Consider the following 57057-nt stretch of genomic DNA (forward strand, 5'->3'; position numbering starts at 1 on the left):
CCCAGATTCGCGGACTGGTTATAGGCGTTGAACGCAATAAGCACGTCGGCTTCGCGTTGGAATGATGAGAGAAGCAGATAGCCTGGATTGATGTCGGTGGCGAGGAAGTCGTTGACCATGCGCTCGACGACACCGGCCCCAGCTCCCTCAGCCGTTCTTGCGCGGCCGGCGGCATGGTAGCGCTGATACGGCAGGTGGCCACTGATCGCGTGCGACACTGCCGAGACAAACCGGCTCATCGGCGTCCAGCCGGCCCTTCCCTCAAGAGCATTTACTACAACGTGGTATGCAAGTGAGTTCGGCATTTCTCGATTCTTATGATGACTTTTTGGTAATTTTTCAAAAGGCCGAGGGGCCGTTAGAAAAGCAGCGATTGCCTGTAAACGAAAAAAGCTGCGAAAAGTCGCAGCCACGGGAGCAAAAGCGTGTCTAAGCTAGGCGCGCATGAAAACAGCCTACAAATTCGTGATTGCTGACACGGAGCTGTGCACCGAAATACTTGAAGGCTTCCAGCAGCATACGTTAGCCCGTTTAAGTTTCCATGATACAACGTTATCTAGAAGAGAACGTCTTTTTATAAGTATTTTTTGTTCTATGCACTACTGCAGCTTAATGGCCGGTGCCTAAAAATCTCCGCAAGGACGGTGGACGGTTTAGTTTCCTAAAATAATCACTGCCTATGAGAGCACAAGCGACGACAAAAAAAACGAGCGCTGAAACGTGCGCTCGTTCATTACGGCCCTCTATCACCGCGCGTCAAAGCCGAGAGCTGCCTCTCGACGCACCTTTCCGACTGGGAGCCGCAACCACTAGCTCTAAGGCGCTTTTTTCTTCCTGGGCCGTGCGTTCAGCGCAAACGTGATCCCAAATTTTCCCAGGGTAGCCTATCCGTGCTGGACCTTCCACGCGTATGCCCAACTCAAGAATACATTTAACCAAAAAGCTGAAATACCACACTTCAGCGCTCTCTCCATATTCTATTTTGGAAGCCTGGATGCTATAGGACAAAGTATCGAGCAACAACTTCAGAGGCCGAATATCTTGTGGCTTCTGACGAACTCTAGCAATCGCTGCATTCACCAGTTCGGTGAGCACAGGAGCATTTCTGTAACGCAGGGCTAACTCGCCGACATTGAGAGTAGAGAAATCGACCTTATCCACGAACATAACCTCAAACACCGAGCTACCCGCTAATTCAAGCGCAGCCACGCCATTTTTGAACATATCGAGATCCCCCATCCGCGTCGCAGCGACCACCTTGTCATAACCATCGTTGAAGAAGCTTCGGGCCGAATCTGCTTTCGCCCCCGCCTTGCTAGTGGCTTTCAACGTTTTTTGACGATTTTTTGCACGCTCTGCTTTTCCAGTCATGTTCATCTCCTAGTTGAAGGCGCGGGGCCGAAATGGCTCCGCGACACATTCATGATGCGCGCTAAAAGGCCTGGCAAAACTAAGCGGCGAAACCATCGCGAAGCGCAACGCAGCGCAAATCAAGATTTGCGGACTCAATAAGCAAAACGTGGACCAAAGCGAGCGCGATGTAGCGCGTTAGTTGTGCGCCGACGCAACACCTACTCAAACAGAAACGTGATTTTTTAGGCTACACTTCATCAACAAGCGGCTCCGGTCGCCCAACACTCACTGCCACGAAGATGTAATGGCCAACACTGGGAAATCCGAGCTGCCCCCCGCAGCGAAAGCGGAATATCTTCATCTCGTCCGCTCCTTGACGGCCTTGAGCGCCGACGAACGGCAGTTCTTCATGCTGTCCCCAAACGAAACGGCGGCGCTGCTCAACGTCTCGATCGGAACGCTGGACAGAGCTCGCCTCAAACGAAGGCAAGCCACGGAGCAAGGCCTTGCGATTCCCTCAACCTCGCTCGCGTCATTGCCTTTCTCCCAGCCGGAAAAGGAAGGAAACGTGCGCTACTTCTTAAAGCACGCGTTCGAGTATCTAAAACGGCTGATGAAAGCGGCAGAGATGGACGAACCTGCTGCCTCCGTCGACTCGGGCATGACTGGTGTGCAACGGTGGATGGCAATCGCATCTCCGTCCGACACTTGGCCTTTCTCGATCCAACCCGACGGCCGGCCAATGGATCTCATGACGGCTGTTCGCGAGAAATGCCTATCAGACAACGCGGAGCGGTTGACCCTGCGGGAGTTCGGCTCGCGCCTAGCGGACGCAGCAGCGGCCTCCTACGCGCGGGATGAGGGCAAAGAGATCGGCGACGCCCTCTCCGCCCTCGTCGAAACGGCCGATGAGCCGCGCGACCGTTGGGCACGGTCTGGCGGCCCTATTTGAACTGGAGCGCCTATCACTCGCATGCCTCTTGAAGCCAGTTAGGCCATCACAGCTGGCTTCCGAGCGGCAGACGGCACGGTCGCACTGATCAACGAAACCGCGATGACCGGCACAATTCGTAGCGCAGCACGCCCGCACTGAAGCCAGAGAGCGTTGCTGCTCGACCAGACCAACTGCACTTGCTCCTATTTCTCTCCAGACCGCTTCTTTTCCGGCGCCAAGTTCGCGTAGCGCGCCGTTGTTTGCCCGTCCTTGTGCCCAACGACTGAACGAAGCTCGTCCTCATTTTGAATGAAGCCAGCCTCAATCATATTGCCTTGCCGGATGCGCTCGATGGTTCGTTTCTGCAAATTCGCAACGCTGCGGGCGCCAATCATGTCTGCAATGGCCACTGGCGAAGAGGTGATGTCTTTGAGCACTCTGGAAATGAAAGAGCGACGAGTGTCGTGCATGTGAATGCCATCAAGCTTCGCCCGCTCCAGCACCCGGCGAAAGACCGTCTTGAAGCCCTCGATCTTGTAGTGGAAGACTCGATCGTCCACTCGCGGAATAACCTTGAAGGCTGCCACCGCCTCCGGCAGCAAGATGACCAGACGCTCCTCGTCTGCTTTCGTCTGATCCGCATCGAGATTGATGACGCCGCGCTCGATATCGATCTGGGACCATAGAAGGCCAAGGATCTCGGCTCTTCTCATGCCGGTGGATATGGCGACGGCAAAAATGAGCGGCATTTCCTTGTTCCGGCATTTTCGCAGCTCCGTAAGCAGCGCTTCCTCTTCGTCCGGCGAGATGATCCGCCGTCGGCGCCGCTCGCCGCCCTTCACCTTGGCCTTGTCTGCTTCTGCAAAGGGATTGTGGCCGTTGAGGCGTTTCCACGCTTTATTGTCCGTAAAGCGCAGCTTGTTGACGACGGCTTGCAGGGCATATATCTCCCGCTTGACTGTGCTCTTGGCCTTGCCCTGCCGCAATCTGACATCGATGTATTCGGTTGTCTCCTGCTCCGTCAGGTCGTCGATATAGAAATCTCCGATCTTTTGCTTGGCGAAGCCCTTCGCATGCTCCCTCAAGCCCGCAAGAGGTCCGGACGGGACGACGAAACCGCTTTTGATGTAGGAGATCTCAATGTTGCGGCAGCTTTCTAGGCGCGCCCTGGCGGCCTTTGCTGTTTGCTGGACCTTGTCTACACCGCAATCTATCAATGGGGTCACGTAGGCGCGCAGATAGCTGTCGATGGCGTGTCCAAGCGTGCAGCGCCCTTCCATGATGAATTCCGCGGCAAGGCGCTCGATCTCGGAAACCATCAGGCTCGCGCGGTCTCGCCCTTGGGCGATCAGAAGCCGGCCTTGCGGCGTCTTGGTGTCGGCCAAAAATATCTTAGCGCGCTCAAGCTCGTCTTGCCCGAACGAGCGATCGACGACGAAGTCGCCGCGCTCGACGCGCACTCTGTAACGTATGGATTTTGTCTTGTCGGCGTTTTTCCAGTCAATGACCCGGATGCCGCGAGGAATGGATGATGCCATGATTGGCCTTTGGCGTTGGTGGAATCGTTTGTCGAATTCCCCTATTTTTCACCATCAAGCCGGCATTTGCCGTTGCCTTGAAACATGCCGGCGAACGCCAAGACCTTGATTTCAAAGCTTAAATTTGGTGGGAAGTGCAAGTTTCGAACTTGCGACCCCTGCAGTGTGAATGCAGTGCTCTACCCCTGAGCTAACCTCCCGAAGCGAGGCGAATTATCGCATAGGTGTTGCGCCATCTGCAAGGGCTGGCAACAGGAAATTTGGCATGGTTCGCTTTTTTTCTCAGGCCGCCGCCGGTGGCGCCAGGACGGCGGTCCAGATGCACTGGCCTTTGGCAGCCTTGTCGAGGCCGGCGATGGTGGCTTCGTGGGCGGCAAGCTCGTCGGCCGTGGCGCTCTGGAAGATGACTTCGGCCAGGGGCACGATTTCCAGCACGGCGCCGTCGGCGGCCACTTCCACTTCTTCTTCCATGCTGAGGCTGTTTTGCCCCCGCGTCATGGCCAGGTAGACGTCGGCCAGCAATTCGGAGTCGAGCAGCGCGCCATGCAGCTTGCGGTGGGCGTTCGACACGCCGTAACGGTCGCACAGGGCGTCGAGCGAGTTGCGCTTGCCTGGATGCATTTCCTTCGCCTGCACCAAGGTATCGATCACGCCATGCACTTGCTCATGCACGGGCGGCAGGTTCAGGCGCTTGAATTCCGCGTTGAGGAAGCCGATATCGAACGGGGCGTTGTGGATAATCAATTCGGCGCCGGCGATAAACGCGCGAAATTCTTCCGCGATTTCCGCGAATTTCGGCTTGTCGCTGAGGAATTCCGTCGTCAATCCGTGGACGGCCAGCGCGCCCTCTTCCGAGTCGCGCTCGGGATTGATGTAGTGGTGGAAATTATTCCCCGTCAACATGCGGTTGTTCAGCTCGACCGCCCCGATCTCCAGGATGCGGTCGCCCGTGCGCGGGTTCAGGCCGGTGGTTTCAGTATCGAGAACAATTTGACGCATGGCAGATTCAGTCGTAAAAGCAAAAAGCGAAGGGCACAGTATAGCAAAGCTATACGCTGTAATCGCACCACTGCATGCTCGAACGCCCAACAAAACTGTAGCGAGCGGCAGTGAGTTGTGGTCGAGAAGCGCAACCGTACTCTAGTACGGTGAGCATCGCCGACCGCAAAGCGCGACGCGCAGTGGGTTTGGTTGGGCGTTCTTACGCGCGCACGGTTTCCACGCCCAGATTGGCCAGCTGATCGGCCCGCTCGTTGCCCGGATGACCATTGTGGCCACGTACCCAGCGCCATTCCACTTCATGTACGGCCTGGGCCGTATCGAGGGCCTGCCACAGATCAACGTTCTTAACGGGCGCCTTGGCCGCCGTTTTCCAGCCGCGCGCCTTCCAGCCGTGGATCCATTCGCTGATGCCCTTCTGGACGTACTGGCTATCGGTATACAACACTACCTGGCAGGGACGTTTGAGCGCCGTCAAGGCTTCGATCACGGCCTTCAATTCCATGCGATTATTCGTTGTATTGAGTTCCCCGCCGTAAATTTCTTTCTTGGCGCCATCGGCCACCATCAGCGCGCCCCAGCCGCCCGTGCCGGGATTGCCCTTGCATGCGCCATCGGCGTAAATTTCAACCTTGTCTTCAAACTTAGCCATCTTGCTGTTCCCGCCTTTTATTCGTGACCGGTGCGCCTGCGGGCGCCGTCGCCGGTTTCTTGGTCCACGCCGGACCGATCAAACGCATCCCTTTGACGCGCTTGATCGCCTGCACTATATACACTGCGCCCAGATATGGCCACCAGCGCGCACCGGCCTTGTCCATGAAGGCGTTGCGGCGCAGCCATTTTTCCGTCCTGCAGGCAGGTGCGTAGCAGCCGAAATGGCTTTGACTGACGCCCATGTTCAGCAATTTTAACCAGTCTTTCATGCGCGGCATAGAGATCAGCTCGCCTTCCTGCGGCAGATAATGGCGTCCCGTGACCCTCCCAATGCCCTGGCGCATGCCCCACAGGCTGGCCGGATTGAAGCCGCAGACGATGACGCGCCCCTCGGGTATCAGCACGCGCTCGACTTCGCGCAAGACCTGGTGCGGCTCGGCGGCAAATTCGAGTACATGCGGCAAGACCACCAGGTCCAGGCTTTGCGAGTCGAACGGCAGCTCATCGAAGGCCGACACCAGGGTCAAACGGCTTTCCTGCGGTGGGCGCGACGGCAGGCGCGCATCGAGCAGCCATTTGTTGGGCATGCGGTTGGCGGCCAGCGCGTCGAGCTGGGGCAAGCCGATCTGCACGGCATTAAAACCGAAGATATCGACGGTCAGACTGTCGAGGCATTGCTGTTCCCAGGCGCGCACGTAGAGACCGGCCGGCGTCTGCAGCCAGCCGTCAAGCGCTATAATGGATTTTTCGGATGCCACACTGTCCATTCAGTTTTCTCTTTTGCTCATGACACATTCCCCTGAACACGCTTTATCAGTACTTGCCGTGCCCGCCTTTGCCGACAATTACCTGTGGCTGATCCATGACGGCCGCCACGCCGCCGTGGTCGACCCCGGCGATGCGATGGCCATTCTCGATGCGCTGCAAGCACATCAATTGACCTTGTCCGCCATTTTACTCACGCACCACCACGCCGACCACACGGGTGGCGTGCCTGCATTGTTGCAGCATTTCGCCGTACCCGTCTTCGGCCCGCGCAATGAGGCTATCACAGCCATCACGGAACCGCTTGCCGAAGGCGATGTTGCCTATGTCGCCGAGCTGGGCTTGCAAATGACGGTCATCGACGTGCCCGGCCACACCAAGGGGCATATCGCCTATGTGCGCCAGCGCGATGAGCGCAGCGGCGCACCGTGGCTGTTTTCCGGCGACACCCTGTTTGCGGGCGGCTGCGGCCGCCTGTTCGAAGGCACGCCGGGCCAGATGGCCGACTCGCTGGGCAAGCTTGCCGCCCTGCCCGACGATACGCAGGTATTTTGCGCGCATGAGTACACCTTGTCCAATCTGCGCTTCGCCAACGCCGTCGAGCCGGGCAATCTGGCCTTGCAGGAGCGCATCGCCATCGACACGGAAAAGCGCCAGCAAGGTTTATCGACCGTGCCGTCGACCATTGCCCTTGAGAAGGCCACGAACCCCTTCCTGCGCTACCGCGAAGCGGAGATTCTGACCAGCCTGAAGGTGGAAGGCAAGCTGGCGGCGGATGCTTCGCCCGTGGAAGCATTTGCCGCCTTGCGCATGTGGAAGAATAATTTTTAAGCTGATCCTTCCACAATAAAAAATCCCGGCAGATGCTTTATGGCATCTACCGGGATTTTTTCATGCTGCTACTTGATCAAGATCAGATTTCTTCGTACAGCGGCAAGGTCAGGAATTCGGCGAACGATTCCGACGTCGACATTTCCTCGAAGATTTGGCCGGCACGCACATAGGTCGGCCCGTTACCGCCTGGCGCATCGCGCTGCACCTTGGCCAGCTCTTCCGGAATCATGGCGCGCACCATGTCAGCCGTGACCTTGCGGCCATCTTCCAGCACGCCCTTGCTGGAGCGAATCCACTGCCACACTTGCGAGCGGCTGATCTCGGCCGTGGCCGCATCTTCCATCAGGTTATGGATAGGCACGCAACCATTGCCGGCCAGCCAGCTGCCCAGGTAGTGGATGCCAACGTTGATGTTGTAGCGCAAGCCTGCTTCCGTGATCGGCGCTTCCGGCTGGAAGTTCAGCAAGTCCGACGCTGTCACATCGATGTCGGGACGCTGCTTGCCGATCTGGTTCGGCTTGTCGCCCAGCACTTTCGTGAACTCGCCCATGGCCAGCTCCACCAGACCCGGATGGGCCACCCAGCCGCCATCGTAGCCGTCAGTGGCATCGCGCGCCTTGTCGTTGCGCACGCCGCCCATGGCGATGTCGTTCTTTTCCGCATCATTCTTGATCGGGATCAAGGCTGCCATGCCGCCAATGGCCGGTGCGCCACGTTTATGACACGTTTTCAGCAGCAGCAAGGCGTAGGCGCGCATGAATGGCGCCGTCATGGTGACTTTCGCGCGGTCAGCCAGGCAGAAATCCTTGTCCAGCTTGAATTTCTTGATGCATGAAAAGATGTAATCCCAGCGGCCCGCGTTCAGGCCCGAGCTGTGCTCCTTCAGTTCGTACAGGATTTCATCCATTTCAAACGCAGCCAAAATGGTTTCGATCAGGACAGTCGCCTTGATCGTGCCTTGTGGCAAGCCCAATTCGTTTTGCGTCATGACAAAAATATCGTTCCACAGGCGCGCTTCCAGGTGCGATTCCATTTTCGGCAGGTAGAAATACGGGCCGGCGCCGCGCTCCAATTGTTCCTTGGCGTTATGAAACATGAACAGGGCGAAATCGAAAATGCCACCGGAAATGCGCTTGCCATCGACCAGCACGTGCTTTTCATCGAGGTGCCAGCCGCGCGGGCGCACTACGAGGGTGGCGATCTTGTCGTTCAGCTTGTACGACTTGCCATTTTGCTCCAGCGAAATCGTTTTGCGCACGGCGTCGAACATATTGATCTGGCCCGTCAACTGGTTATCCCAGTTCGGCGTGTTCGAATCCTCGAAGTCCGTCATGTAGCTGTCCGCGCCGGAATTGAAGGCGTTGATGACCATCTTGCGCTCGACGGGACCGGTGATTTCCACACGCCGACATTCCAGCGCCTTCGGAATCGGCGCGATCTTCCAGTCGCCGTCGCGGATGTGCGCGGTTTCTGGCAGGAAATCAGGACGCTCACCAGCGTCGAGGCGTTTGGCCCGCTCCACGCGCACGGCCAGCAATTGCTGGCGGCGCGGCTCGAAGGCACGCGTCAGTTTGGCCACCAGCGCCAGCGCTGCCGGCGTGAGGATCTGTTCGTAGCCGGGCTGGATTTCACCCGTGATTTGCATGCCTTCTGGAAGTGCGATCGTGTTCTGCGTCATGAAGTTCTCCGGTTTTTAATCAATATAAGCAAAGGTAATCTGGCGATCCAAGTATAAGCTGAACGACTGCGCTGACAAGCCGGACAGAGGTGCAAAAACACTCTGCCGGGCGGCGCGTTTGTTCTATAGTATTGCACTATAAGGCATGGAAACGAGATTAAAAATCACTTCATCTATGCGTTTTTATCACAAGTGATGGCATCGCGGGAGCACGGCATGGGGCAGTTCAGACAAATATCAACGTTCGTGGAAGTCGTGGCCAAGGGCAGCCTGTCGGCGGCCGCACGCGCGGAAGGGATCGCACCGGCCATGATCGGCCGGCGCCTCGACGCACTGGAGCAGCGCCTGGGCGTCAAATTGTTGCAGCGCACGACGCGCAAGCTGGCCTTGACGAATGAAGGCGCCGCCTTCCTGGAAGACTGCCAGCGCATTCTGGGAGAGCTGGAAGAGGCGGAAGCGGCCGTGGCCGAACGCAGCGTGAAGGCCAGCGGTCATTTACTCATTTCCGCGCCGGCCGGCTTCGGACGCCAGCACGTGGCGCCCTTGATCCCCTCTTTTGTCGCCGAGCACCGCGACGTGACGGTGTCGCTGAATCTGAACGACCGCCTGGTCGACCTGATCGGCGAAGGCATCGACGTGGCCATCCGCATCGCCAGCCTGTCCGATTCCTCGCTGGTGAGCACCAAGCTGGCCGACAACCAGCGCGTGCTGGTCGGCTCGCCCGCCTACCTGAAACGGGCGGGCACGCCGCGCATCCCGGCCGACCTGGCGAAACACAATTGCCTGGCGATCAGCAGCGAAGGCAGCCAGCGGGGCTGGACCTTCCGCGAAAACGGCAAGAATGTCATTTTAAAGGTGGCGGGCAATATGGTCTGTAACGATGGTGAAGTGCTGCACGACTGGGCGCTGGCCGGCAAGGGATTGGCGTGGCGCTCGATGTGGGAAGTGGGCGCCGAAATCGCCTCGGGCCAGCTGGTGACGGTACTGGACCAGTTTGCCGCGCCGGGCAACGATATTTATGCCGTGTTTGCCCAGCGCCGCCATTTGCCGCTGCGCATACGGGCGTTCGTGGATTTTTTAAGGCATAGTTATTCGCAGCCAGATTACTGGCGTGAAAGGGCTATCTAGCCAATGCGGGTCGAACTGGAAGAACGCAAAGCATGTCAAAAGAACCACGCAGCCCGCGTAAGACCCATGGCTCACGGAAATTTAGACGAAAAAAAATCCTCGGAGACCGAGGATTTCTTTATTTCGTTTGATCCAGCGTATTAGATTGGCTGAATGTTCGAAGCTTGCTTGCCTTTAGGGCCAGCGGTCACTTCAAAAGAAACGCGTTGGTTCTCTTGCAGGGACTTGAAGCCGTTCGACTGGATAGCCGAGAAGTGAGCGAACAGATCTTCGCCGCCTTCATCAGGGGTAATAAAGCCGAAACCCTTCGAATCATTGAACCATTTTACGATGCCAGTTGCCATTACAATTTCCTATTTCAGTTAAGTTGGGCTTGCGCCCGTTATATCGTTTGAAGCAAGAAAGAAATGACAGACTAACTGCACTACTACCTCGAATCCAACGATGCCCAATTATACCAACAAAACTGAGAAAAACCATTCTTTCGCAAAATAAACTTGCAAACACTACTTTAATAGCTAAATCCCCGTCTTGCGGCGCCCTGTACCAGCGGCTTGGAGACACTATATCCTAATCTGCGACGCGGGTGCTTTGCGTTGCATCAAATGAATCATTGCAACCACATCCCTATAGCGCCGCTACTCACGCGCTGAAATGGGTGGCACCCGCATCGCGAGTGGCCCAATGCAGCAGCGCCGCCACTTGCGCCCGCACGGCGGGCCATTCCGCCACCGCCTGCGCAGGCGCATTGAGCATGGCACGTACCTGTTGTTCGATGCGCCGGCATTCCTGCCCCAGCGCAGCGAAACCGAAGGTGGCGGCCGAGCCGGCTACTGCGTGCAGCGCACGGTGCAGCTCCGTCAACGTTTCCAAACGGGGGCCTTCGCTGTCGCAACGGCCGCTTGCCTGCGTGATCGTTTGCATCAGGGCTGGCACGCCAGCCGCATATTTTTCGTTCAGGGCGCGCAAACGCGCGCGAAAATCCGGATCGATCAAGGTTGCCATCGTCATCCTCGCCTGACGTGGCTTACTTGGTGCCGAAGATGCGGTCGCCGGCATCACCTAGGCCCGGCACGATGTAGGCGTGGTCATCCAGGTGCGAATCGAGCGAGGCGCAGAACATCTTGACGTTCGGATGCGCGTTCTGGAATACGCTCACGCCTTCCGGTGCGGCCACCAACGCCAGGAAGATGATCTGCTCGTCCGTCACGCCCCGCTTCTTCAGCACGTCGACGGCGTACACTGCCGAATTACCGGTCGCCACCATCGGGTCGCACAGGATGAAGGTGCGCTCGTTCAAGTCCGGCAAGCGCACCAGGTATTCCACCGGCATGTGGGTGGCGGGATCGCGGTACACGCCGATGTGGCCCACGCGCGCCGATGGCACCAGGTTCAGCAAGCCATCGCTCATGCCGATGCCGGCGCGCAAGATGGGGACGATGGCCAGTTTCTTGCCTGCAATGACGGGCGCGTCGATAGTCACTAGCGGAGTCTTGATTTCACGCGTGGTCAGTGGCAGGTCGCGCGTGATTTCATAACCCATCAGCAAGGTGATTTCCTTGAGCAATTCGCGGAAGGTGCGCGTCGACGTATCGTGCTCGCGCATGTGGCTCAGCTTATGCTGGATCAAAGGGTGATCGGTAATGAACAAATTCGGGAAGCGTGGATCTTGTTTCATATTGTTGTTCTTTCTCTGCTCTCTGGCGCGGCGGCAAGTCTGGGCCGCAGGCGCGCTGTGTATCGATAAAATGATGGATTGCCGCATTATCCCAGCCCACAGCCCGCCTGTGGCCGGAATTTTCGAAATAATCGGATTTTTCGGGGTCAGTACTCGCGCAGGGCGCGCGCCAGGATGGCCGCGCAATCGGTGCCCGCCGGCAAGCGGCCATACGCGCCGCCCGGCGCTTGCACCAGACGCGACTGCAGGAAGGCCTGCGCGATAAAGGGCGGTGCATGGCGCAACAGCAATCCCGCCTGCACGGCCAGTACGATGCGCTCGGATAAGTGCCGAGCACCAAACTCATCTGTTTGCGGCCCATCCAGCTCGCTCAGCAGGCGCGTCCGGTACTCAACAAAGGCGGCGTCAGCATCGCCGGCCAGCGCCAGCTCGGCCGCCAGGGCGTCGCGCGCGGCCGGCGACTTGCCGAAGGCGCGCAAGACGTCGAGGCACATGACGTTGCCCGAGCCTTCCCAGATCGAGTTGACGGGCAGCTCCCGGTACAGGCGCGCCAGCGGCGCGTCTTCCACATAGCCGGTGCCGCCCAGCACTTCCATGGCTTCCGCGCCGAAACCGGCACCACGCTTGCAAATCCAGTACTTGCCGGCCGGCGTCAGCACGCGCGCCAGCATGGCTTGCCGCGCATCCTCCTTTTCATCGAAACAGCGTGCCAGGCGCAGCGCAAAGGCCGTGGCGGCTTCCGATTCGAGCGCCAGGTCGGCCAGCACGTTTTGCATCAGGGGCTGCTCGACCAGCGGCTTGCCGAACACGGCGCGCTGGCGCGCATGGTGCAGCGCCTGCGTCAAGGCGGCGCGCATGATGCCGGTGCTACCCAGCACGCAATCGAGACGCGTATGGCTGGCCATTTCCAAGATGGTGGGAATGCCCCGCCCCGGCTGGCCCACCAGCCAGCCATAGGCGTTGGTGAATTCCACTTCCGACGAGGCATTCGAGCGGTTGCCCAGCTTATCTTTCAGGCGCTGCACGCGGATGGCATTGCGGCTGCCGTCGGGCAGGTAGCGGGGCAGAAAAAAGCACGACAACCCGCCCTCCTGCGCCTGCGCCAGGATCAGATGGGCGTCGCATTGCGGCGCCGAAAAAAACCATTTGTGGCCGACGATGCGCCAGGCGCCGCCGGCCTCGTCGCCGAACAGGGCCAGCGCTTCATCAGGCGGCACGGGCACCGCACGCGTGGTGTTGCTGCGCACGTCCGAGCCGCCCTGCTTTTCCGTCATGCCCATGCCGACCAGGGCGCCGCGCTTCTGTTCCACGGGCAAGGAGCGGGGATCATATTCGCGCGACAGGATCTTCGGCAACCAGTGGGCGGCGATTTGCGGCAGATCAAGGGCCTGGCGCAAGGCCGGCACCGAGGCATACGTCATCGTCACGGGACACTGCGTGCCGTTTTCCACCTGCCCCACTAATAAATAGGCGGCCGCGCGCGCCACCTGGGCGCCAGGACCGGGCGACGCCCAAGGTGACGCGTGCGCACCGGCGCCCACGAGGATGGCCATCAGTTCATGCCAGGCCGGGTGGAACAGCACTTCGTCGATGCGGCGCCCGGCCCGGTCGAACTGCTGCAATTCGGGCGTGTGGATATTAGCCAGGCGCCCCAGCGCATACGTCTCGGCGCGGCCCAGCTTTTCACCCAGCGCGTCGAGCTCCCGCAGCGCCGCGCCGCCGCCCTCGCGCAGCAGCGCTTCGATCAGCGCCGGGTCGCAGGCGAACAGATTGACGTTTTCAAAAGGCGTGGCTTGATTGAAAACTTCATGTGTGTCAAAAGCATGCATGGGGGTCTCCCGCGATTTGTTATCATGGCGCCCTTGCCGTCGCTGGCGCACCGTCAACACCGTCTGCCAGCCAGACTAGCGCAAAGCGGATGGCAGGGCAAGCGCGCTACCGAAAGCCAGCGTGACAGAAAGTTTCCACGTGGAACGAAATGCCCGCGGGTGTCGCGCACGATGATTTTTTTCATGCAAGGCAGGAATATTTACAAAACCTGAAGCAATGTTGCTCTATTTCATGTAATTGAATGCTTTTCAATGATACATTTCGTGTGGATCGCGTTCCGATAGTTGCCTCCGGCCCGCTATGACGCGCGTAGCGCACGATGCACTCTTTCCGTTGGCGCCCTGCCCTGCAGCGAGCGCCGGCACTGATAAAAAAAAGGTAAAAGCCAGCACGATGTTTTCCAGTACCCCATCCGCCGCCCACCGCGAGGCACGCCACGAGTTGGACAACCTCATGGAAGAGGCCGGCGACGTCGTGTTCCGGCTCGATACGGACGGCCTGATCCTGTTCGCCAGCAAGCGCGCAGCCACCCTGTTCGGCACGCCATCGGGCCTGGCCGGCCACTTGCTGTTGCCGCTGGCCGCCGAAGCGTCGCGCGCGGCGCTGCAGGCGGCGCTGGAAGATTCCTTGGCCGAGCCGGGCCGCCTGGAAGTGCGCCTGCAAACGCCAGACCAGGAAATCTGGTTCGAGCTGCGCCTGTCTTCTTATATGAACGGGGACGGCATCGCCGAATTGCTGGTGGTCGGGCGCGACACCTCGGCCCAGCACAACACGGAAGAACGCTTGCGCCACATGGCCACGCACGATGCGCTGACCGGGCTGCCGAACCGCCTGCTGCTGTCGGACCGCATCCGCATGGTCATCGCCCAGGCGGCGCGTTCGGGCCAGGGCTTTTCCGTGGCCACCATCGGCCTCGATGGTTTTAAAAAGGTCAACGATGGCCTGGGCCACCCCGTCGGCGACGCCGTGCTGCGCCTGGCCGCCGCGCGCCTGCGCAAGACCTTGCGCGACAGCGACACCCTGGCGCGCGTGGGCGGCGATGAGTTCGTCGCCGTGCTGCCCGGCAGCGCCACCGACGCGCAAATCAAACTGGTGACCGGTCGCCTGCTGGCCACCCTGCAGGCGCCGTTCGAAGTCGATGGCCACACGATCTACGTGGGGGCGTCCGTGGGTGTATCGATCTATCCGCAGCACGCAGAAGATGAAGTGCGTCTGGTGGCGCTGGCCGATGCGGCCATGTCGCGCGCCAAGGAAACGGGCAAAGCCCGCTGCCTGGTCTACAGCCCGCGCCTGAATGGCCCATCGGAACACGATATCTCGCTGGAAGCGGCCATGTTCCACGCCGTGCGCGAAGGGGAATTCCTGCTGTTCTACCAGCCCATCGTCGATGCGCACACGCGGCAAATTCAGGGCTTTGAAACCCTGATGCGCTGGAAGCACCCGACCCTGGGACTAGTGCCGCCCGTGCGCTTCATCCCGATCGCCGAAGCCAATGGCCTGATCAATCTGCTGGGCGCCTGGGCGCTGAAAGCGGCCTGCGTGCAGCTCAAGCAGTTCCAGGAAGTGGCCAAGCGGCCGCTGTACATCTCCGTCAACATCAGCCCGCGCCAATTCCGCAACGACAAATTCCTCGACGTGCTCGATGACGCCATCGCGTTTTCGGGACTCTCCGGCGAACACCTGGTGCTGGAAATTACGGAAGGCACCCTGATGATCGACCCCGTGCATGCGGAAACCATCCTCGTCAAGATGACGGAGCGCCGCGCGCGCATTGCCATCGACGATTTCGGCACCGGCTATTCCTCGCTGGCGTATCTGAAGCGCTTCCCCATTTCCGTACTGAAGATCGACCGCACCTTCATCAAGGACTTGCCCGAATCGAGCAAGGATGCGGCCATCTGCAACACCATTCTCGATCTGGCCAAGCACTTGAATTTGTCCGTGGTGGCCGAAGGCGTGGAAACGGAGGAGCAGATGCACTTCATGGAGTCACGCGGTTGCCAGTATGTGCAAGGCTATTTGACGGGCAAACCGATGCCGGCCCATGCCGCGCTATCGGCCTTGAGCGAAAAAACCTATGCGGCGCTGGTGCCCACGCCGTCTGTCTATGAACAGCGCGGAGGGGTGCAATGAATCCAGGTCATTTCACGGTACCGACACAGCTCGGCAAAAACACCCTGGACCTGCTGTGGGCGCGCACGCGCCAGCAGGGCGACATGCCCGGCTTCGCGAAAGCCATCAGCGCCATCCTGGGCGCCATGCGCGGCGAGGATGACCACGAATTCGACATCACGCAAACGGTGCTGTCCGACCCTGTCCTCACGCACAAAGTACTGCGCCTGGCCAACAGCGGCATGTACTCGGCCTTCGGCCAGAGGGTCAACACAGTCTCGAAGGCGGTGCTGGTGCTGGGCATCGACGCCATCGGCCATCTGGCGCTGGGACTGAAACTGATCGAGGAGCTGTCGCAGGCGTCGCCCGACTCCGTCAGCGCCCACGTGGAAATGGAAAAGGCCGTGCTGGCCGGGATGGTGGCGCAGCAGGTGGCCACCAGTGCCGGTAGCCTGCAAGCCGAGCAAGCCGTCGTCTGCTCCATGCTGCACACGCTGGGCCGCATGATGGTGACGTTCTACATGACGGACTTCTGGGCGCGCATGCAGGCGCACGCGGGGCCGGGCAACGAGGCGGCCGCCGCGCGCGAAATCCTCGGCCTGTCGCTGCCGGAAGTGGGCTATGCCACGGCCGCCCACTGGGGCTTGCCGCAGCACCTGATCAACGGCATGCGTCCGATGGAGCCATCGCCCGACAACGCGCCCGTCAGCGGCGCCGACTGGATGGCAGGCCTGTCGACGATGGCGGCGCGCTGCGCCGACTCGTTGTGGCATGACGATGCGGCCGGCACGGCGCAGGTGCACGCGCTGATCGACAACTATGCGGGCACCCTGGGCATCGCAGCCACAGACCTGGTGGTGGCGGTAGACAAGGCAAAAATGATGGCGGCGGCCGACCTGTCGATCGCGCCGCTGTCGAAACCGGCCGAACGGCGCGCGCGCCAGCTGGCCTCGACGCGCATGCGCGCCGAGGGCAATCGCGTGCTGATCGGCGGCCTGGCCGACCTGCGCGGCGCCATCGGCAGCGCCAGCCCTGGACAGATGGTCTCGATGGCGCTCGAAACGCTGCACCAGGGCTTCGATTTTTCGCGCTCGGTGGCGTTCGTGCGCAACCATAGGGATCATTTGTACTCGGCACGCATCAGCATGGGCGAAGGCACGTCCGACCTGCAGGACCTGATGGTGTTTGGCGACGCGTATGAGCCGAACGTGTTCCACGCGGCCCTCAATAGTGACCGAGTGATCTTCATCGACAATGCGCGCGACCCGAAATTTGCCGCCAAACTGCCGCAATGGTGGAAAGCCACCTTGTCGGAAGCGCGCAGCTTCGTCGTGCTGCCCCTGTCGGCCAACGGCCATCCCACGGGATTCCTGTACGGCGACTGGGACGACAGCTTCCCGCCAATCCAGCTGAACCAGACGGAATTCAACCTGATCAACGATATCCGGGCCTTACTGGTGCAGTCGGTGGAGATGCGCCATCAATTGGAATTGGTGGCGAACAAAGTGGCGTGATACCGGTAATGTCGGCTTACGCGCCACGCGCTAAGCCGACCTACACATGGCATGGGTCGTAGGTCGGATTAGGGCCGCAGGCCCGTAATCCGACAACATTCAGCTTACTTCAACTTCGGCGTATTCACCGACACATCGCCGCATTGCGCGCGGTGCATCAGGGCGTGGTCGATCAGCACCAACGCCAGCATGGCTTCGGCGATCGGCGTGGCGCGGATGCCCACGCAGGGGTCGTGGCGGCCGAAAGTTTCCACCATCACGGGATTGCCCTCTTTATCGATCGAGCGGCGCGGCGTGCGGATCGACGAGGTCGGCTTGATGGCGATCGACACGCTGATATCCTGCCCCGTCGAGATGCCACCGAGCACACCGCCCGCGTTATTGCCAATAAAACCTTCCGGCGTCAGCTCGTCGCCGTGCTCGGAACCCTTTTGCGCCACGGCGTCGAAGCCGGCGCCGATTTCCACGCCCTTGACGGCATTGATGCCCATCATGGCGTAGGCGATGTCGGCGTCGAGTTTGTCGTAGATGGGTTGGCCCAGTCCCACCGGCACGTTTTGCGCAATCACGTCGATGCGCGCACCGATGGAATCGCCGTCGCGGCGCAATTGATCCATGGCCTCTTCCATGCGCGCGATCAGGTCCGCGTCGCCGCTGGCGGCAAAGAACGGATTCGCATGCACGTGTTCCCAGGACTGGAATGGCACGGCAATGTCGCCCAGCTGGCTCATGCAACCCTTGAAGGTGGTGCCGTACTGCTGCAGCAGCCACTTCTTGGCAATCGCCGCCGCGCCCACCACGGGCGCCGTCAGGCGCGCCGAGGAACGCCCGCCGCCGCGCGGGTCGCGCACGCCGTATTTATGCCAGTATGTATAGTCCGCATGGCCGGGGCGGAAGCTTTCCGCGATATTGCCGTAATCCTTGCTGCGCTGGTCTTCGTTGCGGATCAACAGCGCGATAGGCGTACCCGTCGTCACGCCCTGGTACACGCCCGAGAGAATTTCCACCGTATCCGATTCCTGGCGCTGCGTCACGTGGCGCGAAGTGCCCGGCTTGCGGCGGTCCAGCTCGGGCTGGATATCGGCTTCCGACAGGACCAATCCGGGCGGACAGCCATCGATCACGCAGCCGATGGCCGGGCCATGCGATTCGCCGAAAGTGGTAACAGTAAACAGTTTGCCAAAAGAATTGCCGGACATAGTAGGAAGTGTGAAAGACTGGAAAACTCAATTCTACCAGCCTGCGGGGCATGCCATGCCGCTAATGCCACGCCAAGGCCCGATATTGCCCCACACATTTCGCCATTTTTAAATCCCGCGTATTTTCCATACAAAAAATACCAAATATGAGTTGCAATCATGCAATACAAGAAATATTGCACTCCACAGGAGATTTAAAAAAACTTTTTGCTTATTAAATAGCTATATACTTGGGTGATGGGCCATTAGAAAATGTGCACCTGAGTGCTGCATTTTCGATGCGCCCTGAGTGCATCAGAAATGGCCAGGGCTAGGCGCGGCGCCGAAGACAGTACGCGAGTACGGCGAGGCGCTGCAACAACGCCATGGACATTTCTGATGTGCTCACATCTCGTTCCGAGTCATCCTGGAGAAGCTATACATGCCCGCACCGATCATCCCCCTTGACGCCAACAAGGACGATCACGACGACCTGGTATTCCTCGATGAGCAACCAGCGGCGCCGCTGGTCGCCGCACCGCGCAGCGTCTGGCGGGTGATGATCATCGACGACGATGAAGACGTCCACTCCACCACCACTTTCGCCCTGGGCAACCTGGAAATGCAGCATCGCCCGCTGGAATTCGTGCATGCGTATTCGGCCGGCCAGGCGCGCGAACTGCTCAAGCATGAAGATGACATCGCCGTCATCCTGCTCGACGTGGTGATGGAACAGGACGACGCAGGCCTGCACCTGGTGCGCTACATCCGCGAAACCCTCAAAATGACGGACGTGCGCATCATCCTGCGTACGGGCCAGCCAGGCTATGCGCCGGAAATCGACGCCATCCGCGATTTCGACATCAACGATTACAAGACCAAGTCCGAACTGACGCGCATCAAGCTGTTTACCACGGTGACGGCAGCCATTCGCTCGTACGAGCAGATACGTTCGATCAGCAACAGCCGGCGCGGCCTGGACCGGATCGTCCACGCCAGCACGCAGCTGATGGCGCTGCACGGCGTGCAAAACTTCTCGGCCGGCGTGCTGGCGCAGATCGCCGACCTGCTGGGCATCCGCGCCGACGGCGTGCTGTGCGTGCAGGACTTGCAGGACAGCGGCGCCAGGGAATTGCTCGTCTCGGCCTGCACGGGCAGCTTTTCCAGCCTGCCGCACAGCGCCCTGTGCGGCCTGCAAAACCCCCGCGTGATGGCCGCCATCGAGCACACGCTGGCGCAGCGACGCAATGTGTACGCGCACGACTATGCCACCCTGTACTTCGCGGGCAAGGCCAGCCGCGACGCAGCCGCCTACCTGGTCCTGCCACGCCCCCTCACCGCCATCGATGAAAGCCTGCTGGAAGTGTTTTGCAGCAACGTCGCCGTGGGCCTGGACAACGTCGAGCTGGTATCTCACCTGCACAATGCCGCCTTTTATGACCAGTTGTCGAAGCTGCCCAACCGCACGCGCCTGGTGGAAATCCTCGATGCCGCCCTTGCCGGTCCCGCGCGCGACGACGCCACCCTGGCGCTGGTCGACCTCGACCACTTTGCCGAGACCAACGACGCGCTGGGGCACCAGTTCGGCGACACCCTGCTGGTCGCCGTGGCGGGCCGCTTGCAAACCCAGCTGGGGCCGCAGTTGACGGTGGCGCGTCTGGGCGGCGACATCTTTTGCGTGCTGGGCGACTCGTCGCAAGTCAATCCGGCCAACATCCTGGCCCTGTTCCAGGCGCCGTTCAGCATCGATGGCCAGGATGTGCAACTGTCCGCCACCCTGGGCCTGGTGCGGCTGGGCGAACATGCGGGCACAGGCGCCGATGCACTGAAGGATGCCGATATCGCCTTGAAACGGGCGAAAAGCCAGCAGCGCGCCGGACACTTCTATTTCTCGCGCAGCATGGGCATTGAAATCCGCGAACGGGTACGCATGATGCACGCGCTGCGCACGGCCTTCAGCCAGGACCAGCTGTTTGTCGTCTACCAGCCGCAGATCGACTTGACCACGCGCCGCCCCGTGGGCGCCGAAGCGTTGCTGCGCTGGCAGACGCCGGACGGCAAATTCATCTCGCCCGACCGCTTCATACCGATTGCCGAATATTCGGGCATCATCATCGATCTGGGCGAATGGGTGCTGCGCACGGCTTGCCGCGAACTGGTGCTGCTGCGCGAGCAGGGCCACCGCAACTTCGTCATGTCCGTCAACGTGTCGCAAGTACAGTTCCGCCACCCCCTTTTTTTGGAAATGCTGCGCGCGGCGCTGGAAGAGACGCAGGCGCCGCCCGAGTTCATCGAACTGGAAATCACGGAATCGATGGCAATGGAAGAGCCGGACATGCTGATCAAGATGTTGTGGCAGATCAAGCAGACGGGCGTCAGCATCGCCATCGACGACTTCGGCACGGGCTTTTCCTCGCTATCCTACCTGCAGCGCCTGCAAGTCGACCGCCTGAAAATCGACCGTGCCTTCGTCACCGAGATCACCGGCTCCGCGCGCGGCAGCAGCATCGCCGAGATGGTCATCCAGCTGGGCCGCAACCTGGGCCTGGCCGTGATCGCCGAAGGCGTGGAAGACGAGCGCCAAGCGCAAATTTTGCAGGCGCTGGGCTGCCCGATGGCGCAAGGCTTTTTGTTTGCCCGCCCCATGACGGCCACGGCGCTGGGTACCTGGCTGAACAACGAGGCGCTGCAGGGCGCGGCATAGGCGGCGCCACCCGCTTCTGCAATGCAAAACGCCGGCAGTTGCCGGCGTTGTTATTACTGCATAGTGCAATTAGTCCGTCGTTTCAGCCGGCCAGTCACGGATATACGCTTTCAGCATTTGGTTTTCAAAGCTTTGCGCTTCGAGCACGGCGCGTGCCACGTCGTAGAAGGAAATGACGCCCAGCAAGGTCTTGGCGTTCATGACGGGTAGGTAGCGCGCATGTTTTTCCAGCATGATGCGACGCACTTCATTGACTTCCGTATCGGGGGTGACGGTGATCGGGTGGTCATCCATGTGCTTGCGCACGGTGCCACCGCCGATCTGGCCCGCGTTTTCATGCAGCGCGTTGAGCACTTCGCGGAAGGTCAGCATGCCGACCAGGTCGCCAAATTCCATGACCACCAGCGAACCGATGTCCTTTTCAGCCATGGTATTGGCCGCGTCAAGCAAGGGCTGGTCAGGCGTGACCGTGTAGAGAATATTGCCCTTGACTTGGAGAATTTCAGATACTTTCATATTGGCCGTCCTGTCCGCGTGATTGGTATTTTAGTTATTCTAGCCCTTACTGCGACTGTAGCCTATGCCTGCGGAAAAATCCAGCCTTGCGCGCAATCAAATCGAGGAGGATTGTCGGGCAAGAAAAACGTAGCGAGCGGATGCGCGGCGCGGCCGAGAAGCGCAGCGGTACGCGAGTACCGTGAGCATCGCCGGCCGTGCCCCGCGACGCGCAGTAGTTTTTCTCACGCGCGGCGGCGGAACCAGCCTGCGATCGACAGGCGCTCGCGCGCCGTCGGCAACACTTCGTGCAGCATCTCGCCCGACAGAAACATGGCCATGCGCCCTGCTTCGGGCGCGATATCCACGCTGGGGCCGCCATCGGGGTGCAAACGCAGCGCGCCGCCGTGTTCGGGAAGCCAGTCGTCGTTCAGGTACAGCACGACGGACACAGTGCGCTTGTCGTCGTCGCGGAAACGGTCCAGATGGGCCCGGTAAAGAGCGCCTGGCGCGTACAGGGCGAAATGGCTTTCGTACTCGTCCAGCCCCAGGAACAGCTCACGGTTGAGTACCTGGCGCAATGCTTCCATCTGTTCAAGATAGCGGTCGCAGGCCTCTGAACGGCCCGCTTCCAGCCATGCGATATGGTCGCCGCGAATAGCCGGCTGTAGCAGGGGCGCATGGCCGCCGCCCACGCCGGCGCCCTTCATCTTGCCGCTGAGCATGGATTGCACGCATTCGGCGGCCAGCTGGCGGCTGAGCTCAAGAGAAATGAATTGCTCTTGCATGCGCCAGCCTGTGCGGCACAGGCCGTCAACGATAGAGGGTCCGGAAACGGCAAGGGCGCCGTCGAACGATATTGCGGGCATAGAATCTTTCCTGGTGGACATGCATGAGAGTGCGCCTGAAGCCCAGGATTTCGTTCGTTTGCAGCTGCTTCCCGGCGGTGCGGCGCACGCGCGAAGGTCGAACAACCCGAATATCACTGATCCGGCATCCTACCACCGCCACGCGGAGCCGGTCACTTTTTTCCACTTCAAGTGACACGCGCCGCCTGCCAGCACGGCGCCATGCGCCCTGCACGCGAGCCCTTTTACTCAGCGGAAAATCAGGTTACGATCTTGGCACTATAAAACTTGGCGGAGACACCATGAGCGGCCCGAAATACCCCGGTTTCGATACTTTATCCCTGCATGCGGGCGCGACGCCCGACCCGGCTACGGGCGCGCGCGCCACGCCCATCCATTTCACGTCCTCGTTTGCCTTCAAGAGTTCCGAGCATGCGGCCTCGCTGTTCAACATGGAACGGGCCGGCCACGTGTACTCGCGCATTTCGAATCCCACCAACGCCGTGCTGGAAGAGCGCATCGCCGCGCTGGAAGGTGGCGTGGCAGGCATCGCCACGGCCAGCGGCCAGGCCGCCATGCACCTTGGTTTATGTACCATCGCCGGCGCGGGATCGCACATCGTTGCTTCACGCGCCCTGTACGGCGGCTCGCACAACCTGCTGGCCTATACATTAAAACGCTTCGGCATCGAGACGACGTTTGTCGACCCGCGCGATGTGGACGCCTGGCGCAGTGCGATACGCCCTGAAACCCGCGTGCTGTTTGCGGAAACCCTGGGCAATCCCGGCCTCGACGTGCTGAATATCCCGCAAATAGCCACCCTGGCGCACGAACACCAGTTGCCGCTGATGCTAGATTCGACGTTTACCACGCCCTATTTGCTGCGCCCCTTCGAGCATGGCGCCGACCTGGTGTTCCACTCGGCCACCAAGTTTTTATGCGGCCACGGCACGGCCATCGGCGGCTTGCTGGTCGATGGCGGCACCTTCGACTGGCAAACGGCCTACGACAAAACGGGCCGTTTTGCCGAACTGTGCGAACCGTATGACGGCTTTCACGGCATGGTCTTCGCCGAAGAATCGACGGTGGCGCCGTTCGCCCTGCGGGCGCGACGCGAAGGCTTGCGCGATTTCGGCGCCGTCATGAGCCCGCACAATGCCTTCGCCATCCTGCAGGGCATCGAAACCCTGGGCTTGCGCATGGACCGCCACGTGGCCAACACGCGCAAGGTGATTGACTTCCTGCTGGCTAATCCGGCCGTGGAATCCGTGTCCTACCCTGAACTGCCGTCGCATCCCGACTACGCACTGGCGAAAACCCTGCTGCCGAAAGGCGCGGGCGGCGTGTTCACCTTCCGCCTGCGCGGCGACCGCGCGGCGGGCCAGCGCTTTGTCGACAGCCTCAAGATCTTCTCGCACCTGGCCAATGTGGGTGACGCCAAGTCGCTCGTCATCCACCCCGCCTCCACCACGCACTTCCGCGTGCCAGACGAGCAACTGGCGCAGGCGGGCATCACGCAAGGCACCATGCGCTTATCGGTGGGCCTGGAAGATGCGGACGATTTGATCGAAGACCTGGCCCGTGGCCTGAAACTGTCGCAGAAAGGCGCCTGAGATGTTATTCACCATCGAGAACAGCACGGCCTACTGCTACACGGGCGGCAAACCATACAATCCGGATCAGCCCACGGCTATCTTCATCCATGGCGCGCAGAACGACCATTCCGTGTGGGCCCTGCAAACGCGTTATTTCGCCCACCACGGCTGGAACGTGCTGGCCGTCGACTTGCCGGGCCACGGCCGCAGCCTGGGCGCGGCGAAAAGCAGCGTCGAAGAACTGGCGCGCTGGATACTCGCCGTGCTGGATGCGGCTGGCGCGGGCAAGGCCATGCTCATCGGCCACAGCATGGGGTCATTGATCGCGCTGGAAGCGGCATTCCTGGCGCCCGTAAGGATCAGCCACCTGGCCATGTTGGGCTCCACCTACCCGATGAAAGTCTCGCCCGCGCTGCTGGAAACGTCACTCCATGACGAACAGGCGGCCATCGACATGGTCAATATCTGGTCGCACTCGTCGATCGCGCAAAAGCCGTCGTTCCCCGGCCCGGGCTTCTATGCCATGGGCGGCGCGCGGCGCTTGAAACAGCGCATCGCCGCCATCAACCCCAATCACGTGTTTCACACGGATTTTTTCGCCTGCAATGCCTACGCGAACGGCGAAATCGCCGCCGCTTCGGTACACTGCCCCACGTTATTCATTGTCGGCGCGCGCGACATGATGACGCCGCCCAAATCGACCAGGCTGCTGACAGCAACAATAGCGCATGGCACGGTGGTGCAGGTCGACAGCGGGCACGAATTGATGGCCGAGCAGCCCGACGCCGTGCTCGACGCGCTGTTTGCGTTTGCGCAAAGCACGCCGGCATGACGCCATGCCACGCACACTTTTTTAGGATAGATAGATGATGTTGTTGAATACCCTGCTCGATGAATTGACTGGTCGAGGCAGCGGCACGGAAGCGGAGCAGCAAGAACGCTATAAATGGCTGCAACAGTTGCGCTGCACCAACCCGCAGGCGGCTGAAGGCGGCCCCATGGCGGGCATCCCCGGCTACTACTGGTCCCGGTTGCCGCAGGCACTGACGGTCGCCGGCCAGCAGACGGATCTGCTGGTCGGTACCATGAACGCGCAATACCTGGTGTTCGCCGGCCGCCACGCGGCAGCCTTTGGTGCCGAACTGGGGCTGCAATACGACGCCAACAACCACATCGACCGCCCCGGCGGCATCGATGAACTGCTCGACGCGTATGAAGAAGAGGCCGACGGCAGCTGGACCACCTTGCCGGCTGGCCAGCCAGCGCCACCGCTGGCCGGCTGGGACGACGTGTATTTCCGCGTGCGCGACCTGAGCGACGGCATAACCATCCAGAGCGTGACCACCATCGCCTACGAGAGCAGCCGTTTCCCTGGCTATACCCTGCTGGGCACGACCCTGGTAGGCGCCGGCGCCATCGCCCACGATGACGAGACGGCGGAATATTTGCAGCAAATCTTCGCCGATTGGGCCATCCAGCGCGATTGCGCCGCGAGCTGCCCGCCTTCCTCCACGCCCTGGCCATGCACGCCGCGCCAGGCGCCGCCCTTGCCGTCCGGCACCCCGTTCGATTTCGGCCGCAATCTGGCCTATCTCGACGCCCTGCTGACGGCCTATGTGCGGGCACAGGCGCGGGCACAAGACGATGGTGGCGATAGCGCCAACTGGGCTTGCGCCGCCGCCAGCGTGGCTTACCAGGTATTCTCGCTGCGCTACACGGCCGGCCTGCCCTTGCCCGAGGTGAACAGCGCGCTGGAAGCGGCCGTCGCCGCCTGCGAAACGGCGCGCGCGGCGCTGGCCGCCGCCTACGATGACGATGCCTTGCCCGCCTTTGATTTCGAACAATTGACGGATTACGCACGCACCTTGCAGTTGCTGGGCGCGACCCTGCTGTTCGGCCGCCACGACCTCGCTGCCCGCCTGGCCGCCCTGCAAACAGCCTTCGATGGCGAAGATGGCGTGTATGAAGCGCTGCTGGCGACCGTCGATCCGCAGCGTCCCGCCGTCGACGAATGGTATTTCGCCGAGCCCTATTCGGCCCTGTTCGACTGCCTGGACGAGGACGATCCCGCGCAGCAGCTGGAGCACCTGCGGCAATACCTGGCCAGCTGGCATGGCGCGCTGGTGCACGAAGACTGGTTCAACGGCCATTTGCGGGCGCAGGGTCTGGGCGGCTACTACGGCCTGTGGGCCTTCGAGGCGGCCGCTGTGGCCATGCATCTGGGCCTGGAGCGCAGCGCACTGGCGCACTGGGTCATGCCGCCATCGCCCTGAATACCCCCGTTCACTTTTAGATAAATATCCATGATCAATACCGCAGCCCTGTTCAGCACCGCCTTCTTGCCCGGCGAGGCCGGCTTCGACACCGACGCCATCACGGGCCTGGCCGAATGGCGGCTGGACACGCCCATGCTGTTCAAGCTGCTCATCGGCGCCGACGCGCAAGCCGTCGCCTGGCCCATCTACGGCGATGGCGAAGACTGCGCCTGCGTGCTGGCCGCGCCAATGGTCCAGGCGCAAGCCAGCTGGCAAGCGTTGTCACAGCTGATGGACAGGCCGCGCGACGCTGCCGCCATCGTCGCGCGCGCCGGCATCAGCGCCCTGCTGGCCAGCGGCCAGCCGTGGCTGATCCTCGATTGCGTGCAGCTGATCGCGCACGATATCGATACGCCGGATTATGCCGCCGCGCTCAATGCCCTGCGCGCCGAGGCGCAAGCCTTGCACGCTGCCCTGCTGCGCGGCGACCGGGAAGCCCTGACGCCCCTGCTGGCCGCCGGCGCCACTTCGCCCGCGACCGGCTACTGGTCGGCAACGGCCGACGCGCAACTGGCCGATGTCGAGGAGCTTGATGGGGAAGACCTGCCCTTCCTGCAAGGCCTGGAAGTGCGCAAGTGGCTGGAAGACGCGCTGTGCTACGAGGTGGCTGCGGCGGGACAACCCGACATCCTGGGCCTGGTCACGCCGTATGGGCGCTGGATCGTGCCGCTGTCGCTGAACGTGATTGACCTGGACAGCAGCGACGCGGGCTATGGCTGGATCACCTTTGCCACGGCGGACAAGCCAGATGCACACGGCGTGCTGGACCTGAACGGTACGGTGGTGCTGCCGCCCGCCCCCGGCGCCCTGTATGTGATCAGCCCCCACTTGGTGCAGCAATACGATCAGGACGGCGCCAGCCGTTTGCTGCGCCTGCCCGACGGCGCGCTGCTGTTCGAAAGCGTGCACCAGATCGGCCAGCGCGACGATGGCTATATCGATATCGAACGCCAGACGCACGATGACGAGCACAATGTCTGCGGCGTGATCGATGCCACGGGCAAGGTAGTGCTGCCGACTGCCTACAGCTCCGTGCAGGATTTCGGCACGAAAAAGAAGATCGCCATCGTCAGCCAGCGCATCGATGGCCGCTTCCTGTTTGGTCTGGCGAACAGCCGGGGCGATCTGCTGACGCCATGCCAGTACGAAGCCATCGATTCCGCCACAACGTCGTCGCCGCCCAAGCTGCGCAAGAACCTGATCTTCGCCATCGATGCGCAAGGCCTGGCCTGCATGCTGACGCTCGATGGCAAGCAAGCGTTTACGCCGCTGTATCCGCCCGCCCACCATCTGCGCGGCGTGGCCGTGCAAAGCGATTTTTTATATGTGGTCAAGGATGGCATGGCCTGGAGCATGGATTTCACGGGCCAGTTGCTGGAACAGCTCGACACCGTGGAAAACTTCAAGGCGGACGTCACGGCCCAGCTGAGCGCGGCCATGGGACTGGGCAAGAAGAAAGCGGTGCCGCGCAACAGCTTTACGCCGGCGCAGATCCTGGCACAGGCCGACCGCGAACAGTTGCGCGTCATGGCAGCCCTGTTCTTCCTGGGCGATGCGGAACTGGCCGCGCGCTGCGTAGACATCACTTTGGAAGAGCTGGCAGAGGACGATCTGGAAGAAGAATACGAAGGCGATACGCCCGAAGCGGCGTGTTTCTTCCTGCTCTGGTGCACTGCCGCCGATGTGCTGGGCCACGGCACCACCCTGGACTGGAAATCGGTCGATGAAGTGCCGCGCATCGGCCAGCATATCGAACTGCCCGCACTGCAGGACTTCCGCTGGGCGGAACGCGAAGACGGCGACGCCTTGGCCGAGGGCCTGGCCGCCATCGCCGCCCACCTGGCGCCGCATCAGCTGCACCTGGTGAACATGAACGGCGGCGAAGACACGTATTACCTGGGCGTAGTGCGCGCGTCCGATGCGGCCGCGTTCAGCAAGGTGGCGCTGCAGGCGGCCCTGCGGCCCGTCGTGTACTAAGAGTAAGGGTCGCTCAGTTGCATTTGACGGCCCCGAAATGCTGCGCCAGGGTCAGGCCCAGTCCCTGCTCCACGGCGTTTTCCACCTGCGCCGCCAGGGCGGCCGCTTCTTCCGCCGCCTTGATGTCGCGCTCATTGGTGGAACCGGCCGGGTAGCCGGAGTTCACGCGCATGCCGCCAAAGACGAATAAACGGTAGACATCGGCCAGGCTGATGCGGTTGACATTGCCCAGCAAGACCCAGTGGTCGGAACTGTCGGCCACGCGCTTGCCCCACTGCACCCGTACGGCGCCATCCACGTTGACTCGTCCCACCCAGCCCTGCTGCACCATCTTGTCGAGCAGGGTTTCCATCTCTTCGAAACCCAGGCGCGTGCTGCGGCGGATCTCGGCCGCGCCCACCAGGGCCGAATCGGCGCAGTGGCAGGCCTGATGCAGCACTTTCAAGATAGCGACGGCATCGACGAATTCGCTGCCCGGCACCGCCTCGTACCACCAGCGCTCGTATTTTACGACGGGCAAGGCAGCCACCAGCAAGGCGCCCACCAGGGTGATCATCCAGCTCAGGTAAATCCACACGAGGAACAGCGGCAAGGCAGCCAGCGCGCCATAGATGCGCGAATACGTGGGGAATTCCTGGATGAATTCACCGAAGCCCCGCTTGGCCACCTCGAACGCCAACGCCGCCAGCAAGCCGCCCCAGGCCGCGTCGCGCCAGTCCACGTCGCGGTTCGGCACGGCGATGTAGAGCAAGGTAAACGCCAGCATGGTCAGGCCGATCGACACCAGCGTATAAAACACGGCGCCAAGGAAGGGCACGGCCCCCACCACGCCGCTGGTGGCCATGAAGAGGCGCGACGTGACCGTCAGCGACACGCCCACCAGCAGCGGTCCCAGGGTGACGATGGCCCAGTAAACAAGTAAACGCTTGGTCCAGCGGCGTTCCTGGCGCACGCGCCAGATGCGGTTGAAAACGCGTTCGATCAAGCCCATCATGCCCACCGAGGTGACGATCAGGGCACCCGCGCCGATGGCCGACAAGCGCGTCGCTTTCGAGGCAAACGTGGTCAGGTAGTCGAGGATGGTGTTCGAAATCCCCTTGGGCATCACGCTTTGCACGAAATAATCTTCCAGCGCATGGCGGAAGGTATTAAACAGAGGGAAAGTGGTGAAGATGGCCAGGGCCAAGGTGAGCAGCGGCACCAGCGCGAACACGGTGGCGAACGTCAGGCTGCCGGCCACTTGCGGCAAGCTTTCCTCGCGCACGCGGCGGCGCGCGAATTGCAGCAGGTCGCGTGTTTCTGACCATGTCAGGCCGCGCACGACGGCCAGTCCCATGCTCAGGGCGCGCCACAGGTATTGAAAGATCGGGAGTATATATTTTGAAAACATGTGCAAAATCAGAACGGCGCCATGACAGCAGTCGTATCAGGCTGTAAAGCGCCCTATAATACCAATGATGAAGCCAACCAATCTGATTATTCTCGTATTGTTTTATTCACGCCATGGCGCCACGCGCCAGTTGGCCGAGCTGATAGCCCAAGGGGTGGAAAGCGTGCCTGGCTGCGATGCGCGCCTGCGCACCGTGCCTGCCGTCTCGACGGTGACGGAAGCGACGGCGCCGGAAGTCCCGCTTGACGGCGCGCCCTACGTGGAACTGGAAGACTTGCAGGAATGCGCGGGCCTGGCCCTGGGTTCGCCCACGCGCTTCGGCAACATGGCCGCCGCCATGAAGTACTTCTGGGATGGCACGGCCAGCGATTGGCTGGCCGGCAGCCTGTCAGGCAAGCCCGCCTGCGTGTTCACGTCCACGGGCAGCCTGCACGGCGGCCAGGAATCGACCCTGTTGTCGATGATGATCCCCCTTTTCCACCACGGCATGCTGGTCATGGGCCTGCCCTACACGCATGCGGAACTGATGACCACATCCACGGGCGGCTCGCCCTACGGCGCCACGCACTGGTCGGGCATCGATGGCGACAAGGCCTTGAGCGACGATGAAAAACGCCTGGCCATCGCCCTGGGCCGGCGCCTGGCGGAAAACGCCGCGAAACTGGCAGGCGCATGATGCACGGCGCACTGCACAAGTATTTTCACTGGGGCGCCATCGCCAGCCTCGCCACCCTGATTGTCTGGTGCCTGCTGTGGGAAACCGTCGTCGCGCCGCTGCAGCCGGGCGGCTCCTGGGTCGTACTGAAGGCCGCGCCCCTGCTCATTCCCCTGTACGGCGTCATCAAGCGCGACGTCTACACCCTGCAATGGTCGTCGATGGTGATCCTGCTGTATTTTACAGAGGGCGTGGTGCGCGGCTACAGCGACACGAATCCCGTCTCGGCCCTGATGGCCTGGGGAGAGGCGGCCATCGTCTGCATCTACTTCTTCTGCGCCGTGCTGTATCTGCGCCCGTATAAACAGGCTGCCAAACGCATGGCTAAGGAACTGCTGGAAAAAGTGAATAAAGTGAGCATCAAGAAATGAGCGACACGCTAATGACTGACCAAGCCGATTTCCTCGCCGCCTGCCGCGACCTGCTGGGCGCAGCGTACGTACTGACAGACCACGCCGACACGGCGCCCTTCCTCACCGACTGGCGCGACAGGTTCACCGGCAAGGCACTGGCCGTGCTGCGACCCGCCAGCGTGGAGCAAGTGGCCGGCGTGCTGCGCGCCTGCGCGCAATGGCAGATTCCCGTCGTGCCGCAAGGGGGCAACACGGGCCTGGTCCTGGGCAGCATCCCGGATGCGGCCGGCACGGCCATCGTGCTGTCGCTGGCGCGCCTGAACAGCATACGCGCGCTCGACCCCGTCAACCGCACCATCACGGTGGACGCGGGCTGCATCCTGCAAACCATCCAGGAAGCGGCCAGCGCCGCCGGCTGTCTGTTCCCGCTGTCGCTGGCGGCCGAAGGCAGTTGCACCATCGGCGGGAACCTGGCGACGAACGCGGGCGGCACAGCCGTGCTGCGCTACGGCAATACGCGCGAGCTGTGCCTGGGCCTGGAAGTGGTCACGCCGCAAGGCGAGATCTGGAACGGCTTGCGCGGTTTGCGCAAGGACAATACCGGCTACGATTTGCGTGACCTGTACATCGGCGCCGAAGGTACGTTGGGCGTGATCACGGGCGCGGTGATGAAACTGTATCCGCAGCCGAAAGCCTGTATCACGGCGCTGGCCGCCATGCCCTCGCCCGCGCACGCCCTGCGTTTATTGAGCCTGATGCAAGACCATTGCGGCGCCAACCTGACGGGTTTTGAATTGATGTCGCAGTATTGCTTGCAACTGGTGGCGGAACAATTCCCCCAGTTGCCGCGTCCATTTACCTCCCCGCATGGCCAATATGTGTTGCTCGAATTGTCCAGCAGTCAGTCCGAGGCGCACGCCGTGGAATTGCTGGAAGCGAGCATCGGCGCGGCGCTGGAAGAGGAGCTGATCGAGGATGCCGTCGTCGCCAGTTCCGTGGCGCAGTCGGAAGGCCTGTGGCAGTTGCGCGAGCACATTCCGCTGGCGCAGGCGCAGGCGGGCAAGAACATCAAGCACGATATCTCGCTACCCATTTCCTGCATCGCCGATTTCATCGGCGTCACGGATGCGGCCCTGGAAGCGGCCTTCCCCGGCTGCCAGCTCGTATGTTTCGGCCACCTGGGCGACGGCAACCTGCATTACAACGTAGCGCCGCCGCCCGGCATGACGGATCACGACTTTCTCGCCAACCAGGATGCCATCAACCGCATCGTGCACGACCAGGTCCACGGCTTCGGCGGCTCGATATCGGCCGAACACGGCATCGGCGCCCTCAAAAAGGACGACCTGGCGCACTACAAGTCGCCGCTGGAATTGCAGCTGATGCGCGCCGTGAAGCTGGCGCTGGACCCGAAAAACATCATGAATCCGGGGAAAATATTGTGAAGTCGCCTTCCCTCCTGCTCTGCGCCATGGCCTTGTCGGCCGGCCCCGCCAGTGCGCAGGACGTCTACAAATGCGTGCAGGACGGCCAGACCAGCTATAGCGCCACGCCATGCACGGGCGGCCAGCTGCAGATCCTTGAAGTCCCCTCGCCACCGCCTGCCGTCGACAAGGGCGCCGCCACGCGCCAGGAGCGGGTGGCCAGCCAGATGGAAGCGGCGCGCAAGCAGCGCGAAAGCCGGGAAGACCAGGCGCGCGAACGGGCTGCCAAGCAGCTTGAGGCACGCGACAAGCATTGCGCGCAGCTGCGCATGGAGAAAAAATGGGCGGCGCAGGACGCCGTCGGCGCAGGCGACAGGAACCGCGACGCGGCGCAACTGAAAGCGCGGCGCGCCGGCGAACGCCTGGCCGTCGAATGTCTGCATTGAGTGCGCCGCAGGCCAGCCCGGCGACGACGCGCCTGCTGTCGCGCTGGTTGCTGCTGGGCGAATGGCGCGCGCATCCCGTGCGCGCCCTCGTCGCCATCCTGGCCATCGCCATCGGCGTGTCGCTGGGTTTTGCCATCCATTTGATCAACGCGGCCGCCTTCAATGAATTTTCCACGGCCGTCAAAAGCCTGTCCGGCCAGGCCGACGTGCAGGTGGCCGGGCGGGAAGCGCTGTTCGACGAAGCCATCTACCCATGGCTGGCGCAGCGCGACGGCGTGGCCATGGCCTCGCCCGTGCTGGACCTGCAGGCCGCGGTGGCCGGCAAGACTGACGGCGGCCCGCTGCACATCCTGGCGTTCGACGTCTTCCGCGCCGGCTTCATCTCACCCGACCTGATCGGCGCACCGGCCGATGGCACGCCTTTCGACACCCTGGCCGACGATGCCCTCTTTTTATCGCCGGCCGCCTTGCGCTGGCTGAACGTGGCGCAAGGCGACAAGATTGCCTTGCAATCGGGCACGGGCAAGGTGTCGCTGCGCGTCGCCGGTTCGCTGCAACGCGCGCGCGCAGGCCAGCGCATCGCCGTGATGGATATCGGCGCGGCGCAGTGGCGCTTCAACAAGCTGGGCAAGCTGTCGCGCATCGACTTGAAACTGCGCCAGGGCGTCAACCGCGACGCCTTCCAGGCGGGTCTTGCGCGCGCGCTGGAAGCGCAGTACCCGGGGCGTTTCCAGGTGGGCCAGCCCAATGACGAAAACCAGAATAGCCGCAACAATAACCTCAGCCGCGCCTACCGGGTCAACCTGACGGTGCTTGCCCTCGTCGCCCTGTTTACGGGCGCCTTTTTAGTCTTTTCCACGCAGGCGCTGTCCGTCATCCGTCGCCGCGGCCAGTTCGCGCTGCTGCGCGTGCTGGGCATGGAACGGGGCCAGCTGCTGCGCCAGGTGCTGCTCGAAGGCGCCAGCCTGGGCGTGGTCGGTGCCGCGCTGGGCATCGCCGGCGGCTACGCCATGGCGGCCGTCGCCCTGCGCTTTTTCGGCGGCGACCTGGGTGCCGGCTATTTCGCGGGCGTGCAGCCGCAAGTGCAGTTCACGCCCGTCGCCGCCTTCGTCTACTTTGCCCTCGGCCTGGGCGTGGCCTTGCTGGGCTGCGCGGCGCCCGCGCTGGAAGCGGCGCGCGCGGCCCCCGCCATTGCCCTGAAATCGGGCAGCGAAGAAGTGGTGACGACGCGCCTGGCGAAAACCTGGCCCGCGCTGGCTTGCCTGCTGCTGGCCGGCGCCTTGACATTGCTGCCGCCCGTATTCGAGCTGCCCCTGTTCGGCTATCTATCCATCGCCCTGCTGCTGATCGGCGCCATCGCCCTGATGCCGCAACTGGCGGCCGTGGTCTTCCGTTTTCTGCAGCGCGCCTGGCTGCGCACGGAAACGAGCAAGCACGCGCCTGTGCGCAGCCTGACCCTGGCCCGCCTGGCAAATGCCTCGGGCCAGGCCGGCATCGCCCTCGGCGGCGTGCTATCGAGTTTTAGCCTGATGGTGGCGATGGCCATCATGGTGTCGAGCTTCCGCGTCTCCGTCGATGACTGGCTGCTGCAGATTTTGCCGGCCGACCTGTATGCGCGCACGGCCGCCAGCGGTGGAACGGCGGGCCTGAACCCGCGCGAGCAGGCGGCCATCACCGCCCTGCCCGGCGTGGCCAGGGTGGATTTCCAGCGCCTGCGCTCGTTGTCGCTGGCACCCGACCGACCGAATGTAGTGCTGCTGGCGCGCCCCGTCAACCTGGCAGATCCGGAAAAAAGCATGGTGCTGGTGGGTGACACCCTGCCCGTGCCAGATGGCGCGAAACCCGTGTGGCTGTCCGAGGCGGCGGCCGACCTGTACAACGTCAAACCGGGCCAGCAGATAGCCCTGCCGCTGGCGGGCGGCTTGCACAAGTTCTTCGTCGCCGGCATCTGGCGCGACTATGCGCGCTCTTCCGGCGCCATCCAGATGCCGCTGACCGACTACCGCGCCCTGACGGGCGACCTCGATGTCAGCGATGCCGCCCTGTGGCTGGCCAAGGACGCCACGGGCGAGCAGCTGCAGCAGCGCCTGAAAGCCCTGCCCTTCGGCGCCAGCCTGGAAGTGTCGAATCCGTCGGCCATCCGCGCCCTGAGCCTGCAAATCTTCGACCGCAGCTTCGCCGTCACGTATTTATTGGAAGCCATCGCCATCGTCATCGGCCTGTTCGGCGTGGCCGCCACGTTTTCCGCGCAGACCCTGGCGCGCGCGCGCGAATTCGGCATGCTGCGCCACGTGGGCGTGACGCGCGGGCAGATTTTGTCCATCCTGGCGCTGGAAGGCGGCGCGCTGACAGCGCTGGGCATCGCCACCGGCTTTGTGTTGGGCCTCTTGATCAGCTTTGTGCTGGTCTTCATCGTCAACCCGCAATCGTTCCACTGGACCATGCAACTGCACCTGCCCTGGCCATTGATCGCCACCGTGGCCGCCGCCCTGCTGACGGCAGCCGCCGCCACAGCCCTCATCGCGGGCCGCCAGGCGCTGTCCGCTGGCCCCATCCGCGCCGTCAGGGAGGACTGGTAATGCGCCGTTTGACTTGTCTACTATTATTCTGCAGCGCCGCCGCCATCGCCGCACCGCCTGCCTTCGCCCCCGTCACGCCGCTGCCGGCCGGACAAAGCCTGCGCCTGCCGCACGATTTCGGCGCGCATCCCGCATACAAAACGGAATGGTGGTACGCCACAGGGTGGGTAAAAACCAGCTCCGGAGAACAGCTGGGCTACCAGGTGACCTTCTTTCGCAGCGCCACGGCCACCGATACGAACAACCGCAGCGCCTTTGCGCCGAAACAGCTGATCATCGGCCACGCAGCCCTGTCCGACCCGAAGCTGGGCAAGCTACTGCACGACGAGAAAAGCGCGCGCGAAGGTTTCGGCCTGGCCTACGCCAAGGTGGGCAACACGGATGTGAAACTCGACGATTGGCGCATGCAGCGGCAAGCCGACGGCAGCTACCAGGTCAGCCTGGCCGCGCGCGACTTTAGCTTGCAGCTGACCCTGGCCCCCACGCAGCCCGTGCTGCTGCAGGGCGAGGGCGGCTACTCGCGCAAGGGCGCGCGGCCCGCGCAATCGAGCTACTACTACAGCGAGCCGCAGCTTGCTACCCGTGGCACGATCGCCCGCGCGGGCGGAAAACCGGAAGCCGTCACTGGCACCACCTGGCTCGATCACGAGTGGTCGAGCCAGGTGCTCGATGCAGACGCCAGCGGCTGGAACTGGATAGGCGCCAACCTCGCTGATGGCGGCGCCCTGATGGCCTTCCAGATCCGCAGCAAGACAGGTGCTAAACTATGGGCGCACGCGACATGGCGCGATGCGTCCGGTAAGATGACGCAGTTCGCCCCCGGCGAGGTCGATTTCACGCCCACGCAGCTGTGGCGTTCGCCCCGCACGCAGGCCGAATACCCTGTCGCCACCGAAATCCGTACGGGCGCCACGCGCTGGCAGATCAAGCCATTGCAGCCCGACCAGGAACTCGATTCGCGCCGCTCGACGGGCGCCGTGTACTGGGAAGGCGCCGTGACAGTCGAGCGCGATGGCCAGCCGGTGGGCCGCGCCTACCTGGAAATGACGGGCTACGTGCAGCCGATGAAGTTATAAACGTTATCCGCAGCATCGAATATGTAAATCAAAGCGAAAAACAATGACAACCAGCACAGAAACAGGCAGCACCAGTACAGCAACCGCCACAACCGCCGCAGCCGCCACACCAGCTCTTGACACCGGCAGCAGCCGCGAACTGAAAAAAGGTAGCCTGGCCGCCTTCAAGGGTTTGATGCCCTTTTTGACGCCATACCGCAAACAATTTTTCCTGGCCGGTATCGCGCTGGTGGTGGCCGCCGCCTCGACCCTGGCCATTCCTGCCGCCTTCAAGCAGATGATCGACCTGGGTTTCGGCGGCGCGGCCGGCTCGAAAAGCATCCAGCATGTCGACCTGGTCTTCCTGGCCCTGTTCGGCGTGGCGTCCATCCTGGCGCTGGCCACGGCGGCGCGCTTTTATACGGTGTCGTGGCTGGGCGAGCGCGTCACGGCCGACATCCGCAGCGCCGTGTACCGCCACGTCGTCACGCAAAGCCCTGAATTTTTTGAAACCACGCAGACGGGCGAAGTCCTGTCGCGCATCACCACCGACACGACACTGATACAGGCCGTGGTCGGCACCAGCATCTCCATGGCCCTGCGCAATGTGCTGCTGTTCCTGGGCGGCCTGGTGATGCTGTTCGTCACCAGCGCCAAGCTGGCCGGCATCATCATCGGCTTGCTGATCCTCGTCGTCGTGCCCATCATCGTGTTTGGCCGCAAGGTACGCAAGCTGTCGCGCGATTCGCAGGACCGCATCGCCGACGCTTCGGCCATGGCCGGCGAAATCCTCAACGCCATGCCCACCGTGCAAGCGTTCACGCACGAGAAAATCGAATCGAAACGCTTTGGCGACTCCGTCGAAGGCGCCTTCATGACGGCCATGCGCCGCATCCGCGCCCGCGCCCTCTTGACCATGATCGCCATCCTGCTGGTCTTCGGCACCATCGTGTTCGTGCTGTGGCTGGGCGCGCGCGCCGTGCTGGAAGGCGCGATGACGGGCGGAGATTTAGGCCAGTTCATCCTGTACGCTTCCATCGTGGCCGGCGCCATCGGCGCTTTGTCTGAAGTCATGGGCGAAGCGCAGCGCGCCGCCGGCGCCACCGAGCGCCTGCTGGAATTGATGGCCGTCAAATCGGAAATCGAGTCCCCGTCCACGCCCCTGCCGCTGCCGGCACGCGCCGCGAACGGCGCCTCGCTGTCGCTGGATGATGTCATGTTCTCGTATCCATCGCGTCCGGACACCCACGCGCTGGATCACGTCAGCCTCGACATCCGCGCCGGCGAAACGGTGGCCGTCGTGGGGCCGTCGGGCGCCGGCAAGACCACCCTGTTCCAGCTGTTCCTGCGTTTTTATGATCCGCAAAGCGGCAGCATCCGCCTCGACGGCGTGGACATCAAACAGCTCGACCTGCATACCCTGCGCGACGCCATCGGCATCGTGCCGCAAGATACGGTGATCTTCTCGGCCGACGCCATGGAAAACATCCGCTACGGCCGCGCCGGCGCCAGCGACGAGGAAGTCATCGCTGCCGCGAAAATGGCGGCCGCCCACGAATTCATCGAGCGCCTGCCGAATGGCTATAAATCCTTCCTCGGCGAACGAGGCGTGCGCCTGTCCGGCGGCCAGCGCCAGCGCATCGCCATCGCCCGCGCCCTGCTGAAAAACCCGCCGCTGCTGCTGCTCGACGAAGCAACCAGCGCACTGGACGCGGAATCGGAACGCCTGGTGCAAAAGGCGCTGGAAGCGGCCATGGTGGGCCGCACCACGGTGATCATTGCGCACCGCCTTGCCACCGTCCAGCGGGCCGACCGCATCATCGTGATGGAAGACGGCAAGATCGTCGAGACCGGCACGCATGCCTCGCTGGTCGCATTAGGCGGTATTTACGCCAACCTGGCCGCCCTGCAATTTCATCACGTACAGCTCCATCCAGCAGAATAATCATGAACGCACTTTTCCACGCCAACCTGGGCATCACCGATTTCTGGACCTTTTTACTAGGGACCATCTTCATCGTCATCCTGCCCGGCCCCAATTCCATGTACGTGCTGTCGGTGGCGGCACAACGGGGCGTGCGGCCCGCCTACCAGGGCGCCTTCGGCATTTTCGCGGGCGACCTGATCTTGATGGTCCTGTCGGCCTGCGGCGTGGCCTCGTTGCTGAAAGCCAGCCCGGCCCTGTTCTACGTGGTGAAATACATCGGCGCGGCCTACCTGGGCTGGATCGGCCTGCAAATGCTGATCGGCTGCTGGCGCAAGCTGCGCGCGCCCGCACCGGCCGACGGCGAAACGCCTGCGGCCCCAAGCCCGGTCAAGGAAAGCGATCCGTTCCGCAAGGCCCTGATCATCAGCCTGATGAACCCGAAGGCCATTTTGTTCTTCATTTCCTTCTTCATCCAGTTTGTCGACCCGGCCTTCCCGAATCCCGTGCTGTCCTTCATCGGCCTGGGCCTGATCTGCCAGGTGATCAGCTTTACCTATCTGACGGCCATCATCTTTGTGGGCGCGCGCCTGGCCGAGACCTTCCGCCGCCGTCGCCGCCTGTCGGCCGGCATGGGCGGCGGCGTGGGTGCCATGTTTATCGGCTTTGGTGCGAAACTGGCCACGGCTACCCTGTAAGGAACTACCGTGAACGAACTTGAACTTCGCCAGCGCTGCCATACCGTCTTGCCGGGCCACCGCCAGCCCACGCCAGCAGCCACTTTCACCGCCATGGCCGCCTGGTGCGACGCCAACGACATCGCGCACGACACCTATGGCGAAGGCGCGCTGATCGAGCAGTTCGAGAACAAGATCGCCAGCCTGCTCGGCTTCGAGGCTGCCGTGTTCTGCATCACGGGCACCATGACGCAGGTGACGGCCTTGCGCCTGGCCTGCCAGGGCCGGGGTTCCTCGCTGGTGGCGCTGCATCCGACGTCGCATATCCTGCGCCACGAGCGTGGCAACCATGAATTGCTCGAGCACTTCAAGGGTTTGATGATCGGTGACCCGCACCGTCCGTGGACGGTCGACGACTTGCGCGCCGTACCCGATGCGCTGGGTGCCGCGCAGGTCGAATTGCCGATGCGCGAAATCGGCGGCCAATGCCCGTCGTGGGATGAGTTGAGCGAACTCAAGCGGTACTGCCGCGAGCACAACATCCACCTGCACATGGACGGTGCGCGCCTGTGGGAAGCGCAAGCGGGTTTTGGCCAGCCCTTGCACGCCATCTGCGACGGTTTTGATTCCGTGTATGTCTCGCTGTACAAGGGCATCGGCGGCCTCGGTGGCGCCATGCTGGCCGGCAGCCGCCCGTTTGTCGAACGGGCGCGCGCATGGTTCCACCGCCAGGGCGGCAACATTGTCCACCGCACACCCTACGTGGTGGCCGCCGCCATGCAATTCGATGCACGCCTCGCCGCCATGCCCCGCTATTTCGAACGCACACAGTGGCTGTACGCGCTGCTGCGCGACTATCCGGCGATTGCCGTCAACCCTGCCCAGCCGCAGGCCAACATGCTGCACTTGCACTTGCCCGTCTCGCGCGAGCGGGCCATCGCCATCCGCAACCAGGTGGCCACAGACCACGGCATCTGGCTGTTCAGCCGCGCCAGCCACGCAGCCCTGCCCGGGCACAGCGTGGTCGAATGGTATGTGGGAGATCAGTTGCTGGAACTGCCGGACGACACCGTGCGGCTGGCCTTGACCCTGCTGAATCAGGCCATGCGCGACAAGCCATGATAGGCGCAGGCCAACACCACCACAGTCATGATCCAGCAAAAAAAGCGCCCGAAGGCGCTTTTTTCATTGCATGGCGGCCGGGTTGGCCGCCACTACCTGCTTAGAACTTGTAGTTATAAGCGAGACCGATCAACTGCATGCGGGTCTTGAACAGGCCCTTGGTGGTTTCACCGTTGCCGGTGCAGCCCGTCTTGACCGGCGAGCAGTCGTTTGTGTAATTGACATCAGCATTCTTGAAGTCTATGTAGCTGTAAGCCAGGTCGAGCGAGGAATTGGCGTTCAGCTTCCAGTTCGCGCCGATCGAGTACTGCATGCGGTCGCTGTCCGGCAAGGCTGGGTGGCGCAGCTCGGCGCTGCGGACCGGGGCCTGGTCATGCGCGATACCGGCGCGCAACAGCAGGTTTTCGCTGTACTTGTAATTGGTGCCCAGCGAGACGCGGTAAGTGTCTTTCCAGTTCTGGCGAATGCGCTCAGCGCCTTCGGCCGTCGGCGGGAACTGGATGTCCAGGTTCTGCAGGCGCGAAGTGCGGGTCCAGGTGACGTCGCCCATCAAGGCCCAACGATCATCCATCTGATGGAAGGCGTTGACCGACAGGGTTTCCGGCGTGCGCAATTCCACCAGCGCTTCGGAATTGACCTTGTTCGATGCCTTGGCAATGAAAGCGTTCACGGCTGGATTGCTCGTCACTTGCGAGAAGTCCCAGATGGTGCTGCCCTTGAGCTTGTGCGAAATCGACGAACGGTAGGAAATACCGAAACGCGTGCCTTCGTTCAGCTGGTACAGATAGCCGAGGTTGAAGCCAAAGCCCCAGTCGTGGCCGTCCATCGAGGCGTGGCCATCCTTGATTTGACCCTGCAGTGCCGCGCCGGCAGCTTGCGCTGCAGCCAGGCCCTGGGTCTTGGCGATATTGGCCAGGAATGCCTGTGATGCGCTAGGCGCAAACTTGCCCAGGAAAGCAACCGAACCGGGCACATCCACGCCCTGGCCCAGTTCCGCCTTCATGTATTCAGCCGTAACACCGAAACCGAACGAGTGATGCTGGTCCAGCTTGAACGACACGGAAGGATTCAAGGCGATCGCTTCGAGCTTGATATTGGTGATCGCGTAGCGGCCATACCAGTCATTGCCGTAATCGAGCTTGGCGCCATACGGTACGAACAGGCCCGCGCCGACGGTCCACTGATCATTGATTTTCTTGCTGGCGTACAGCGCAGGCGCAACCACGGCGTCCGGCGCGTAGTCCTTGGTTGCCGCGTAAGGCGTGCGATTGCCCGGGAAGAATGGCTTCGAACCCGAATCCGTGTAGGTCGAATGCGGTACCACCAAAGTGCCGCCGCCCACAAACTGCGTGCCTTCCAGGCGCGACATGCCGGCCGGGTTGTAGAAAATGGTCGACGCGTCGGCCGCTTCAGCGCCGCTGGCATCGGCCGTGCCCTGGGCGGACACGCTTTGCGAGCCAAAACGGTAGCCCGATGCTTGTGCGGTGGAAGAGATGCCGGCGAACGCGGCAACGATCAGGAGGGGCAGATATTTATGTTTCAAGTTAGTCTCTCTTTATTATATGAAATTGTCTTCGGCACACTATCGCGGGCATCTCAAGCTGCCCCGTCTTGCACTTTTCTTGCCGCCGTGAACTCCAATCCACTGACGGCATGAGCGAAGCATATAATATTTTTTAGAAAAAAGCGAACGTTCGCTCTTTTTATGAAACTGCGTTGTTTTCCTCGCCAATCACGGGGCTGTAGGGAGGCAGCACGGGGGCTGGAAGCGGTATCAGAAAGCGCTGGTGCATCAGCGCCAGCATCTGTTCGGCCGGCACGGGGCGCGAAATGAAATAGCCTTGGACTTCGTTGCATTGCAGCGCGCGCAGGATATCGAGCTGCTCGCGCGTCTCCACCCCTTCGGCCACCACGCTCATGCCCAGCGCATGCGCCATCGACAGGATGGCGCGCACGAAGACCTCGCCCTGCTCCGAGCGGCCCAGTTCCATGGTGAAAGCGCGGTCGATCTTCAAGCCATCCATGGCGAATTTCTGCAACTGCGACAGCGAAGAATAGCCGGTGCCGAAATCGTCGACCAGCAGGCGCACGCCCAGCGCGCGGATGGCCGACAGTTGCTCCACGGCGCGGTTCTGTTCATCCATCATGGCCGATTCCGTGATTTCCACCTCGATCAGCCGCGCATCGATGCAGTGGCGCGCCAGCGCGGACGCCAGCACCTGGTGCACGTCGCCACGGCCGAACTGGCGTGCCGAGACGTTGATGGACACGGGCACCAGTTCCAGCCCGCTGGCCTGCCAGCGCGCCATTTGCAGGCACACCTTCTCGATGACGACTTCGCCCAGCTGCGAAATCAGGCCGCTGCTCTCGGCCACGGGTATGAATTCCAGCGGCGGCACCATGCCATGCTGCGGATGCTGCCAGCGCACCAGCGCCTCCATGCTGCACAGCTGCCCGCTCATGGCGTCGACGCGCGGCTGGTAGACGACAAGAAACTGGTCCTGCTCCAGCGCCGCCACCAGGCTTTGCTCCAGTTCGCGGCGGTTGCGGATGGTCTCGAACAATTCGGGCTGGAAGAAGCGGTGATGGCCCTTGCCCGCCACTTTCACGGCGTACATGGCGATATCGGCGTTCTTCAGCAACACTTCCGTCTCGGCGCCATCGCGCGGATACAGGCTGATACCGATCGAAGCGCCCATCTTGTGGCGTTCGCTGCCCAGGTAAAACGGTTCGTCGAAGGCGATGGCGATGCGCTGCGCCACTTGTTCCGCCCGGCTATCGTCTTCCACCGGATCAAGCACGACGACAAATTCATCGCCGCCCAGGCGCACCACATGGTCGCCCGGCCGCAGCACGGCCTTCAGGCGCAGCGAGGCAGCGCGCAGCACCTTGTCGCCCTCGGCGTGACCCTGCGTGTCGTTGATATCCTTGAAACCGTCGAGGTCGATGAACAGCAGCGCCAGCATCTGCCGCGCGATGGCGGCGCGCCCCAGGGCGCCGGGCAGGAATTGCTGCAGCCAGTAGCGGTTGGGCAAGCCCGTCAAGCCGTCTTCATTGGCCAGGCGGCGCAAGTCGCGCTCGTGCTCCTTGGCCGTGCTGATGTCTTGCAGGGTGACGGCCAGGCGGTCGCCGCTGCGCACCAGGCGACGGCGTATCCAGCGTAGTTTGAACGGGTTACCTTCCGGCAACTCGATCTCTTCCTCGGAAAAGCCGGACTGCATGGCGGCCCGGTAATGATGGATCAGGTCGCGGAAATACGGTTCGTGGGCACGCGACTGCAAGCGCATGCCCAGCAGCTGCTCGCGGCGCACACCGAAATAGCCGGCGCCCGGCTCGTTGCAGTCAACAATCTCGAAGTCGAGGATGCTGCCATCCTCGCCGCGCAGGGCAGCAATGATGTAAAAGCCGTCGCTGGTGCCTTCGGTAGCCATGCGATAGGCGTTGCGCACCCCTTCGGACTGGTGATGGCGCCACGCCAGGCGCAGCGACAGTACGGTGGCAACGGCGGCAAAGGCCAGCAACAGCACGGTGACGGCCAGCGCGATGCCGATATATATGGTGCGCGTTTCCTCGTAGGGGCGCAGCATTTCGCCGTCCGACAGACCGACCACGGCCGTAAACGGATAGGCTTTCAACGCTTGCCAGCCTACATAGCGGCTTTGCTTGTCGGAAAAAGCGATCCTGCCGCCCGAATGCATGGCGCCGCTCTCCGATTCCAGGATGCTGGTGTCGAGAAACGGCGTGTCCTGGCCACTCTGCATGGGCAGGACGCGCGAACCGAGGCGCGTGCTGAACAGCTCGCCCTCGTCGCCTACCATGGCGGACATGCCGAACTTGCCGAAATTGACGCTGTTGTAGAATTCGGAAAAATAGCTGGAATGGAGGGAAATGAGTAGCACGCCGTCAAAATTGCCATCCTCGTCTTCCAGTCGGCGCGTGAAATGCACGAGACTTTCGTCCGCGCCGGGGGTTGCCGGGGCCGCCTCGATGACCCTCCCCAGCGCGATGCGCAGCGCGCTGGAATTGCTGCGCCAGTGGCGCAGCAGGAAATCGCTGCGCTCGTTGACCCGCAGGCGCTGCAGCGGCGCCGTGGCCGTCACGGGGTGGCCCTTGCGATCGAGGATGGCAACGATGGCAAATTGCGGCAAGGCATACATGCCCTGCGTCTTCAATTGATCGAGGCGCAGCCGGCCGCGCGAATTTTCCCACTCATACTTGAGCTGCAAGGTGAGCTGGTCCATCTGTTCCAGGGTGCGCAGCAAATACTGTCCATACGCTTTCGACAGCGAAGACACGCTGTCGAGCGCCTGCTGCTGCGCCACCTTTTTTTCCGCCTCCAGTTGCAGCAAGGTCGCCGTCCACAACACCGCGCACAGGACCAGCCCCAGCAAGGGCCAGGCCAGGATCAGGCGCAGATTGGCCTTCAGAAAGTCGGTCCTGCTCATCTCCACCACGGCGGCGTTACTATTATTTACAAATTGTCGCAAGAACATGGTGCAGCATCTGCCGTTTCTGTGTATTTCTTCAAGGACACACAAATTACCACAGAGTCATGTTTACAGGTGAAACGGCAGCGCATTTATGTGTGCGGACGGCAGCCCGCCTGTCGCGCCTGCGTTACAATCAGCATCCTTACCGTTGGAGAAATACATGCAGCAATATCAAGATTTGATCAAGACCGTGCTCGAAACAGGCAGCTGGCAAGACAACCGCACGGGCATCCGTACCCTGAGCGTGCCCGGCGCCATGATGCGTTTCGACTTGGCCAACGGCAACTTCCCTGCCGTGACAACCAAGAAACTGGCTTTCAAATCCGTGATCGGTGAATTGTGCGCCTTCCTGCGCGCCTCGCGCAACGCGGCCGAGTTCCGCGCGCTGGGCTGCAAGGTATGGGACCAGAACGCCAACGAAAATGCGCAATGGCTGGCCAACCCCTACCGCGAAGGCGAGGATGACCTGGGCCCCGTGTATGGCGTGCAATGGCGGCAATGGCCCGCATATAAACTGCTAGCCGCCGACCAGCCGGCGCAGATTGCTGACGCGCAAGCCAACGGTTTCACGCTGGTTGCCCCCATCGTTGAAGACGGTGTGCAAAAAGTCTTGCTGTACAAGGCGGTCGACCAGTTGCGCGAGTGCCTCGACACCATCATGCATAACCCGGGCAGCCGCCGCATCCTGTTCCACGGCTGGAACCCGGCCGTGCTGGACGCCGTCGCCCTGCCCGCCTGCCATTTGCTGTATCAGTTCATCCCGAACGCCAGCACGCGCGAAATTTCCCTGTGTTTATATGTGCGCAGCAACGATATCGGCCTGGGCACGCCCTTCAACATCGCCGAAGGCGCGGCCCTGCTGCACCTGGTGGCGCGCCTGACGGGCTACACGCCGCGCTGGTTCACCTACTTCATCGGCGACGCGCACATCTATGAAAACCACCTCGAGATGGTGGAAGAACAATTGAAGCGCACGCCCTTCCCCGCACCGCGTTTCGTCATTTCCGACCGCGTGCCCGACTACGCCAAGACGGGCAAGTACGAGCCGGAATGGCTGGAAAAGATCGAACCGTCGGATTTCTCGCTGGAAGGCTATGAACATCACGCGCCCATCAAGGCCGCGATGGCCGTCTGATGGCGGTCGCACCACTGGCCGCCCTGCACCGCAAGCTGTTTGACGAAACGGATGGCAGTAAGTTTTCCCGGCTAAAAGACCGGCTGCTGAAAAATCATGCTGCCAACGAGCGGCAAGCCGTGCTCGCCATTCTGATCGCCTACGCCAGGGAAGGCCAACTGCTGCACTGGCGCGCCTTCCTGATGAGCGATATCGTGCAGTTGGCGGAAGCCGATGAGCATACGGCATTTTTTGCATGGGCATTGGAGCAACCCGAAATGACGTACCGGGCCATCGACTGCATGCTGAAAAGCATAGGCAAGGCGGCCTATGCGCCACTGGTGGCCCTGGCCGCTGCCGACACCAGCCCGCTGAATGTGCGGGCCAAGGCCATCAAGAGCCTGGCCGTCTTCAGCCGCCAGCCTTTCGATGCGGGTTTGCCCTACGATCCCGGCCACTGGAAGGCAGAGCAATTACGGCTGGCCGATGTGCTGGCCTGGCAGCGCGATGGCAACCCGGATGGCGCAGGCCATGCGGCGCCCATTACGCATGCGGCGCTCGATGATCCGCGCACGCCACTGGAAAAAGCCGCGGCCAGGCTGGAGAATAAGCTGGCAGCCAGACGCAAGAAGGAGCAGGAGCAGGAGCAGGAGCAGGACCTGGCGCAGCCATCGAACTGGCTGGCCATCGCCAGCGCCGACGACATGGCCGGCATCGCGCAGCGCTGGACCTTGCCGGAGCACTACCGGCGCTTTCTGGCTTGCCATTCGCCGCTGCGGGTGTTTATCGACAGTCCACAGTATTTCCAGGGTTTAAGCCTGTACGGCGCGGCCGAACTGGCCAAGGCCCAACACGGTTACGCCTGGAATCCCGTCAGCGGTGCAACCATCGCCGGCTGGCCGGAACAGTATCTGGTGATCGCCGATGCGGGCGCCGATCCGTATTGCCTGGACCTCGGCGACGTCACCGATGGCGACGCCCCCGTGTATCATGCCGAACATGGCATGGGCGCATGGCGCTTCGAGCGCCATGCGGACGGTTTCATCGACTTCCTGAACGAGATCGCGACAGCGGCCTAGCCTGGCTCGCCTCCCAGCCCGCCCGGGCCGGGGCCGCCTGGACCACCTGGCCCGCGTCCGCCCGGCGGACCGAAGCGTGGCTCGCGCTCGCCCTCTTTCGCCGCCGAGGTGGCGCCGCCCAGGCGGTACGATAGACCCACATAAATCATGCGTCCATCGAAGCGCCGCGTGCTCGTCTCGCGCAGGGAAGCGCTATTGATGACGGTTTCCATCTTGTTGCTGCTGAACACATCGGTCACATTCATGACCAGGCTCAATTGCGGCGTCACCGTGTGGCGCCAACTCATGTTCAAGGTATTGTTCGGCGAGCGGTAGCCCTGTCCCGACAGCATCTTGCCTTGCATTTGCAGCGCCAGTTGCAGCTGGTTGGCCGCATCAAACTGGTAGTTCAAGCGCGCGCGGCCGCTCAGGGCATTCGCCGTGCGCGTGCTGCGGTTGCCCAGGTCGTCCGAGCTGGTCTGCTGGCTGCGCGCCAGGTTGCCGCTCGTATTCAGGGTCAAGGATGGCGTCAGCTTGCCGCTGACGCTGAACTCCAGGCCGCTAGAATGGCTGCCTGCGCCGTTTTCGCGCGTGGTCAGCAACACGTTATCGCTGATGAAATAACGGTAATCGACGATGGCGTCCGTATCGCGTCGGTGATAGGCGCGCAAGCTGCTTTCCAGGCCCGCGATCTTCGTTTCATAACCGATCTCGAACGAGTCCGTCTGCGTGGGTTTCAGCTTGGGATTGCCGGCCGACACATTGAATTCGTCGCGGTAGACTACATAAGGGTTCAGGTCGCCCGCGCTCGGGCGGCGGATGCGGTGCGCATAGCTGAAGCGCACATTGCTCTCGTCGCTGACCTTATACGTGGCGAACAGGCTGGGAATGTAGTTGACGTAATTGTTGCCCGCCTCGATGCCGCCCGTGATCTGGCGCACGTTCACATCCGTGTACTCGGCGCGCAAACCGGCCAATGCGCCCCAGCGCTCGGTCAAACGCATCTGGTAGGAACCGTACAGCGCGATGGTGCGCTCGTCGAGTTCGAAACGGTTGCTGCGCATGGGGTTGACGCTCTCGACCAGACTGCCCGGATTGATGTCCGTGTACAGGGTGTCGAAGCTGCTCTGGTTATCGGCCACCTTATAGCCCAGCTTGGCCGTGCCGCCCGCCAGCGGACGCTCGTAATCGCCGCTGAAGTCGATGATGCGGTTGCCCGTCTCGCTGTGCTGGCGCGCACGGCTGTCGAAGGCATTCACGGGCGCAATCGCATAAGTATTCGCGTAATCGCTGTCGCTCTCGTTGCTCGAGGAGGACACGCGCAGGTCGATCTTCAGGGTTTCGCCCGGCAATTCTCCCTTGTGGTCGTAGCGCGCGCCCCAGCTGCCATTGCGGCTGTCGCCATTGCGCACGGTGCTGCGCACATAGTCGACTATGGTGCTGCCCGTGCTGTCACCATTGATGTAGCGGTCGAGCGAGCGCTGGTCGTTGCTGCGGCCGTTATACGACACGCTGGCGGCCAGGGTATCGTTGGCGTTCAGGTTGTAATTCACGGTGCCGTGCAAGCCCAGCGAGTCATTCAAGCCATTGCTGCTGGACTGCTGGCTGCTGGGAGCGAAAGCACCAGTGCCGCGCTCCAGGCGCTCGCGGCTGACCTCGCCCACGGAATTGCGGCCATCGTGGCGCACATTGATGCCGCCTTGGTAGCCCCAGGGCCCTTCGTTGTAGCTGCCTGAGACGGCACTGTTATAGCGCCCGGCGATGCCCGCATTCGCATTCACGGTGGCAAAGCCGCCCGGCTTGCGGTTGCGCCGCATGACCAGGTTCAAGATCGGGCCGCCACCGGCTTCGTTGCCGAACTGGGCGCCGGGATTGTTGATCACTTCCACCGATTCGATATCGTCGGCCGCCATGGCGTTCAGAGTGGCGCCGCGCGAATCGCCCTGCAGCATGGCCGATGGCTTGCCATCGATCAATATCTGCACATTGCTGCTGCCGCGCAAGGACACGGAACCGTCGGGATCGACGGCCACCGACGGCACATTGTTCAAGGCATCGGCCGCCGTGCCATTGCTGCTGCCCACGTCGGACTTCACGTCGTAGACTTGCCGGTCGATGCGGCCCGTGGGACGTTCGGCCGTGACGCTGACGGATGGCGGCGCATCGACGGCGGGCGCCTTGGCCGATACTGGTGCTGGTGCGGGCTTGACGACGGCGTCGCCGGTGACAGTTTGCGCCTGGACAGCGGTGCCGGCAAGCAGCAGGCTGCTACCCGCCAGGCAATGAAAAAAGAGTTTATGCATTTGGCTAAAAAATAATCGAGACGCTACGGATGAGGCACTACGCCGCGGCGTGAGGGCATATGTCAGGGCACAGTGAAAGCATGCCACGACTCCCTTGAGCAAAGCAAATGCGAACCATTGTTATTTACTTCAATTTACAAATCTCTTGCACTTGTGGTCGTACAGCCTCATACGCTTGAGGGCAAAACAAAACGCTTGACGAAAAAATATCTCGCATATAGAGTACTCTGCATTACAGAGTCAACCAAGAGAACAAGATGCTGAACCCGCAACAAGTCCAACAATCCCTGCAGGAAGTGGAGCAAACCCAGACGCGCAGTGAACAATATTTGCGCTATTGGCGCTCAGGAGTCATTGTCCAGTTGTGGGGCGTGGTCTGGTTCTGCGCCTATCTGGGCAGCTATCTGGCACCGGCACACAGCGGATATTGCTGGCTGATTGCCGATGCGCTGGGCATGCTCGGTACGGCGTATCTGCTGAGCCGGCAAAAAACCGCCAGCCAGCCGGACGACCGGCGCATCTGGCTGGCCATGGCCATCCTCGTCGCCTTCGGCATCATGGTGTCGACTTTCATCGTGCACCGGCCCGGCGCCATCTCCGTGTTCTGGACCAGCTTGTTCATGCTCGTGTATATGCTGGCCGGCCTCTGGCATGGCCTGCGGTGGACGATATTGGGCGCCAGCATTTGCGTGCTGACTTTCATCGCCTACCATTTTCTCGCCCCCTGGTTTGATCTGGCCATGGCGCTGCTGGCGGGGGGCGGATTGCTGCTTGGCGGCACCTGGCTGCGCCGCGCTGCCTGAGGAGAACATCATGGCTGGCCTGGACGACATCATCCATCAGAGCACGCGCTTGCGCATCATGACTGCCCTGAATGTATTACAAGTAAATGAAAGCATCGAGTTCGTGCGCCTGAAAGCGCTGACCGAGGCAAGCGACGGCAATCTGGGGGCGCACCTGGACACACTGGCACGCGCAGGCTATGTGACGCTCGAAAAGCAGTTCGTTGGCAAGAAACCGCAAACCCGTATTCATGCCACTGCGCAAGGACGCGCCGCCTACCAGGCGCATGTCACTGAATTGCGCCGCTTGCTGTCCATATAAGATCAACCGAAGGAGGTAAAATGAAAAGTATCATACCTTGGTGCATCGCACTGCTGCTGCCAACCGCAGGACTGGCCTGCGCCGCCGACCTGCTCGTGACCGTCAACAATGTCCAGCCCGGTGCAGGCACAGTCAAAGCGGCCATTTACCATTCGGCCGCGCATTTCCTCTCGAACCCCCTGCAGCAGGCCACCGTGCCAGCCAACGGCAGCACCGTCCAGCTGCACTTGGATAAATTGCCTGCGGGCGAATACGCTGTCGCCGTCTTCCAGGACGTGAATGCGAATGGCAAGATGGACAGCAACTTTTTCAAGATTCCCAGCGAACCCACGGGCAGCAGCAACGACGCGCGTTCACTGATGGGTCCGCCCAGCTACGACAAGGCGCGCTTCTTGCTGCCAGAAGCAGGCACCACGATTACCATCAAGCTCAGCAACTAACATCGCAGAACGATCAGTTCAGCAAGCCCTGCCCCCGCGCCAGTTTCAGCCAGCCCGGATATTCCGTCATCAATAAATCATACAGTTCCGCATCGCTGTGCTCATCGGGCGAGCTGACGGAAAAGTAATTGGCGTTGTCGACCAGCCGGCCCTGCAATTCATCGAGTTTTTCCAGGAAGGGAAAGTCTGAATCGGCAAAGGCGGCGAGGAACTTGCTTTTCGATTTGCGTCCCTTACCGATGCCCATGAATTGCCAGAAGATGGGCTCGTTACTGGCCCAGCGCAACTGTTTTTCCGTTGTCGCCTGGTCGCTGGTCCCGCCATCGGTGACAAACATCACGTACACGGGCAGCTCGGCGGTGACGGGCCGCGTGCGCTCGCCGCCGGCCGCGTCGGGGAAGTAAAACGCGCGGATCGCCTGCATGGCGGCACCGTAGCGCGTGTCGCCTTCCAACGGGTGACGCATGATCGCTTGCCCCACATAAGTGTTGCAATTACTCAAGGCCATGGGCGCCGGATGGTGGACGTTTTTGCCGAACAGGAAAACATCGATTTCGCCATCGTCGTCGAACTTGCAGCCCAGGGCCAGGATGCGCTCGGCAAAGCGCTGCACCAGCCCCTCCTTGTACAGCCGTCCCATGGAGCCGGAAATATCCAGGCACAGACAGACCTTGGCACGGTGGTCAAGCAAGCCGACTTTTTGCAGCGACACGCCGGCCTGCTTGACCAGGCTGACCAGTTGCGGCGCCTCGCGTTCGACGCGCTTTTCCAGGTTGATCTTCGCCTGCTGGATTGCCGAAGCCGCCGGGGCCGCCGCAGGAGCGGCTGGCGCGGCCTGGTCGACTTCGCCGCCGAAATGCGCCACCAGCGCGTCCAGGCCGCCATTGAAACCCTGGCCCACGGCCATGCAGCGCCAGCCGCCATCCTTGCGGTAGAGTTCAAGCAGCATGACGGCTTTTTCTTGCGCAAAATCAGACCCGGAAAAAGGAAAGCGGGCCAGTTCGCGCCCGCCCGCCTGCAGGCGCACATGGCCGGATTGCAGCTGCGACATCACGCCATCGCCATCGATGGACCCCGTCACGACGAGGCGGTCGATATTGGCCGGCAAGCGCGCCAGTTGGAAGGCAAATGCGGCCATGTCGCCACCGCCGCCAGCACGCGCTTCCACGCCGCCGCACGGCGTGCGCGGCTGGTTGAAAAAGGTCATGTAGCGCTCGTCGGACAGTTTGCCGCTGGCGTCAAGCCCGAAGCACGCCACATCGAGCACCAATCCCTGCGCGGCGACGCCGATTTCCAGCACGCCATCGGGAACGAGATGGGCCAGCGGCAAGCGCTGACCCTTGTTCAAGGTTTCCATCCGTGTCTCCTAAGCGATATAGCGGCGCGGATTGTCCGCATTGAAATCATCTTCATCTTCCTTGTCCTCACCCTTGAAGACGACGGGACCGTTAAAGGCCAGCTGCAGGCTCTCGCCCTGCCAGCTCAGCCACGGCGTCGCTTCGCTGCCGGGCTCGGACGTCTTGCCGGACGGCTCCAGGATGATGCTATCGGGCGTGATGCGCGCCATGCCGATCACATAGGTGTAGACCGTGTCGTCCTCGGCCGCCTTGGACAGGCGGAAGTCAAACGCACACTCGACGATCTGCTCGCCATATTGCATGACCATTTTAGGCCGCATGGACGCCACGGAGACGGCGCCGTTGGCCAGCGCCGAATACACGCTGAAGAGCAGGCCCACCGTGCCGCCGTAATGTTGCGCCAGCGCAGGATTGACTTCCACCGTTTCCGTGGCCGGCTCCTTGCCCGCCGCGCCCGCCACATCGCCCAGGTGGCGCACATACGGCATGGCGTCGAAGCTGCCGGGCGTATCGGGCGCCTGGATGAAGCGCATCTGGCCATTCGGCAAAAGGATGCCGACCCGCAAATCGAGATCGTCGTTATCATCGTCGCCATCGCCGTTATCGAGCCAGGTGGCCTTGACGGTGAGTTTGCTCGGCGCGCCCGCGCCCTTTTCCAGCGACACCTTGTGCGTCTGGCCCGCCTTGGTCAGTGATATTTTCGACAAGCAAATCTTGGCTGACGGCACGGGTTCAGCGACCGCCTGCGCCACTTCGCCGCCGAAATGCGCGACCAGCGCGTCCAGGCCGCCATTGAAACCCTGGCCCACGGCCATGCAGCGCCAGCCGCCGTCCTTGCGGTAGAACTCGCCCAGCATGACGGCTTTTTCTTGCGCAAAATCAGACCCGGCAAATGTAAAGCGGGCCAGTTCGTATCCGCCGTCGAGCAAACGCAGGTAGCCGCTGCCCAGCTGCGCCATGGTGGCCGCGCCATCGATGGCGGCCGTGACGACCAGGCGTTCGATGGAGGCCGGCAAGCGCTCGAGCTGATAGCTGAAACCGGCCGCATCGCCGGGCGGCGCCGAGGTTTCCACGCCGCCGCATGGCGTGCGCGGCTGGTTAAAGAAAGTCATGTAGCGCTCGTCGGACAATTTACCGGTGGCATCGAGGCCGAAACAGGCGAAGTCCAGCGGCACGCCGGTACTGGCCAGACCCAGCTGCACAATATTGCCCGTGACGAAGCTGGACAGCGCCAGGCGCTGCCCCTTGATCAGGTTTTCCATGGAACTTCACGTGTGGGAGCTTCGGACAACGGCTCAGGGCAAGGCGCGTCGTCCGAAGACAGTACGAATAGTACAGAACGTGCATGGCGGCGCAACGCCGCCATGGGCCGTTTTCCGGAGCTCTTAAGCGTTAATACCAAACGAACGTGCCAGTGGGCCTAAGCCGCCTTTGAAGCCTTGGCCAATCGCCTTGAATTTCCATTCGCTGCCGGCGCGGTAGATTTCGCCGAAGATCATGGCCGCTTCCGTCGAGCCGTCTTCCGACAGGTCGTAGCGGGCGATTTCCGTGCCGTTGTCACCGTTCAGGCAGCGGATGTAGGCCTTGCCGACCATGCCGAAGTTCTGCTTGCGGTTTTCCGCGTCGTGGATCGTGACGGCCACGGAAATCTTGTCGATGTCGGCGGGCACGTTGGCCAAGTCGACGGCGATTTTTTCGTCATCGCCATCGCCACCGCCCGTGGTGTTGTCGCCCGCGTGGACGATGGAACCGTCAACCGACTTCAAATTGTTGTAAAAAATGAAATCGGCGTCGGAACGGGCCTTGCCGTCAGTTTTCAGCAGGAAGGCGCTGCCGTCCAGGTCGAAAGCGGCACCATCGGTGGCGCGCGGGTCCCAACCCAGGCCAATCACGATTTTCTTCAAGCCAGGAGCTTCCTTGCTCAGGTTGACATTGCCGCCTTTTTGCAAACTGATCGCCATGATAATTCCTCTTTATAATGTGGGGGGTTGCATTCGGTGTTCCAGGTCACGCCGCCGGTACCCCGGCTTGATGAGCCATGAGCCTACCATAAAGTTCTTGCTTGCCAGCCGCGCACTATTGAAAATAATGCCATACGGAAAATACCATGCTGCGGCCCGGATGCGCAAAATGACGGATAATGCCGCTCGACAAAAAAATTCACTAGCATGAGCGATACGACTCCTGGCTCGACCTTGCCTGAATGCACCACTGAAGGCACCACGCGCCTCGACTGCATTCCCGGCACCCTGTGCGATGCGCGCCTGTGGTCGCGCCTGGCGCCTGCCATGGGCGAGGCCTTTCATGTGCAGCACGTGCCCTTGCATCAGGCGCGCACGCGCGCGCAGATGCAATCGATGATTGCCAGCTGCAGCGCTCCGCAAGCCCATCTGGTGGGCTTCTCCCTGGGCGCCTACCTGGCGCTCGAACACGCGCTGGCGCACCCGCAGCGCGTAAAGTCTTTGACTTTGATCGCCAATTCAGCCCAAGGCTTGCTGCCGGCGGAAATCGCGGCACGCCAGCGCATCGTCGCCATGCTTGAGCGCAATGCGTATGCGGGCATCACGCGCCAGCGCCTGCGCGAACTGCTGCATCCATCGCACCTGGACGATGTCGCCATCACCGGACTGATCCAGCAGATGGGACTGGACCTGGGCAAGGACGTGCTGCTGGCGCAATTCATCACCACCATCAACCGCCCCGATCTGATGGCGCGCTTGCCGGAACTCGATTTTCCCGTACTGATCGTGGGCGCCGAAGACGACAAGCTCGTCAATCCTGACGATCTGCGCGCCATGGCAGCCCGCATGCCACAAGCCACCTTGCACTTACTAAAAGACAACACCGGCCACATGATTCCGCTGGAAGCACCAGGCGCGCTGGCGCAAGCCATGCGCGCGCATCTGGAGGCCATGGGCAATTTCAACGATAATGACGGGCATCGGGCCATGCCCCCACCACTTTCACAGAACCAATGAGCCATTTGACCATTATCGTCGCCACCGACCAGCAAGGCGGCATCGGCATCAACAACACCCTGCCGTGGAAATTGCCGGAAGACCTGGCGCACTTCAAGCGCCTGACGACGGGCCACCCCATCCTCATGGGCCGCAAGACCTTCGATTCCATCGGCCGTCCGCTGCCGAACCGCCGCAACATCGTCATCACGCGCAATGCCGACTGGCGCCATGAGGGCGTGGAAGCGGTGTCGTCGGTGGAAGCGGCCATCGCCCTGCTCGATGGTGCCGAAGGCTATGTCATCGGCGGCGCCGAGATCTACCGGCAAGCACTGCCATTGACGGCCCGTTTGATCATCACGGAAATCGGCCAGACGTTTGACTGCGATGCCTTTTTCCCCGCCGTTGACCATGCCGTGTGGCAAGAAACCGCGCGCGAAGCGCATGTATCGGAGAAATCCGGCCTGCCTTACGCCTTTGTCACGCTGCAACGCAAAGCCTGATAAGGTTGATATGGATTCGGACAGAATGTTGCTGTAATACCCCTGTCACACCGTTGCGTCACGCTAGCGCAAGCTCGTGACGCTTTGCTACGATATTTTTTTCCCGCAGACGCCGCATTTCTGCGAGAATCCCGTTCTTATTTTTTTTCTGCGGCTGCCGGGTTTCACGACCGCCTGAAGTCGCGCCCTAGTCCGCCCCTTCATTATGTCAGGGGCGGCTTGCTTTTTTGGAGACATGCATGAAATTTCGTTTCCCCATCGTCATCATTGACGAGGATTTCCGTTCTGAAAATACGTCCGGCCTGGGCATTCGCGCCCTTGCCGCCGCAATGGAAAAAGAAGGCATGGAAGTGCTGGGCGTGACCAGCTACGGCGATTTGTCGCAATTTGCCCAGCAGCAATCGCGCGCGTCGGCCTTCGTGCTGTCGATCGACGATGAAGAGTTCGGCGCCGGTTCCATCGAGGAAACGGACCACGCGCTCAAGTCCCTGCGCGCCTTCGTCGAGGAAATCCGCTACAAGAATGCCGACATCCCTATTTATCTGTACGGCGAAACACGCACTTCGCGCCATATCCCCAACGATATCCTGCGCGAACTGCACGGTTTCATCCACATGTTCGAAGATACGCCGGAATTCGTCGCGCGCCACATCATCCGCGAAGCGAAATCTTACCTGGACGGCCTGTCGCCGCCATTCTTCCGCGCGCTGGTGCACTACGCCAACGACGGTTCCTACTCGTGGCATTGCCCCGGCCACTCGGGCGGCGTGGCATTCCTGAAGTCGCCGATCGGCCAGATGTTCCACCAGTTCTTCGGTGAAAACATGCTGCGCGCCGACGTCTGCAATGCCGTCGAAGAACTGGGCCAGCTGCTCGACCATACAGGCCCTGTCGCCGCGTCCGAGCGCAATGCGGCGCGCATCTTCAATGCCGACCATTGCTATTTTGTCACCAATGGCACCTCGACCTCGAACAAGATGGTGTGGCATTCGACCGTGGCGCCGGGCGACATCGTCGTCGTCGACCGCAACTGCCACAAGTCGATCTTGCATTCGATCATCATGTGCGGCGCGATTCCCGTGTTTCTGATGCCGACGCGCAATCACCTGGGCATCATCGGTCCTATCCCGCTGCATGAATTCACGCCGGAAAGCATTGCCCGCAAGATTGAAGCGAATCCGTTCGCGCGCGAAGCGAAGAACAAGAAACCGCGCATCCTGACCATCACGCAATCGACCTACGATGGCGTGATCTACAACGTGGAAACCTTGCGCGAAATGCTGGACGGCAAGATCGACACCTTGCACTTCGATGAAGCATGGCTGCCGCACGCCACCTTCCACGATTTCTACAAGAATATGCACGCCATCGGCAAGGACCGTCCGCGCGCCAAGGAATCGATGATCTTCTCGACCCAGTCCACGCACAAATTGCTGGCCGGCCTGTCGCAGGCTTCGCAAATCCTCGTGCGCGAATCGGACACGGTCAAGCTGGACCAGGACGCCTTCAACGAGGCTTACCTGATGCACACCTCGACTTCGCCGCAATACTCGATCATCGCTTCGTGCGATGTGGCCGCGGCCATGATGGAAGCGCCGGGCGGCACCGCCCTGGTGGAAGAATCGATCATGGAAGCGCTTGATTTCCGCCGCGCCATGAAAAAAATCGACCAGGAGTGGGGCCAGGACTGGTGGTTCCAGGTGTGGGGTCCGGCCACCTTCAACGACGAAGGCATGGGCCAGCAGGAAGACTGGATGATACGCGCCGAGGATGACTGGCACGGCTTTGGCGACCTGGCTCCGGGCTTCAACATGCTCGACCCGATCAAGGCGACCATCGTCAACCCGGGCCTGTCGCTGGACGGCCAGTTCGGCGAAACGGGCATTCCCGCGTCCATCGTCACCAAATACCTGGCC

Annotated in this window: 48 protein-coding genes and 1 tRNA gene (2 of these 49 only partly in view); 27 read left to right on the forward strand and 22 right to left on the reverse strand. The window is 61.8% G+C overall.

All coding sequences use genetic code 11. The annotated features are described in order from the left end of the window. Both ACQ4W7_RS04445 and ACQ4W7_RS04450 read right to left on the reverse strand, forming a co-directional pair. Positions 1-413, reverse strand: partial view of a helix-turn-helix domain-containing protein gene (locus ACQ4W7_RS04445; protein WP_436528757.1) — the 5' portion only. It extends 598 nt beyond the left edge of the window; only the first 413 of its 1011 coding nucleotides appear in the window; its start codon is at positions 411-413; its stop codon lies off the left edge, out of view. Positions 414-756: 343 nt separating this feature from the next. Next, the gene (locus ACQ4W7_RS04450) at positions 757-1371 is read right to left on the reverse strand and encodes a hypothetical protein (protein ID WP_436528759.1); all 615 of its coding nucleotides are present in this window, start codon (positions 1369-1371) and stop codon (positions 757-759) included. Between the two features lie 286 nt (positions 1372-1657). Here ACQ4W7_RS04450 and ACQ4W7_RS04455 point away from each other — a divergent pair, with 286 nt between their 5' ends. Beyond that, on the forward strand, positions 1658-2305 hold the full coding sequence (locus ACQ4W7_RS04455; RefSeq protein WP_436528761.1) for a hypothetical protein: 648 nt from the start codon (positions 1658-1660) through the stop codon (positions 2303-2305). Positions 2306-2490: 185 nt separating this feature from the next. Here the strand turns inward: ACQ4W7_RS04455 and ACQ4W7_RS04460 are convergent, their stop codons facing one another. From ACQ4W7_RS04460 to ACQ4W7_RS04480, 5 genes are all read right to left on the reverse strand, one after another. After that, positions 2491-3825, reverse strand: a complete 1335-nt coding sequence (locus ACQ4W7_RS04460; RefSeq protein ID WP_436528763.1) for a site-specific integrase — start codon at positions 3823-3825, stop codon at positions 2491-2493. Positions 3826-3950: 125 nt separating this feature from the next. Continuing rightward, positions 3951-4025 (reverse strand) — tRNA-Val (locus tag ACQ4W7_RS04465). 82 nt (positions 4026-4107) lie between these two features. Then, positions 4108-4824 carry a DNA polymerase III subunit epsilon gene (gene dnaQ / locus ACQ4W7_RS04470; protein WP_426073639.1) on the reverse strand — a complete coding sequence of 239 codons (717 nt, stop codon included), beginning with the start codon at positions 4822-4824 and terminating at the stop codon, positions 4108-4110. 202 nt (positions 4825-5026) lie between these two features. Next, complete coding sequence (rnhA, locus tag ACQ4W7_RS04475; protein ID WP_046682922.1) at positions 5027-5476, reverse strand: ribonuclease HI; 450 nt, start codon at positions 5474-5476, stop codon at positions 5027-5029. Continuing rightward, positions 5469-6245: a class I SAM-dependent methyltransferase gene (locus ACQ4W7_RS04480; RefSeq protein WP_426073642.1), complete on the reverse strand. Its 777-nt coding sequence runs from the start codon at positions 6243-6245 to the stop codon at positions 5469-5471. Before ACQ4W7_RS04480 ends, rnhA begins: the two co-directional genes overlap by 8 nt. 19 nt (positions 6246-6264) lie before the next feature. Here ACQ4W7_RS04480 and gloB point away from each other — a divergent pair, with 19 nt between their 5' ends. Beyond that, positions 6265-7074, forward strand: a complete 810-nt coding sequence (gene gloB, locus ACQ4W7_RS04485; protein WP_426073643.1) for a hydroxyacylglutathione hydrolase — start codon at positions 6265-6267, stop codon at positions 7072-7074. An 82-nt stretch (positions 7075-7156) separates the two neighbouring features. On the opposite strand, the gene aceB is transcribed toward gloB, so the two are convergent. Next, positions 7157-8755 (reverse strand): malate synthase A, encoded by a 1599-nt coding sequence (gene aceB / locus ACQ4W7_RS04490; RefSeq protein ID WP_426073644.1) that lies wholly within the window; start codon positions 8753-8755, stop codon positions 7157-7159. 216 nt (positions 8756-8971) lie between these two features. On the opposite strand from aceB, the gene ACQ4W7_RS04495 reads away from it, so the two are divergent. Then, positions 8972-9883 (forward strand): LysR family transcriptional regulator, encoded by a 912-nt coding sequence (locus ACQ4W7_RS04495; RefSeq protein WP_035819455.1) that lies wholly within the window; start codon positions 8972-8974, stop codon positions 9881-9883. A gap of 140 nt (positions 9884-10023) precedes the next feature. On the opposite strand, the gene ACQ4W7_RS04500 is transcribed toward ACQ4W7_RS04495, so the two are convergent. From ACQ4W7_RS04500 to ACQ4W7_RS04515, 4 genes are all read right to left on the reverse strand, one after another. Continuing rightward, positions 10024-10227 carry a cold-shock protein gene (locus tag ACQ4W7_RS04500; RefSeq protein WP_010398811.1) on the reverse strand — a complete coding sequence of 68 codons (204 nt, stop codon included), beginning with the start codon at positions 10225-10227 and terminating at the stop codon, positions 10024-10026. A 298-nt stretch (positions 10228-10525) separates the two neighbouring features. After that, complete coding sequence (locus ACQ4W7_RS04505) at positions 10526-10888, reverse strand: Hpt domain-containing protein (protein WP_436528767.1); 363 nt, start codon at positions 10886-10888, stop codon at positions 10526-10528. Positions 10889-10910: 22 nt separating this feature from the next. Next, positions 10911-11561 carry a uracil phosphoribosyltransferase gene (gene upp, locus ACQ4W7_RS04510; protein WP_426073646.1) on the reverse strand — a complete coding sequence of 217 codons (651 nt, stop codon included), beginning with the start codon at positions 11559-11561 and terminating at the stop codon, positions 10911-10913. Between the two features lie 146 nt (positions 11562-11707). Further along, positions 11708-13390 (reverse strand): isovaleryl-CoA dehydrogenase, encoded by a 1683-nt coding sequence (locus tag ACQ4W7_RS04515; protein ID WP_436528769.1) that lies wholly within the window; start codon positions 13388-13390, stop codon positions 11708-11710. A gap of 394 nt (positions 13391-13784) precedes the next feature. On the opposite strand from ACQ4W7_RS04515, the gene ACQ4W7_RS04520 reads away from it, so the two are divergent. Together ACQ4W7_RS04520 and ACQ4W7_RS04525 are read left to right on the forward strand one after the other, a co-directional pair. Next, entirely contained in the window at positions 13785-15524 is a 1740-nt protein-coding gene (locus ACQ4W7_RS04520) for a putative bifunctional diguanylate cyclase/phosphodiesterase (RefSeq protein WP_436528771.1), read from the forward strand. After that, entirely contained in the window at positions 15521-17017 is a 1497-nt protein-coding gene (locus tag ACQ4W7_RS04525; RefSeq protein ID WP_436528773.1) for an HDOD domain-containing protein, read from the forward strand. Before ACQ4W7_RS04520 ends, ACQ4W7_RS04525 begins: the two co-directional genes overlap by 4 nt. Before the next feature lie 104 nt (positions 17018-17121). Here the strand turns inward: ACQ4W7_RS04525 and aroC are convergent, their stop codons facing one another. After that, a complete protein-coding gene (gene aroC / locus ACQ4W7_RS04530; protein ID WP_426073650.1) occupies positions 17122-18216 on the reverse strand; it encodes a chorismate synthase in 1095 nt (364 codons plus the stop codon). Positions 18217-18637: 421 nt separating this feature from the next. Here aroC and ACQ4W7_RS04535 point away from each other — a divergent pair, with 421 nt between their 5' ends. Further along, positions 18638-20899: a putative bifunctional diguanylate cyclase/phosphodiesterase gene (locus ACQ4W7_RS04535; RefSeq protein ID WP_426073651.1), complete on the forward strand. Its 2262-nt coding sequence runs from the start codon at positions 18638-18640 to the stop codon at positions 20897-20899. Between the two features lie 69 nt (positions 20900-20968). Here ACQ4W7_RS04535 and ACQ4W7_RS04540 read toward each other — a convergent pair whose 3' ends face one another. Then, positions 20969-21415 carry a CBS domain-containing protein gene (locus ACQ4W7_RS04540; RefSeq protein ID WP_010398828.1) on the reverse strand — a complete coding sequence of 149 codons (447 nt, stop codon included), beginning with the start codon at positions 21413-21415 and terminating at the stop codon, positions 20969-20971. A 224-nt stretch (positions 21416-21639) separates the two neighbouring features. Continuing rightward, entirely contained in the window at positions 21640-22263 is a 624-nt protein-coding gene (locus ACQ4W7_RS04545) for a 2OG-Fe(II) oxygenase (RefSeq protein ID WP_436528776.1), read from the reverse strand. Between the two features lie 281 nt (positions 22264-22544). Between ACQ4W7_RS04545 and ACQ4W7_RS04550 the strand changes: the two genes are divergently transcribed. Genes ACQ4W7_RS04550 through ACQ4W7_RS04565 form a run of 4 tightly spaced genes read left to right on the forward strand, consistent with a single transcriptional unit; the run spans position 22545 to position 28129 of the window. Next, positions 22545-23855, forward strand: coding sequence for an O-acetylhomoserine aminocarboxypropyltransferase (locus tag ACQ4W7_RS04550; RefSeq protein ID WP_426073653.1), 1311 nt, complete (start codon positions 22545-22547; stop codon positions 23853-23855). A 1-nt stretch (position 23856) separates the two neighbouring features. Further along, positions 23857-24669 carry an alpha/beta fold hydrolase gene (locus tag ACQ4W7_RS04555; RefSeq protein ID WP_436528778.1) on the forward strand — a complete coding sequence of 271 codons (813 nt, stop codon included), beginning with the start codon at positions 23857-23859 and terminating at the stop codon, positions 24667-24669. A 34-nt stretch (positions 24670-24703) separates the two neighbouring features. Then, entirely contained in the window at positions 24704-26110 is a 1407-nt protein-coding gene (locus ACQ4W7_RS04560; RefSeq protein WP_436528780.1) for a PoNe immunity protein domain-containing protein, read from the forward strand. A 30-nt stretch (positions 26111-26140) separates the two neighbouring features. Next, positions 26141-28129, forward strand: a complete 1989-nt coding sequence (locus ACQ4W7_RS04565; protein ID WP_436528782.1) for a DUF6630 family protein — start codon at positions 26141-26143, stop codon at positions 28127-28129. A gap of 13 nt (positions 28130-28142) precedes the next feature. Here ACQ4W7_RS04565 and ACQ4W7_RS04570 read toward each other — a convergent pair whose 3' ends face one another. Continuing rightward, positions 28143-29519 (reverse strand): YihY family inner membrane protein, encoded by a 1377-nt coding sequence (locus tag ACQ4W7_RS04570; protein WP_426073657.1) that lies wholly within the window; start codon positions 29517-29519, stop codon positions 28143-28145. 67 nt (positions 29520-29586) lie between these two features. Here ACQ4W7_RS04570 and wrbA point away from each other — a divergent pair, with 67 nt between their 5' ends. Genes wrbA through ACQ4W7_RS04615 form a run of 9 tightly spaced genes read left to right on the forward strand, consistent with a single transcriptional unit; the run spans position 29587 to position 39814 of the window. After that, positions 29587-30195, forward strand: coding sequence for an NAD(P)H:quinone oxidoreductase (gene wrbA / locus ACQ4W7_RS04575; protein ID WP_436528881.1), 609 nt, complete (start codon positions 29587-29589; stop codon positions 30193-30195). Then, positions 30195-30605 carry a DUF2069 domain-containing protein gene (locus ACQ4W7_RS04580; RefSeq protein ID WP_436528883.1) on the forward strand — a complete coding sequence of 137 codons (411 nt, stop codon included), beginning with the start codon at positions 30195-30197 and terminating at the stop codon, positions 30603-30605. Before wrbA ends, ACQ4W7_RS04580 begins: the two co-directional genes overlap by 1 nt. 11 nt (positions 30606-30616) lie before the next feature. Further along, on the forward strand, positions 30617-32032 hold the full coding sequence (locus ACQ4W7_RS04585) for an FAD-binding oxidoreductase (protein ID WP_436528784.1): 1416 nt from the start codon (positions 30617-30619) through the stop codon (positions 32030-32032). Next, positions 32029-32457, forward strand: coding sequence for a DUF4124 domain-containing protein (locus ACQ4W7_RS04590; RefSeq protein WP_426073660.1), 429 nt, complete (start codon positions 32029-32031; stop codon positions 32455-32457). Before ACQ4W7_RS04585 ends, ACQ4W7_RS04590 begins: the two co-directional genes overlap by 4 nt. Next, a complete protein-coding gene (locus tag ACQ4W7_RS04595; protein ID WP_436528786.1) occupies positions 32445-35036 on the forward strand; it encodes an FtsX-like permease family protein in 2592 nt (863 codons plus the stop codon). Before ACQ4W7_RS04590 ends, ACQ4W7_RS04595 begins: the two co-directional genes overlap by 13 nt. Further along, positions 35036-36112, forward strand: coding sequence for a lipocalin-like domain-containing protein (locus tag ACQ4W7_RS04600; RefSeq protein WP_426073662.1), 1077 nt, complete (start codon positions 35036-35038; stop codon positions 36110-36112). Before ACQ4W7_RS04595 ends, ACQ4W7_RS04600 begins: the two co-directional genes overlap by 1 nt. Before the next feature lie 43 nt (positions 36113-36155). Continuing rightward, positions 36156-38036: an ABC transporter transmembrane domain-containing protein gene (locus ACQ4W7_RS04605; RefSeq protein ID WP_436528788.1), complete on the forward strand. Its 1881-nt coding sequence runs from the start codon at positions 36156-36158 to the stop codon at positions 38034-38036. 2 nt (positions 38037-38038) lie between these two features. Next, positions 38039-38713, forward strand: coding sequence for a leucine efflux protein LeuE (gene leuE, locus ACQ4W7_RS04610; RefSeq protein ID WP_426073664.1), 675 nt, complete (start codon positions 38039-38041; stop codon positions 38711-38713). A gap of 9 nt (positions 38714-38722) precedes the next feature. Then, positions 38723-39814 carry a threonine aldolase family protein gene (locus tag ACQ4W7_RS04615; RefSeq protein ID WP_436528790.1) on the forward strand — a complete coding sequence of 364 codons (1092 nt, stop codon included), beginning with the start codon at positions 38723-38725 and terminating at the stop codon, positions 39812-39814. A gap of 100 nt (positions 39815-39914) precedes the next feature. Here the strand turns inward: ACQ4W7_RS04615 and ACQ4W7_RS04620 are convergent, their stop codons facing one another. Continuing rightward, the gene (locus ACQ4W7_RS04620) at positions 39915-41357 is read right to left on the reverse strand and encodes an OmpP1/FadL family transporter (protein ID WP_436528792.1); all 1443 of its coding nucleotides are present in this window, start codon (positions 41355-41357) and stop codon (positions 39915-39917) included. Between the two features lie 160 nt (positions 41358-41517). After that, positions 41518-44259 carry a bifunctional diguanylate cyclase/phosphodiesterase gene (locus tag ACQ4W7_RS04625; protein ID WP_426073667.1) on the reverse strand — a complete coding sequence of 914 codons (2742 nt, stop codon included), beginning with the start codon at positions 44257-44259 and terminating at the stop codon, positions 41518-41520. A 205-nt stretch (positions 44260-44464) separates the two neighbouring features. On the opposite strand from ACQ4W7_RS04625, the gene ACQ4W7_RS04630 reads away from it, so the two are divergent. Continuing rightward, positions 44465-45439, forward strand: a complete 975-nt coding sequence (locus tag ACQ4W7_RS04630; protein WP_426073668.1) for a thymidylate synthase — start codon at positions 44465-44467, stop codon at positions 45437-45439. Continuing rightward, positions 45439-46497, forward strand: coding sequence for an SMI1/KNR4 family protein (locus ACQ4W7_RS04635; protein WP_436528795.1), 1059 nt, complete (start codon positions 45439-45441; stop codon positions 46495-46497). Before ACQ4W7_RS04630 ends, ACQ4W7_RS04635 begins: the two co-directional genes overlap by 1 nt. On the opposite strand, the gene ACQ4W7_RS04640 is transcribed toward ACQ4W7_RS04635, so the two are convergent. Further along, positions 46494-48779, reverse strand: a complete 2286-nt coding sequence (locus ACQ4W7_RS04640) for a TonB-dependent receptor domain-containing protein (RefSeq protein WP_436528797.1) — start codon at positions 48777-48779, stop codon at positions 46494-46496. The genes ACQ4W7_RS04635 and ACQ4W7_RS04640 overlap by 4 nt on opposite strands. A 257-nt stretch (positions 48780-49036) precedes the next feature. On the opposite strand from ACQ4W7_RS04640, the gene ACQ4W7_RS04645 reads away from it, so the two are divergent. The 3 genes from ACQ4W7_RS04645 to ACQ4W7_RS04655 are packed head-to-tail and all read left to right on the forward strand — an operon-like array spanning position 49037 to position 50323. After that, the gene (locus ACQ4W7_RS04645) at positions 49037-49582 is read left to right on the forward strand and encodes a hypothetical protein (RefSeq protein ID WP_426073671.1); all 546 of its coding nucleotides are present in this window, start codon (positions 49037-49039) and stop codon (positions 49580-49582) included. A gap of 10 nt (positions 49583-49592) precedes the next feature. Next, the gene (locus ACQ4W7_RS04650) at positions 49593-49883 is read left to right on the forward strand and encodes a winged helix-turn-helix domain-containing protein (RefSeq protein WP_426073672.1); all 291 of its coding nucleotides are present in this window, start codon (positions 49593-49595) and stop codon (positions 49881-49883) included. A gap of 20 nt (positions 49884-49903) precedes the next feature. Next, positions 49904-50323, forward strand: coding sequence for a DUF2141 domain-containing protein (locus tag ACQ4W7_RS04655; RefSeq protein WP_436528800.1), 420 nt, complete (start codon positions 49904-49906; stop codon positions 50321-50323). Between the two features lie 13 nt (positions 50324-50336). Here the strand turns inward: ACQ4W7_RS04655 and ACQ4W7_RS04660 are convergent, their stop codons facing one another. The 3 genes from ACQ4W7_RS04660 to ACQ4W7_RS04670 form a co-directional block, all read right to left on the reverse strand. After that, on the reverse strand, positions 50337-51680 hold the full coding sequence (locus tag ACQ4W7_RS04660; RefSeq protein WP_436528802.1) for a VWA domain-containing protein: 1344 nt from the start codon (positions 51678-51680) through the stop codon (positions 50337-50339). Between the two features lie 9 nt (positions 51681-51689). Next, positions 51690-52943 (reverse strand): TerD family protein, encoded by a 1254-nt coding sequence (locus ACQ4W7_RS04665; RefSeq protein WP_436528804.1) that lies wholly within the window; start codon positions 52941-52943, stop codon positions 51690-51692. Between the two features lie 123 nt (positions 52944-53066). Then, positions 53067-53642, reverse strand: a complete 576-nt coding sequence (locus tag ACQ4W7_RS04670; protein ID WP_426073675.1) for a TerD family protein — start codon at positions 53640-53642, stop codon at positions 53067-53069. 207 nt (positions 53643-53849) lie between these two features. Here ACQ4W7_RS04670 and ACQ4W7_RS04675 point away from each other — a divergent pair, with 207 nt between their 5' ends. From ACQ4W7_RS04675 to ACQ4W7_RS04685, 3 genes are all read left to right on the forward strand, one after another. Next, positions 53850-54659 carry an alpha/beta fold hydrolase gene (locus ACQ4W7_RS04675; RefSeq protein ID WP_436528806.1) on the forward strand — a complete coding sequence of 270 codons (810 nt, stop codon included), beginning with the start codon at positions 53850-53852 and terminating at the stop codon, positions 54657-54659. Continuing rightward, positions 54656-55141 carry a dihydrofolate reductase gene (locus ACQ4W7_RS04680; protein ID WP_436528808.1) on the forward strand — a complete coding sequence of 162 codons (486 nt, stop codon included), beginning with the start codon at positions 54656-54658 and terminating at the stop codon, positions 55139-55141. The genes ACQ4W7_RS04675 and ACQ4W7_RS04680 overlap by 4 nt, the downstream gene beginning before the upstream one ends. A gap of 239 nt (positions 55142-55380) precedes the next feature. After that, positions 55381-57057 carry the 5' portion of an Orn/Lys/Arg family decarboxylase gene (locus ACQ4W7_RS04685; RefSeq protein WP_426073678.1) on the forward strand. Its footprint extends 588 nt past the window's final position, so only the first 1677 of its 2265 coding nucleotides appear in the window; it begins with the start codon at positions 55381-55383; the stop codon falls past the right edge of the window.

The sequence above is a fragment of the Janthinobacterium algoris genome (genome assembly GCF_051380935.1).
Taxonomy (GTDB): domain Bacteria; phylum Pseudomonadota; class Gammaproteobacteria; order Burkholderiales; family Burkholderiaceae_D; genus Janthinobacterium.

What these genes read in the sequence shown, in the direction of transcription:
- ACQ4W7_RS04450 (WP_436528759.1), bottom strand. Translation starts at nt 1,371, where the DNA reads ATGACTGGAAAAGCAGAGCGTGCAAAAAATCGTCAAAAAACGTTGAAA.
- ACQ4W7_RS04455 (WP_436528761.1), top strand. Translation starts at nt 1,658, where the DNA reads ATGGCCAACACTGGGAAATCCGAGCTGCCCCCCGCAGCGAAAGCGGAA.
- ACQ4W7_RS04460 (WP_436528763.1), bottom strand. Translation starts at nt 3,825, where the DNA reads ATGGCATCATCCATTCCTCGCGGCATCCGGGTCATTGACTGGAAAAAC.
- dnaQ (WP_426073639.1), bottom strand. Translation starts at nt 4,824, where the DNA reads ATGCGTCAAATTGTTCTCGATACTGAAACCACCGGCCTGAACCCGCGC.
- rnhA (WP_046682922.1), bottom strand. Translation starts at nt 5,476, where the DNA reads ATGGCTAAGTTTGAAGACAAGGTTGAAATTTACGCCGATGGCGCATGC.
- ACQ4W7_RS04480 (WP_426073642.1), bottom strand. Translation starts at nt 6,245, where the DNA reads ATGGACAGTGTGGCATCCGAAAAATCCATTATAGCGCTTGACGGCTGG.
- gloB (WP_426073643.1), top strand. Translation starts at nt 6,265, where the DNA reads ATGACACATTCCCCTGAACACGCTTTATCAGTACTTGCCGTGCCCGCC.
- aceB (WP_426073644.1), bottom strand. Translation starts at nt 8,755, where the DNA reads ATGACGCAGAACACGATCGCACTTCCAGAAGGCATGCAAATCACGGGT.
- ACQ4W7_RS04495 (WP_035819455.1), top strand. Translation starts at nt 8,972, where the DNA reads ATGGGGCAGTTCAGACAAATATCAACGTTCGTGGAAGTCGTGGCCAAG.
- ACQ4W7_RS04500 (WP_010398811.1), bottom strand. Translation starts at nt 10,227, where the DNA reads ATGGCAACTGGCATCGTAAAATGGTTCAATGATTCGAAGGGTTTCGGC.
- ACQ4W7_RS04505 (WP_436528767.1), bottom strand. Translation starts at nt 10,888, where the DNA reads ATGGCAACCTTGATCGATCCGGATTTTCGCGCGCGTTTGCGCGCCCTG.
- upp (WP_426073646.1), bottom strand. Translation starts at nt 11,561, where the DNA reads ATGAAACAAGATCCACGCTTCCCGAATTTGTTCATTACCGATCACCCT.
- ACQ4W7_RS04515 (WP_436528769.1), bottom strand. Translation starts at nt 13,390, where the DNA reads ATGCATGCTTTTGACACACATGAAGTTTTCAATCAAGCCACGCCTTTT.
- ACQ4W7_RS04520 (WP_436528771.1), top strand. Translation starts at nt 13,785, where the DNA reads ATGTTTTCCAGTACCCCATCCGCCGCCCACCGCGAGGCACGCCACGAG.
- ACQ4W7_RS04525 (WP_436528773.1), top strand. Translation starts at nt 15,521, where the DNA reads ATGAATCCAGGTCATTTCACGGTACCGACACAGCTCGGCAAAAACACC.
- aroC (WP_426073650.1), bottom strand. Translation starts at nt 18,216, where the DNA reads ATGTCCGGCAATTCTTTTGGCAAACTGTTTACTGTTACCACTTTCGGC.
- ACQ4W7_RS04535 (WP_426073651.1), top strand. Translation starts at nt 18,638, where the DNA reads ATGCCCGCACCGATCATCCCCCTTGACGCCAACAAGGACGATCACGAC.
- ACQ4W7_RS04540 (WP_010398828.1), bottom strand. Translation starts at nt 21,415, where the DNA reads ATGAAAGTATCTGAAATTCTCCAAGTCAAGGGCAATATTCTCTACACG.
- ACQ4W7_RS04545 (WP_436528776.1), bottom strand. Translation starts at nt 22,263, where the DNA reads ATGCCCGCAATATCGTTCGACGGCGCCCTTGCCGTTTCCGGACCCTCT.
- ACQ4W7_RS04550 (WP_426073653.1), top strand. Translation starts at nt 22,545, where the DNA reads ATGAGCGGCCCGAAATACCCCGGTTTCGATACTTTATCCCTGCATGCG.
- ACQ4W7_RS04555 (WP_436528778.1), top strand. Translation starts at nt 23,857, where the DNA reads ATGTTATTCACCATCGAGAACAGCACGGCCTACTGCTACACGGGCGGC.
- ACQ4W7_RS04560 (WP_436528780.1), top strand. Translation starts at nt 24,704, where the DNA reads ATGATGTTGTTGAATACCCTGCTCGATGAATTGACTGGTCGAGGCAGC.
- ACQ4W7_RS04565 (WP_436528782.1), top strand. Translation starts at nt 26,141, where the DNA reads ATGATCAATACCGCAGCCCTGTTCAGCACCGCCTTCTTGCCCGGCGAG.
- ACQ4W7_RS04570 (WP_426073657.1), bottom strand. Translation starts at nt 29,519, where the DNA reads ATGTTTTCAAAATATATACTCCCGATCTTTCAATACCTGTGGCGCGCC.
- wrbA (WP_436528881.1), top strand. Translation starts at nt 29,587, where the DNA reads ATGAAGCCAACCAATCTGATTATTCTCGTATTGTTTTATTCACGCCAT.
- ACQ4W7_RS04580 (WP_436528883.1), top strand. Translation starts at nt 30,195, where the DNA reads ATGCACGGCGCACTGCACAAGTATTTTCACTGGGGCGCCATCGCCAGC.
- ACQ4W7_RS04585 (WP_436528784.1), top strand. Translation starts at nt 30,617, where the DNA reads ATGACTGACCAAGCCGATTTCCTCGCCGCCTGCCGCGACCTGCTGGGC.
- ACQ4W7_RS04595 (WP_436528786.1), top strand. Translation starts at nt 32,445, where the DNA reads ATGTCTGCATTGAGTGCGCCGCAGGCCAGCCCGGCGACGACGCGCCTG.
- ACQ4W7_RS04600 (WP_426073662.1), top strand. Translation starts at nt 35,036, where the DNA reads ATGCGCCGTTTGACTTGTCTACTATTATTCTGCAGCGCCGCCGCCATC.
- ACQ4W7_RS04605 (WP_436528788.1), top strand. Translation starts at nt 36,156, where the DNA reads ATGACAACCAGCACAGAAACAGGCAGCACCAGTACAGCAACCGCCACA.
- leuE (WP_426073664.1), top strand. Translation starts at nt 38,039, where the DNA reads ATGAACGCACTTTTCCACGCCAACCTGGGCATCACCGATTTCTGGACC.
- ACQ4W7_RS04625 (WP_426073667.1), bottom strand. Translation starts at nt 44,259, where the DNA reads ATGAGCAGGACCGACTTTCTGAAGGCCAATCTGCGCCTGATCCTGGCC.
- ACQ4W7_RS04630 (WP_426073668.1), top strand. Translation starts at nt 44,465, where the DNA reads ATGCAGCAATATCAAGATTTGATCAAGACCGTGCTCGAAACAGGCAGC.
- ACQ4W7_RS04635 (WP_436528795.1), top strand. Translation starts at nt 45,439, where the DNA reads ATGGCGGTCGCACCACTGGCCGCCCTGCACCGCAAGCTGTTTGACGAA.
- ACQ4W7_RS04640 (WP_436528797.1), bottom strand. Translation starts at nt 48,779, where the DNA reads ATGCATAAACTCTTTTTTCATTGCCTGGCGGGTAGCAGCCTGCTGCTT.
- ACQ4W7_RS04645 (WP_426073671.1), top strand. Translation starts at nt 49,037, where the DNA reads ATGCTGAACCCGCAACAAGTCCAACAATCCCTGCAGGAAGTGGAGCAA.
- ACQ4W7_RS04650 (WP_426073672.1), top strand. Translation starts at nt 49,593, where the DNA reads ATGGCTGGCCTGGACGACATCATCCATCAGAGCACGCGCTTGCGCATC.
- ACQ4W7_RS04655 (WP_436528800.1), top strand. Translation starts at nt 49,904, where the DNA reads ATGAAAAGTATCATACCTTGGTGCATCGCACTGCTGCTGCCAACCGCA.
- ACQ4W7_RS04660 (WP_436528802.1), bottom strand. Translation starts at nt 51,680, where the DNA reads ATGGAAACCTTGAACAAGGGTCAGCGCTTGCCGCTGGCCCATCTCGTT.
- ACQ4W7_RS04665 (WP_436528804.1), bottom strand. Translation starts at nt 52,943, where the DNA reads ATGGAAAACCTGATCAAGGGGCAGCGCCTGGCGCTGTCCAGCTTCGTC.
- ACQ4W7_RS04670 (WP_426073675.1), bottom strand. Translation starts at nt 53,642, where the DNA reads ATGGCGATCAGTTTGCAAAAAGGCGGCAATGTCAACCTGAGCAAGGAA.
- ACQ4W7_RS04675 (WP_436528806.1), top strand. Translation starts at nt 53,850, where the DNA reads ATGAGCGATACGACTCCTGGCTCGACCTTGCCTGAATGCACCACTGAA.
- ACQ4W7_RS04680 (WP_436528808.1), top strand. Translation starts at nt 54,656, where the DNA reads ATGAGCCATTTGACCATTATCGTCGCCACCGACCAGCAAGGCGGCATC.